The sequence below is a fragment of the Paenibacillus sp. FSL R7-269 genome (assembly GCF_000517865.1).
Lineage (GTDB): Bacteria > Bacillota > Bacilli > Paenibacillales > Paenibacillaceae > Paenibacillus_AQ.
Map to the genome: position 1 here is coordinate 1 of NZ_ASPS01000065.1, position 57,671 is coordinate 57,671.

At 49.8% G+C, this 57,671-nt stretch carries 64 protein-coding genes (1 of these 64 running past the window's edge); 50 read left to right on the forward strand and 14 right to left on the reverse strand.

Annotation, left to right across the window (positions count from 1 at the left end):
* The first annotated feature begins 511 nt into the window (after positions 1-511).
* Positions 512-733 (forward strand): hypothetical protein, encoded by a 222-nt coding sequence (locus tag C162_RS25950; RefSeq protein ID WP_235218529.1) that lies wholly within the window; start codon positions 512-514, stop codon positions 731-733.
* A gap of 28 nt (positions 734-761) precedes the next feature.
* Positions 762-1,025: a hypothetical protein gene (locus C162_RS25955; RefSeq protein WP_051493931.1), complete on the forward strand. Its 264-nt coding sequence runs from the start codon at positions 762-764 to the stop codon at positions 1,023-1,025.
* Between the two features lie 217 nt (positions 1,026-1,242).
* Here C162_RS25955 and C162_RS25960 read toward each other — a convergent pair whose 3' ends face one another.
* Positions 1,243-1,605, reverse strand: coding sequence for a hypothetical protein (locus C162_RS25960; protein ID WP_036699327.1), 363 nt, complete (start codon positions 1,603-1,605; stop codon positions 1,243-1,245).
* A gap of 176 nt (positions 1,606-1,781) precedes the next feature.
* Between C162_RS25960 and C162_RS36170 the strand changes: the two genes are divergently transcribed.
* The 21 genes from C162_RS36170 to C162_RS26060 all read left to right on the forward strand — a co-directional run bounded on the left by C162_RS36170 (position 1,782) and on the right by C162_RS26060 (position 21,010).
* Positions 1,782-1,955, forward strand: a complete 174-nt coding sequence (locus tag C162_RS36170; protein WP_156949709.1) for a hypothetical protein — start codon at positions 1,782-1,784, stop codon at positions 1,953-1,955.
* A 221-nt stretch (positions 1,956-2,176) separates the two neighbouring features.
* On the forward strand, positions 2,177-2,626 hold the full coding sequence (locus C162_RS25965) for a hypothetical protein (protein WP_036699328.1): 450 nt from the start codon (positions 2,177-2,179) through the stop codon (positions 2,624-2,626).
* A gap of 1,650 nt (positions 2,627-4,276) precedes the next feature.
* The gene (locus C162_RS36175) at positions 4,277-4,435 is read left to right on the forward strand and encodes a hypothetical protein (protein ID WP_156949710.1); all 159 of its coding nucleotides are present in this window, start codon (positions 4,277-4,279) and stop codon (positions 4,433-4,435) included.
* A 113-nt stretch (positions 4,436-4,548) separates the two neighbouring features.
* Positions 4,549-4,983 (forward strand): phBC6A51 family helix-turn-helix protein, encoded by a 435-nt coding sequence (locus C162_RS25975; RefSeq protein WP_036699330.1) that lies wholly within the window; start codon positions 4,549-4,551, stop codon positions 4,981-4,983.
* A gap of 69 nt (positions 4,984-5,052) precedes the next feature.
* A complete protein-coding gene (gene terL / locus C162_RS25980) occupies positions 5,053-6,759 on the forward strand; it encodes a phage terminase large subunit (protein WP_051493932.1) in 1,707 nt (568 codons plus the stop codon).
* A gap of 19 nt (positions 6,760-6,778) precedes the next feature.
* Positions 6,779-8,344 carry a phage portal protein gene (locus C162_RS25985; RefSeq protein WP_235218530.1) on the forward strand — a complete coding sequence of 522 codons (1,566 nt, stop codon included), beginning with the start codon at positions 6,779-6,781 and terminating at the stop codon, positions 8,342-8,344.
* Positions 8,341-9,180 (forward strand): phage minor capsid protein, encoded by an 840-nt coding sequence (locus C162_RS25990; RefSeq protein WP_036699331.1) that lies wholly within the window; start codon positions 8,341-8,343, stop codon positions 9,178-9,180. The genes C162_RS25985 and C162_RS25990 overlap by 4 nt, the downstream gene beginning before the upstream one ends.
* A 109-nt stretch (positions 9,181-9,289) precedes the next feature.
* Positions 9,290-9,997, forward strand: a complete 708-nt coding sequence (locus tag C162_RS25995; protein ID WP_051493933.1) for a phage scaffolding protein — start codon at positions 9,290-9,292, stop codon at positions 9,995-9,997.
* A gap of 95 nt (positions 9,998-10,092) precedes the next feature.
* Positions 10,093-11,184, forward strand: a complete 1,092-nt coding sequence (locus C162_RS26000) for an SU10 major capsid protein (RefSeq protein WP_036699332.1) — start codon at positions 10,093-10,095, stop codon at positions 11,182-11,184.
* Positions 11,185-11,253: 69 nt separating this feature from the next.
* Entirely contained in the window at positions 11,254-11,481 is a 228-nt protein-coding gene (locus tag C162_RS26005) for a hypothetical protein (RefSeq protein WP_036699333.1), read from the forward strand.
* A 15-nt stretch (positions 11,482-11,496) separates the two neighbouring features.
* Positions 11,497-11,883, forward strand: coding sequence for a hypothetical protein (locus C162_RS26010; protein ID WP_036699334.1), 387 nt, complete (start codon positions 11,497-11,499; stop codon positions 11,881-11,883).
* Positions 11,883-12,203 carry a hypothetical protein gene (locus tag C162_RS26015; protein ID WP_036699335.1) on the forward strand — a complete coding sequence of 107 codons (321 nt, stop codon included), beginning with the start codon at positions 11,883-11,885 and terminating at the stop codon, positions 12,201-12,203. Before C162_RS26010 ends, C162_RS26015 begins: the two co-directional genes overlap by 1 nt.
* Positions 12,204-12,248: 45 nt before the next feature.
* Positions 12,249-12,581 (forward strand): minor capsid protein, encoded by a 333-nt coding sequence (locus tag C162_RS37670; RefSeq protein ID WP_442792477.1) that lies wholly within the window; start codon positions 12,249-12,251, stop codon positions 12,579-12,581.
* Positions 12,582-12,644: 63 nt separating this feature from the next.
* Entirely contained in the window at positions 12,645-13,175 is a 531-nt protein-coding gene (locus C162_RS26025) for a hypothetical protein (protein WP_036699336.1), read from the forward strand.
* A gap of 62 nt (positions 13,176-13,237) precedes the next feature.
* On the forward strand, positions 13,238-13,669 hold the full coding sequence (locus tag C162_RS26030; RefSeq protein ID WP_162174494.1) for a hypothetical protein: 432 nt from the start codon (positions 13,238-13,240) through the stop codon (positions 13,667-13,669).
* A gap of 77 nt (positions 13,670-13,746) precedes the next feature.
* Complete coding sequence (locus C162_RS26035) at positions 13,747-13,971, forward strand: hypothetical protein (RefSeq protein ID WP_156949711.1); 225 nt, start codon at positions 13,747-13,749, stop codon at positions 13,969-13,971.
* Between the two features lie 6 nt (positions 13,972-13,977).
* Positions 13,978-14,376 (forward strand): hypothetical protein, encoded by a 399-nt coding sequence (locus C162_RS34660; protein WP_051493935.1) that lies wholly within the window; start codon positions 13,978-13,980, stop codon positions 14,374-14,376.
* Positions 14,373-18,179 (forward strand): hypothetical protein, encoded by a 3,807-nt coding sequence (locus C162_RS26045; RefSeq protein WP_036699339.1) that lies wholly within the window; start codon positions 14,373-14,375, stop codon positions 18,177-18,179. Before C162_RS34660 ends, C162_RS26045 begins: the two co-directional genes overlap by 4 nt.
* Positions 18,176-18,724 carry a phage tail domain-containing protein gene (locus C162_RS26050; RefSeq protein WP_036699340.1) on the forward strand — a complete coding sequence of 183 codons (549 nt, stop codon included), beginning with the start codon at positions 18,176-18,178 and terminating at the stop codon, positions 18,722-18,724. The genes C162_RS26045 and C162_RS26050 overlap by 4 nt, the downstream gene beginning before the upstream one ends.
* Positions 18,725-18,805: 81 nt before the next feature.
* Entirely contained in the window at positions 18,806-19,204 is a 399-nt protein-coding gene (locus C162_RS26055; protein ID WP_156949714.1) for a phage tail fiber protein, read from the forward strand.
* Positions 19,205-19,225: 21 nt separating this feature from the next.
* A complete protein-coding gene (locus C162_RS26060; protein WP_036699341.1) occupies positions 19,226-21,010 on the forward strand; it encodes a right-handed parallel beta-helix repeat-containing protein in 1,785 nt (594 codons plus the stop codon).
* An 83-nt stretch (positions 21,011-21,093) separates the two neighbouring features.
* Here C162_RS26060 and C162_RS37675 read toward each other — a convergent pair whose 3' ends face one another.
* A complete protein-coding gene (locus C162_RS37675) occupies positions 21,094-22,197 on the reverse strand; it encodes an EpsG family protein (RefSeq protein ID WP_036699342.1) in 1,104 nt (367 codons plus the stop codon).
* A gap of 185 nt (positions 22,198-22,382) precedes the next feature.
* On the opposite strand from C162_RS37675, the gene C162_RS26070 reads away from it, so the two are divergent.
* From C162_RS26070 to C162_RS36180, 8 genes are all read left to right on the forward strand, one after another.
* Entirely contained in the window at positions 22,383-23,381 is a 999-nt protein-coding gene (locus tag C162_RS26070) for an acyltransferase family protein (protein ID WP_036699343.1), read from the forward strand.
* Between the two features lie 110 nt (positions 23,382-23,491).
* Positions 23,492-24,013, forward strand: a complete 522-nt coding sequence (locus tag C162_RS34665) for a phage distal tail protein (RefSeq protein WP_051493937.1) — start codon at positions 23,492-23,494, stop codon at positions 24,011-24,013.
* Between the two features lie 87 nt (positions 24,014-24,100).
* Positions 24,101-26,227: a phage tail protein gene (locus C162_RS26080; protein WP_235218532.1), complete on the forward strand. Its 2,127-nt coding sequence runs from the start codon at positions 24,101-24,103 to the stop codon at positions 26,225-26,227.
* A gap of 319 nt (positions 26,228-26,546) precedes the next feature.
* On the forward strand, positions 26,547-26,921 hold the full coding sequence (locus C162_RS35600; RefSeq protein WP_051493938.1) for a ComEA family DNA-binding protein: 375 nt from the start codon (positions 26,547-26,549) through the stop codon (positions 26,919-26,921).
* A complete protein-coding gene (locus C162_RS26095) occupies positions 26,921-27,250 on the forward strand; it encodes a hypothetical protein (protein WP_036699346.1) in 330 nt (109 codons plus the stop codon). Before C162_RS35600 ends, C162_RS26095 begins: the two co-directional genes overlap by 1 nt.
* A gap of 16 nt (positions 27,251-27,266) precedes the next feature.
* Positions 27,267-27,980 carry a M15 family metallopeptidase gene (locus C162_RS26100; RefSeq protein WP_036699348.1) on the forward strand — a complete coding sequence of 238 codons (714 nt, stop codon included), beginning with the start codon at positions 27,267-27,269 and terminating at the stop codon, positions 27,978-27,980.
* A 4-nt stretch (positions 27,981-27,984) separates the two neighbouring features.
* Positions 27,985-28,179, forward strand: coding sequence for a hypothetical protein (locus tag C162_RS26105; protein ID WP_036699349.1), 195 nt, complete (start codon positions 27,985-27,987; stop codon positions 28,177-28,179).
* Positions 28,180-29,411: 1,232 nt separating this feature from the next.
* The gene (locus C162_RS36180) at positions 29,412-29,621 is read left to right on the forward strand and encodes a DNA methyltransferase (protein WP_156949715.1); all 210 of its coding nucleotides are present in this window, start codon (positions 29,412-29,414) and stop codon (positions 29,619-29,621) included.
* A 127-nt stretch (positions 29,622-29,748) separates the two neighbouring features.
* On the opposite strand, the gene C162_RS26115 is transcribed toward C162_RS36180, so the two are convergent.
* On the reverse strand, positions 29,749-30,366 hold the full coding sequence (locus tag C162_RS26115) for a hypothetical protein (protein ID WP_036699353.1): 618 nt from the start codon (positions 30,364-30,366) through the stop codon (positions 29,749-29,751).
* Between the two features lie 89 nt (positions 30,367-30,455).
* Complete coding sequence (locus C162_RS26120; RefSeq protein WP_036699354.1) at positions 30,456-31,202, reverse strand: hypothetical protein; 747 nt, start codon at positions 31,200-31,202, stop codon at positions 30,456-30,458.
* 643 nt (positions 31,203-31,845) lie between these two features.
* Here C162_RS26120 and C162_RS37680 point away from each other — a divergent pair.
* Positions 31,846-32,262 (forward strand): DUF6431 domain-containing protein, encoded by a 417-nt coding sequence (locus C162_RS37680; RefSeq protein WP_442792474.1) that lies wholly within the window; start codon positions 31,846-31,848, stop codon positions 32,260-32,262.
* A 28-nt stretch (positions 32,263-32,290) separates the two neighbouring features.
* Positions 32,291-32,428, forward strand: coding sequence for a hypothetical protein (locus tag C162_RS36185; protein ID WP_156949712.1), 138 nt, complete (start codon positions 32,291-32,293; stop codon positions 32,426-32,428).
* Between the two features lie 930 nt (positions 32,429-33,358).
* Here C162_RS36185 and C162_RS26130 read toward each other — a convergent pair.
* The 4 genes from C162_RS26130 to C162_RS26145 all read right to left on the reverse strand — a co-directional run bounded on the left by C162_RS26130 (position 33,359) and on the right by C162_RS26145 (position 36,360).
* Positions 33,359-34,414 (reverse strand): aldo/keto reductase, encoded by a 1,056-nt coding sequence (locus tag C162_RS26130; RefSeq protein ID WP_036699355.1) that lies wholly within the window; start codon positions 34,412-34,414, stop codon positions 33,359-33,361.
* Between the two features lie 115 nt (positions 34,415-34,529).
* Positions 34,530-35,444: an AraC family transcriptional regulator gene (locus C162_RS26135; RefSeq protein ID WP_036699356.1), complete on the reverse strand. Its 915-nt coding sequence runs from the start codon at positions 35,442-35,444 to the stop codon at positions 34,530-34,532.
* A 280-nt stretch (positions 35,445-35,724) separates the two neighbouring features.
* Positions 35,725-35,955 (reverse strand): YuzF family protein, encoded by a 231-nt coding sequence (locus C162_RS26140; protein WP_051493946.1) that lies wholly within the window; start codon positions 35,953-35,955, stop codon positions 35,725-35,727.
* A gap of 111 nt (positions 35,956-36,066) precedes the next feature.
* The gene (locus C162_RS26145) at positions 36,067-36,360 is read right to left on the reverse strand and encodes a hypothetical protein (protein WP_036699357.1); all 294 of its coding nucleotides are present in this window, start codon (positions 36,358-36,360) and stop codon (positions 36,067-36,069) included.
* A 115-nt stretch (positions 36,361-36,475) separates the two neighbouring features.
* On the opposite strand from C162_RS26145, the gene C162_RS26150 reads away from it, so the two are divergent.
* The 4 genes from C162_RS26150 to C162_RS37685 all read left to right on the forward strand — a co-directional run bounded on the left by C162_RS26150 (position 36,476) and on the right by C162_RS37685 (position 37,974).
* Positions 36,476-36,712 carry a PadR family transcriptional regulator gene (locus C162_RS26150; RefSeq protein WP_051493940.1) on the forward strand — a complete coding sequence of 79 codons (237 nt, stop codon included), beginning with the start codon at positions 36,476-36,478 and terminating at the stop codon, positions 36,710-36,712.
* On the forward strand, positions 36,709-36,873 hold the full coding sequence (locus C162_RS37380) for a DUF1700 domain-containing protein (protein ID WP_162174495.1): 165 nt from the start codon (positions 36,709-36,711) through the stop codon (positions 36,871-36,873). The genes C162_RS26150 and C162_RS37380 overlap by 4 nt, the downstream gene beginning before the upstream one ends.
* The gene (locus C162_RS26155; protein ID WP_036699358.1) at positions 36,870-37,283 is read left to right on the forward strand and encodes an HAAS domain-containing protein; all 414 of its coding nucleotides are present in this window, start codon (positions 36,870-36,872) and stop codon (positions 37,281-37,283) included. Before C162_RS37380 ends, C162_RS26155 begins: the two co-directional genes overlap by 4 nt.
* A 64-nt stretch (positions 37,284-37,347) precedes the next feature.
* On the forward strand, positions 37,348-37,974 hold the full coding sequence (locus C162_RS37685) for a hypothetical protein (protein WP_442792475.1): 627 nt from the start codon (positions 37,348-37,350) through the stop codon (positions 37,972-37,974).
* Positions 37,975-38,310: 336 nt separating this feature from the next.
* On the opposite strand, the gene C162_RS26160 is transcribed toward C162_RS37685, so the two are convergent.
* The gene (locus tag C162_RS26160; protein ID WP_036699359.1) at positions 38,311-38,667 is read right to left on the reverse strand and encodes an Imm8 family immunity protein; all 357 of its coding nucleotides are present in this window, start codon (positions 38,665-38,667) and stop codon (positions 38,311-38,313) included.
* Positions 38,668-38,679: 12 nt separating this feature from the next.
* Positions 38,680-39,012 carry a hypothetical protein gene (locus C162_RS26165; RefSeq protein ID WP_036699360.1) on the reverse strand — a complete coding sequence of 111 codons (333 nt, stop codon included), beginning with the start codon at positions 39,010-39,012 and terminating at the stop codon, positions 38,680-38,682.
* A gap of 436 nt (positions 39,013-39,448) precedes the next feature.
* On the opposite strand from C162_RS26165, the gene C162_RS26170 reads away from it, so the two are divergent.
* Entirely contained in the window at positions 39,449-39,754 is a 306-nt protein-coding gene (locus C162_RS26170) for a hypothetical protein (RefSeq protein ID WP_156949713.1), read from the forward strand.
* Positions 39,755-39,884: 130 nt separating this feature from the next.
* Here the strand turns inward: C162_RS26170 and C162_RS37690 are convergent, their stop codons facing one another.
* Positions 39,885-39,974: a DUF6809 family protein gene (locus tag C162_RS37690; RefSeq protein ID WP_442792476.1), complete on the reverse strand. Its 90-nt coding sequence runs from the start codon at positions 39,972-39,974 to the stop codon at positions 39,885-39,887.
* A 141-nt stretch (positions 39,975-40,115) separates the two neighbouring features.
* Here C162_RS37690 and C162_RS26175 point away from each other — a divergent pair, with 141 nt between their 5' ends.
* Entirely contained in the window at positions 40,116-40,496 is a 381-nt protein-coding gene (locus C162_RS26175) for a hypothetical protein (RefSeq protein ID WP_036699362.1), read from the forward strand.
* A gap of 49 nt (positions 40,497-40,545) precedes the next feature.
* Here the strand turns inward: C162_RS26175 and C162_RS26180 are convergent, their stop codons facing one another.
* Complete coding sequence (locus tag C162_RS26180; RefSeq protein WP_084649050.1) at positions 40,546-40,812, reverse strand: sensor histidine kinase; 267 nt, start codon at positions 40,810-40,812, stop codon at positions 40,546-40,548.
* A 460-nt stretch (positions 40,813-41,272) separates the two neighbouring features.
* The gene (locus C162_RS37085; RefSeq protein WP_036699365.1) at positions 41,273-41,578 is read right to left on the reverse strand and encodes a response regulator; all 306 of its coding nucleotides are present in this window, start codon (positions 41,576-41,578) and stop codon (positions 41,273-41,275) included.
* A 203-nt stretch (positions 41,579-41,781) separates the two neighbouring features.
* Between C162_RS37085 and C162_RS26195 the strand changes: the two genes are divergently transcribed.
* The 9 genes from C162_RS26195 (at position 41,782) to C162_RS26235 (ending at position 54,827) form a co-directional block, all read left to right on the forward strand.
* The gene (locus tag C162_RS26195; protein ID WP_036699366.1) at positions 41,782-42,471 is read left to right on the forward strand and encodes a CPBP family intramembrane glutamic endopeptidase; all 690 of its coding nucleotides are present in this window, start codon (positions 41,782-41,784) and stop codon (positions 42,469-42,471) included.
* 80 nt (positions 42,472-42,551) lie between these two features.
* On the forward strand, positions 42,552-44,363 hold the full coding sequence (locus C162_RS26200) for an ABC transporter ATP-binding protein (RefSeq protein ID WP_051493941.1): 1,812 nt from the start codon (positions 42,552-42,554) through the stop codon (positions 44,361-44,363).
* A 79-nt stretch (positions 44,364-44,442) separates the two neighbouring features.
* Positions 44,443-46,122 carry an ABC transporter ATP-binding protein gene (locus C162_RS34680; protein WP_051493942.1) on the forward strand — a complete coding sequence of 560 codons (1,680 nt, stop codon included), beginning with the start codon at positions 44,443-44,445 and terminating at the stop codon, positions 46,120-46,122.
* A gap of 574 nt (positions 46,123-46,696) precedes the next feature.
* Positions 46,697-47,746 carry a LacI family DNA-binding transcriptional regulator gene (locus C162_RS26210; RefSeq protein WP_036699367.1) on the forward strand — a complete coding sequence of 350 codons (1,050 nt, stop codon included), beginning with the start codon at positions 46,697-46,699 and terminating at the stop codon, positions 47,744-47,746.
* 267 nt (positions 47,747-48,013) lie between these two features.
* Positions 48,014-48,982, forward strand: a complete 969-nt coding sequence (locus C162_RS26215) for an ABC transporter permease (protein WP_036699368.1) — start codon at positions 48,014-48,016, stop codon at positions 48,980-48,982.
* Positions 48,983-48,994: 12 nt separating this feature from the next.
* Positions 48,995-49,906, forward strand: coding sequence for a carbohydrate ABC transporter permease (locus C162_RS26220; protein WP_036699369.1), 912 nt, complete (start codon positions 48,995-48,997; stop codon positions 49,904-49,906).
* A gap of 93 nt (positions 49,907-49,999) precedes the next feature.
* The gene (locus C162_RS26225; RefSeq protein ID WP_036699370.1) at positions 50,000-51,586 is read left to right on the forward strand and encodes an ABC transporter substrate-binding protein; all 1,587 of its coding nucleotides are present in this window, start codon (positions 50,000-50,002) and stop codon (positions 51,584-51,586) included.
* Positions 51,587-51,843: 257 nt separating this feature from the next.
* Entirely contained in the window at positions 51,844-54,228 is a 2,385-nt protein-coding gene (locus tag C162_RS26230) for a glycoside hydrolase family 2 TIM barrel-domain containing protein (RefSeq protein WP_036699371.1), read from the forward strand.
* 149 nt (positions 54,229-54,377) lie between these two features.
* A complete protein-coding gene (locus C162_RS26235) occupies positions 54,378-54,827 on the forward strand; it encodes a macro domain-containing protein (RefSeq protein ID WP_036699373.1) in 450 nt (149 codons plus the stop codon).
* 27 nt (positions 54,828-54,854) lie between these two features.
* On the opposite strand, the gene C162_RS26240 is transcribed toward C162_RS26235, so the two are convergent.
* Entirely contained in the window at positions 54,855-55,652 is a 798-nt protein-coding gene (locus tag C162_RS26240; RefSeq protein WP_036699375.1) for a helix-turn-helix transcriptional regulator, read from the reverse strand.
* 187 nt (positions 55,653-55,839) lie between these two features.
* Between C162_RS26240 and C162_RS26245 the strand changes: the two genes are divergently transcribed.
* The gene (locus tag C162_RS26245; protein ID WP_036699376.1) at positions 55,840-56,853 is read left to right on the forward strand and encodes a glycoside hydrolase family 5 protein; all 1,014 of its coding nucleotides are present in this window, start codon (positions 55,840-55,842) and stop codon (positions 56,851-56,853) included.
* Between the two features lie 36 nt (positions 56,854-56,889).
* Positions 56,890-57,671, forward strand: the 5' portion of a protein-coding gene (locus tag C162_RS26250) for an alpha-L-arabinofuranosidase C-terminal domain-containing protein (RefSeq protein WP_036699378.1). It continues 1,165 nt past the right edge of the window; 782 of the gene's 1,947 nt are visible here — the first part of the coding sequence; its start codon is at positions 56,890-56,892; the stop codon falls past the right edge of the window.

Consider the following 57,671-nt stretch of genomic DNA (forward strand, 5'->3'; position numbering starts at 1 on the left):
GTCGTTAATAGCCACGGATTAGGCGGAAATGAGTGGATTCGCAGCATCGCCGATATCGAGCACCACGTAAAGGAAATCGAGGATACGCGATGGCTTACGGTCGATGAAAAGACCACGTGTGTAGCGTTCCTACGCGCAATTGCGGAATGAACCGCCAGCCTAAAACCTCCGCGGACCGCAGCGCCTTCCTCGACCGCAAGCTAACGGAATACGGCGCTAGGCTTCGCGCTGATCCGGAGTATGACCGCTTGTACGTCCGCCAGTACCGCCTGCTATCATATCGTAACCACGTATTCAAGGCGCTTAACCACGAGTTGAGCGCAGCGTCACGTAAGAAATACGGAAAGGGTGAGCGTAGATGAAACGGAGTAGATTCGTAGCCGGGCGCGTGATTAACCGGCGGATTTACGTTAAGACAGCGGGCGGCAATTACGTAGCACTTGCGCTGCTACTTGCGGAAGGAGGGCGCTAAATGGGCACTTACTATATCGCGGATTGTCATACGTGTCGCGTGACGACAATGTTCGGTAAGTATACGCGGGAAGGCGCAGAGGTTGCGTTTGATACCTGGCGCAAGGACCACGTCGGCCATGACGCGGAACTGACGACGGATTACGATGAATATGCGGAGGCTAGGCGGGATGGACGGCGCGTGGTGGCGGAGGGTTATTACGGGTTGGAAACGGTGCAGGAAGCGGAGCCATACGTTGAAATCACGTATAGCGGCGGTTAGAATAAGCGTATAAGGAGCGTGATTTAACGTGAAGATTAGCGAATGCCTGGCGCAGTTACCGGACGACCTCCGTATGATCGACTTACTCGCGTTCGGCAGCGATAAGGTAAAGACTGTTGCGGAGCTGCAAGTAATTTACGGAGGCGGCCGCGATGACGCCGGCTACGAAGTCCGGACGGGTAGGCGAAATTACGGGAAGGATACCGTAGTCAGCATCGGAGTAATCGGCGGGCCTAATTTGTTTAATCAAGCGTATAAGGAGCGTGATTTAACGTGTGGAAACGTAGGATAATACTCGTCGGCAGCTACGCCGTTGCTGCGTTCGCATTTGCGCAACTACTCGACTTCCAAGCGGTCGGAATCGCAATATTCGGAGGACTGGCGGCGGTATTTGTGGCGGTTGAGTGGCGGAAGGTAAAGTAAGGTAAGCGTAGATATAACGTAAGGAAGACGAGTAAAAGACGCTAGACTCCGGAAGGGGCCAGCGTCTTTTTTGCGTGTATACGCAATTAAACGTGTCCAACCGCTTCACCAAACTCCGCAATATACTGCGCCATCATCGCGCCCATTTCCTTCCGCAGAACCTCGCGGGCAATCGCATATGTCTCCGGCTCAGTACGTCCCTTACGCGTGAACTCTACGTGAATCATGCCGTTAAGCTCCGCGCTTCTTAACACACGCAGGCCCGCGCGGTTGATCGCTAGGCGGTTATCACGCAGATCGTCCGTGATCCTGCGTAGGATGTACGTGCCGGATGCGGAGTAGGCGCGGTTGAGTACGTTGTGAGCCGCGTTGAGTTCGTCGAGTCCGCGCTGTACGGACGCGGTGAGCTGCGGGTAAATCACGTAATTGCGTAATAGTTCGTTGTTCATAGCGTAAGGGCCTCCGTTAGTGGGAACGTATGTACGTATTATAAACGTTAGCGGTGGGGTTGTAAAACGGTAAATAACGGTGCGGACGGGGCGCTACGGGTTGTATTACGTGGGGATTGCGGACCATTAAGGTAGAGGCCCTATGAGGTCTTAAACCTTAAGAGGAGAGTGTTAAGATGAAATACGCTATTAAGATCACCGACGAAAAGGGAAACGACTTTTTGCTTTGCGAAGAGGGTAAAGATTCGTTCCAGGTGTTCGACGAATACGCGGATGCTGACGACTTTAACTACGACTTCGAGCAGTCCCTTAATAACGGAATGAGTAGCGCAGTTATCGAGTTTAACTAAGGGAGGGCTTACGTATGGGAAACGCTTATCTTTACTGCTATTCGCCCGCTATGTTCCACTTTCTACGAGCGGCCGGACATCGATATATTTGCGTAGGGCTTAACGAAAAGACTGGCGGACGCTTCTGGCTGTTCGCTAAGGACGACGCGGTTAAGCGCACGCTAGACGAATATGACGCAAATAAGTAACGGATAAACTACGTGGAGTGGAGTGAGTGGAGTATGCGAGGACAATTCCGTGAATTAGGTCACGAAGCTGCTAGACGTAAGTCGGCGTGTTTGGAACGGGGGCATTACGCTCCTATTCCGCACGATTTATTCCGCCGGCTGGTGCCGATCGCGCGTGAGTACGATAAGGGTAACGTCCATATGGCGGCCCTTTATACGTATCTCCTGGCGATGGTTAACGGGCAGCCGGACAATGACCGCTACATGAGCGCGTTCCCTTCCGTACAGCGTATCGCTGACGAAACGGGGATCGGACGTAACCGGGTTAAGCCGCTATGCGACGTGCTGGAAGCGGTAGGGCTCGTTAAGTCAGCGATGGACTATACGTCGAATAAGCGCGATAAGCTATACTATCCGCAGTATTATAGCGAGCTGTCGGATGCGCAGATACGCGCTAATCTGGACGTATTATACGGTCATTCACCGGAGAGTGAATTAGCTTAATCACTGTAGAGTGAATTACCTAAATCACCGGAGAGTGACGGTAATAAGAACTAACGTGTAATAACGAACATGTAAGAATAAACAAAACATTACGCGTCGAAATAAATTCACTACGTTCATTGATTTCTAGCGGCCAATGGGATTAATAACTTTGAGCGTATAAAGATAATTCCGAAGGAATGACAATGACTGAGGGGCAAGGAACAAAGAGACGCGGCAGATATCAGTTAAAGATGAAACCTATGGTTGTAATATACATGATGATTATTCAAAGTAGTAACTCATGTAGGCAAAGACAAAGAATAGCGCAAAGAACGGAGTGAACGTTATTGTTTACGGTAGAGTACGCTAGTAAAGAGGGCGCTGATTATACGTTAGATTTTACGGTTGAATTAGCGGGTACTAAGGCGGAAGTAGAACGGATTATAAACGCTGCAAGACGTAAAGGTAACGTAATATTCCTCGTATATAAAGGCGCGGAGTTAGTAGCGCGTATAGACGATATAGCAGCGGTTATTAATGCGCAGGTAGAGGCGTTAGCGAACGTATAGTAGAGCGGAGGAACAACGATGTCAATCGTATGGATAGCGTTAAGTATCGTTCATATTGCGTTAGCTGCAGCGGGTTTATACGCTGACTTACGCTTTAGGTTTCGTTATAAGCAGCGCATAGATTACGGATGTTTAACGTTAATATGCGTTCTACCTGCGTTATATTGGGCGTTCATATATGCGTTTAGGAACGGATTCGGCGGATGGGTATAAACGGAGGGATAACGCATGTGGTACGTTAAGCAATTACTACCGTTAAGCTACGCTACAACATACGTAGAGGACGGACTAATATACGTATGTAAATGGCGTATGTGGTTCGGAGTGAGCTTCGCTATTAAGCGCGGTTGTATCGGACGCGTAATGGACGGATGGGCTAACGCGTATCTGTGACGTAAGTAGCAGCGCTACTCTTACGCTCTGCCCGGGCGTAGGATTAGGCGCTTAAGGACTCGTTGTGTCCGTTAGATTAGGCGTTCTAATAGCGCGGAGGTATAAACGTTAGGGTAACGTACACGATCGCTAATACGCGCTAATAACAAGCGATAACGCAGCGTAGAACAGACGAGTGTGTAACGTGTCAATAAGGCTAGCGTTTATACCTACGCATTATTAGAAGGAACGCGATTGAACGGGATCGAGCGTAAGGGTCACGTAGGGTAACGGGGAAAGAGGATAGCGTAAGAGGCTCCGCTTAGTATACGCACAAGGACCGCGTCAATACGGTTGCAGGGCGGGGCAGGCCGGACGCCCTCCGCAAACTCGCGGGGTTAGCGCAGAATTAACGCTGTACTGCGATAAAGTAACGTGAAAATAACGTATGTAAACACGTCAGAATGTGCGGAATAGTGCAAACGCGGGGATAGACGCAGTTACTTACGAAAGGTAAACGTAGGCGGGGCGCGGGTTTAGTGGGGGTGTCAAGGTAAAACACTTTAGTATAAAAGCCGACTTTTGTGAACATGCCAGCGCGTTAATGCTGCACTACGTTAAAGTATCAACGCGGTAACGCTGTGACCCCCAAGCGCGGTAAAGGACTAAGTCACGTTTGCTGTACGGAATTTGCTCGCAAAAATTTAACCTCGGGAGGTATTTGCGGATGGAGGAGCTGCACCAGATCGCGCTAGACTTGCTTGACGCGTACTATCACGCAGAGCAGGCCGTAATTGCCGAATATAGCACGCACACAGAACGCGATTTCGCGGAGCTTGAACGTGAGGTCTCCGGTATCCGCGAACGTATCGCAAGCATCACGTAGAACCACCGTTGAATTAACGCGTGTAGCCTCTCCGGAGTGTATTCGTATGTCTACGTATTATAAACGCTAATTCAACGTAAAATCAACGCTAAAACAACGAAGGAGGAAACGCAATGTCAGACAAACGCAAGGCCGCGTTAGAATCGCAGCTTGACGGACGCCAGCAGAAAGCAGCGCTAATGTGCGTCGAACGCGAGTTTGCAGCGGAGGAAGACCGCTTAACGTTCGATGCCATCGCGGACGAAATCGGAGTATCCCGCAAAACGCTGCATCAATGGCGAACGCAAAAGCGCGCCTTTATCGACTACGTAAATTACCTCGCGGATGACTTTTTATCCGCTGACCGAGCGAAGGTTTACCGCCAGCTAATGCGCGCGATTGACGGAAGCCAGCCGAGTATCAAGGCGATCGACTTGTTCTTCCGCAGGTTCGGATTGATTACGCAGCAGGTCGCGGTTGAAACGAAGGATGCCGGTGCAGCGCGTAGCAACGACGAATTGGCGGCGGAAATCGACGAGCTGGACGGATTACTCGCGGAAGACAAATAACGAAGGAGGTGCGTTCACACGGCGTATGTCAATAACGAATGGCTCGATAAACCCGCGCGTGCTGAGCGCATCAAACTCGTAGGTGAACGGGCGGTTAAACTCCGTGAGCTTGTACGGACGGGCCGCGCAACAACGTATCACGAAGAATCACTACGCGCAGACATCGCGGAGCTGAAACGGCTTAAGCGGATTGACCGCGCCGAGGATGACGTAGCGTACTTCACGTACGAATACTTATCCGACGCCGGCAATCCGGATAACGAGGACAATATTATAGCGAACGCCGACGACGGAACTCCGCATGATCCGCTTGAACAAATAGCGCCGATCCACGCGGAGTTTTTTAAGTTGTGTAATCACGTTGACCACGTTGAGAGAAGCGCCCGGCTTGCGATAGCGGCTGCGCGTGGACACTCGAAATCCGGCATGTTCTCGAATAGCTTTCCGCTGCATCAAACGGTATATCGAAAGCGGCGTTATATCCTGGAGATATCCGAAACTGATACGCTATCGAAAAAGCTGATCGGGTGGATCAACAAGCAGCTTAAGTATAACGAGAAACTGCGAGGGGACTTCGGTCCTCTTTTGCATGAGCGGAATAACCAAAACGAAAAGGACAACGAAGAGGCGTTCATCACAACGTCAGGCACGCGCATCGAGGCGTCATCCTCCGGTAAGCAATTACGCGGTATGCGTCACGGATCGAAGCGGCCGGACCTCGTTATCGTCGATGATCCATCGTCTATAAACAACGAAGGCACGAAGGAAGCGCGCGAGAAACTCGTTCACTGGTTTAACTCCGTAGTCGTCCCGATCGGGTCGAAGTCAACCGCGATTATACTCGTCGGTACAATGGTCAGCGCGACCGGCCTTTTGAATCACGTACTCAAGCGTAAGGACTTCGAATCATCGTTTCACGGAGCCGTCGTAAGTGAGCCGGATAGTCCGCAACTATGGGAGCGCTACTGCGAGATATACGCGCGATCTGACGATGAGTCAACGGACGCCGACGATTTCTATAACGATCATCGCGCCGAACTCGAAGCCGGCGTTATTTTGGCGTGGCCGTGGCGCTGGACTTACCGGGCGCTTATGCACGAAAAGGTGAACATGGGTACGCGCGCATATAACTCGGAATTCCGGAATTTAGCGTTTAGCGAAGACGAGCAATTCTTCTTCCCGGACACTTACGGATATTATCGCTACGAATACGAGCATGGCCGGCGCTTCATCCGATACGGAGACCTGCGGATTCCGATGTCGGAGCTAACAATAAGCGGCGCGTGGGATATTGCACAGGGTAAGAACGCGCGGTCCTGTTATAACGCGGTCCTGACCGTTGGCCGCCATGATAAGACCGGCTATGTCTTCGTGCTCGACGAATATGCAACGAAAGAGCAGCCGCACAAGATACTCGATGTGATTGTCGAGCGGATTAAAACGTACAAGCACCACATTTTCAGCGTCGAAACGATCAACGCGCAGCACGAATTTTACCGGCAGCTACAGGAACGCTTGCGTATCGAGGGGCTATCTAAAACGCGGCTGAACGATGTCAAGGCGCATAAAACCGGCAAGGACGAACGTATCGAAGCGCTCGAACCGCTGTTTCACAATAAGACGCTCATTCTCAACGCCGGCCATACGATGCTGCTCGACCAGTTAGCGCAATTCCCTCGCGGCGATTACGTGGATTCCGCAGACGCGTTGTCTATGGCGGTCGAGAACGTAGCCCGCGCGAAGAGAAAAGCACGCAATAAACCGAAGTGGATGTAAACGTAAAGGAGGCGATAGTTTGACGGAGTTTTATACGTATAGCGAGACGAAGCTGTTTTACACCGGCGCGCAGTATCCGCCGACTTCCGAAATTGAACGCTTAGCGAAATACGAACGGGGCCGCGTTATCTTCTCCGGCCGCCATGCGGAAATATACGATCGCGCATCGTCCATACTCGCGGATACGCCGCAAGCGCCGCAGCTTAAAACGCTATTCATCGCGGTTAACATAATGGACGTATTACTCACGAAGCCGGCGGATTTAATGGTCGGAGATCCGCCTACGTACGACAGCGGACGCGGTCCGGATTCACGCGAACAGCAGCGACTCGACTCGATCGTCGAAGAGAACGACCTTACGCAGATGATGCACGAAATCGTTATCGGAGGCGGCTACCGGGGCGATTCGTTTATTAAGACGCGCTATGATTCGCGGGATGACGTTACCGAAGCGCGGGAGCTCGGATTAACACCGCCGGCCGCCGTACTGGAACCGATTATCGAAACGGTGGACCCGTCGATTGTATTTCCGGAATTGTCGCGGGGCTCAAAGAAACGTTTCAAAGCGATTAATATCGCGTGGGTCGAGTGGGAAGTCGAACGATCTACGGGATTCCTATCGTATTTAACCGGAGTATCAACGAACGAAAACCCATTCCTAAACGTTGAGCGGCACATTCCCGGCTATATCATTTACGAGCGCTATAAGCTGATTACAAATGGACTGAATACGTTCTATGACGTCCCGGTTCCCGTTTACATGATAGGCGAACAAGTCGGAGAAACGCGCATCGAACCGACCGGCCAGACGTACATGCTCGTCGAACACATTCCGAACAAGACAACGGACGACGATTGGCGCGGGATCAGTTCGGTCGAAAAGCTGGAAAGCGTACTGAGCGCGATTAACGACCGCCTCGTACAGATCGACTACATCTTGTGGAAGCACAGCGATCCGACCGCGTATGGTCCAGACGTAGAAGATACTACCGACGGAAGCGTACGGTTCGGCAGCCGCTATATTCCCGTTGAAAAGGAAGACGCGACGCCCGGCTATATGACGTGGAATTCGCAGCTAGAGGGCGCGTTTAAGGAACTCGATATTCTGCTGGGCCTCGTATTCCAAATGAGCGAAACGCCGCAATGGTTGTTCGGAACTACGCTCGCAGCGGATAAGGGCGGAACTGGCACGTCACACACGGATGCCGGCGCAATCAAAGCGCGGTTCATGCCGATACTCTCGAAGGTCAAGCGGATTCGCTCGCACGTTGACCGCGCGTTTAGGAATGCGCTATGGAAGGCGCTGGCCCTCGAAAACTACGCGAATACGGGCGTAACGGGGTATGAGCCGGTCGAAGCCGTTTATCCTACGATCAATTGGCGCGACGGAATCCCACGTGACGAAAAAGAAGCCGCAGAGGTTGCGCAGATTCGGACGGGCAATAAGGCGACATGGTCCGTACTCGACGCGATCAAGGATCAGGACGGCATCGACAACGCAGCGGCCGAAGAAGTCATACGCAGGATTGACGCAGACGAGGCGCGGACCCTGGGAACGGTGGACTCGACGGTGTTTAACGAATGACGCCGCAGATACCGGAACCCGTTTACGACTACGAGACGGCGCTGCTCGTCCGCGCATACAAGAACGCTTTACTTTCGATTAGCGCGAAGCTCTCACGCTTAGATTTAACCGCAATGACACGCGCAAATACGAAGGCCGCACTCGCCGAGGTTGCGGCTACTTTGCGTGAGCTTAACGACGAATCGGCTGCGTGGGTTGAGCGCTATATACCGAAGGCCGCGACGGACGGTATCGCGCGGACCATCGTAGCCCTCGGCGCGGCGTCTACGCTTGAGGATGCGGAGAAGATCGTTAAGTTTAACCGGATCAATCGCGAGTTTGTAGCGGCGGCCGTTGCGGATACCCAGGCGGATTTGCTTGCGGTTACGCAAAACGTAGATCGCCGCGTCAAGATCGCTATCCGCCAAGCGACCGCCGATTCAATGCGCGCTAACTTAACGCGGGGGATTAACGGTAACCGTACGCTGAATGCCGATATCCTGGCGCGCATGAAGAAAACACTCGGTAGCGCGATTGATACCGGAATCATTGATAGTTCCATGCGCAGATGGACGCCAGAAAACTACGTTAAGATGCTAACTCGGACAAAGATGGCGGCGACGCAGCGTGAGTCTACGATAAATGAAGCGGTCGGACGTGGCGCTTATTACGGAGTGATTTCGCGACATAACGCGATTGATAAGTGTCGGGGCTACGAAGGCATGATCGTTAAGCTGACGCCGGACGCGCCCGGAGATTACCGGTTCATCGGCGATTTACCGCGTAATGAAATCTTCCATCCGAATTGTAAACATTTGGTAACAGCTATACGCGATCCGAAGTTAATGGAGCAATAAGGCTCCGCGTCCCTTACGTATATGACGCGATAAACTGGACGGAGCTCAGGTGCGCGGTGCACCTAACATCCAATGCGCTACGCGGCGCTAAAACGCGGGAGGATACGCTATGAAACGATTATTCAACGGATTTATGCCTTTCTATAACGCTGATGATGGCGGAGGAGAAGGCGGAAGTGGTGGCGCAGGCGAGGGCGAGGGTAAGCCGGCTAAGATCGAGTTTACACCGGAGCAGCAAGCGGAGCTAGACCGCATTGTAGCGGACCGACTCGCACGCGAACGTAAGAAGGCGGAGAAATTCGCAGACTACGACGATATCAAGACGAAGCTGACCGCGTTTGAACAAGCGGAGGCTGACCGTTCGAAAGCGGAGATGACCGCTACTGAACGCCTGGAAGCGGAGAAGGCCGAAGCGCTCAGACGGGCGCAGGAAGCCGAGGACCGCAACGCGTCCGTATTGACTGCGGCAAATAAGCGATTGATCAACGCTGAATTTAAGACCGCAGCACGCGACGCAAACATTCCGGCTGATCGCTTGGCCGCCGCGCTTAAACTGGCGGATACTGGCGCAGTTACCGTCGATGATGACGGCAATGTTAGCGGTCTGGCCGACGTGATTACCGCGCTGATTACGGAACATCCGTATCTAGCGGAAGTAACGCAGCCGAAGCCGGTAGGAAGTCCGTCAGGTGGCGGGGAGCCGGCGGCTAAAACGAAGGACCAACGTCTGGCCGAAGCGAAGGCCCTCGCGGAGAAGAATCCGACACCGCAGGCAATCGCGGCCTTTACGAAGCTAAAACGTGAATTATCGAGTTAAGTCGAGGCGGCCCATACGGTCGTCTTTTCTTTTGCGCGCTAACTTTAGCACTGCAACGCAGTAAACAAAATAACTAATACGGGGGAAATTAAATCATGACTAAAATTTTTAACGCAGACATTATCGGCAAGCCGGAGTCAGTGACCGAACAGATTCTGATGCTAAACCCGCTGCAGACGCCAATGCTCGCTATGTTGGGATTCGCTAATCCGGTCAGCCAGGTTGAACACGTATGGTTCGAAGACGCAATGTTCGCAACGGAGTCCGCAACTACCGCGTCCGCACTGATCGACGCTACTGCCGTTGTAGTGGCTTCTGTAGAGCCTTATCGCGTAGGGGACGTTGTTAAGATCGGCGAAGAGCTGCTGAAAGTTACCGCAATCAACTCCGGCACTAAGACGCTGACCGTAACGCGGGGCTACGCAAGCACTACCGCTGCAGCCGTAGCGTCTGGAGCAGTGGTCGAGTTCCAGTTTAGCGAAGGCACAGAAGGCGCGGACGCACGTAGCGCACGTTACAAACAGCGCGTACGTAAGTCCAACCTGACGCAAATCTTTGATGACACCGTAGAAATCACCGGTACAGCGGCCGCCGTTGCGAATTACGGTATCTCCGATCTGTACACGTACGAACAGTCGAAGAAGCAACTCGAACTCGCGCTGCAGCTAGAAAAAGCGCTGATCAACGGCGTGCGCTATGAAAACGGCTCTATTCGTCAAATGGCCGGCGTACGCAGCCTGATCTCGACCAACGTTAAGGACGCATCCGGCGGAGCTCTTACGCTGACGATGATCAACGATTCCCTGCAAGCGATCTACGAGAAGGGCGGATTCGCTACCGGCGGTCAGTACGAGATCATCGTGCCAGCTAAGCAAAAGCGCGTAGTATCCGCGTTCGGCGACGATAAGATTCGTATCGATCAGGCGGATAACCGTCGCGGTGCTGTCGTATCCCGTCTGACTACGGACTTTGGCGAGTTCCCGGTTTCCATTAACGATAACCTTGCCGCATCCGAAGCGCTGATCCTCGATAAAAACCGCGCGATGATCCATCCGCTGAATGGCCGCGACTTCACGCATGAGTACCTCGGCAAGAAAGGCGATTACTACCAAGGAATGCTCGTTGGAGAATTCACGTTTGAGCTGCACCAAGAAGCCGCACACGCTCGCATCAAAGGCTTGGCGTAAGTCCAGCCGCAAATACAACGGAGCTCGTCGCTTGACTGCGCGGGCTCCCGTTTGTAACGGAGGTTAACGATGACAAAATACACGTCAAGATACGCGGAACTCTCGTTCTACGTCGGCGGCAGCGAGCGCAAGTTCAGCGGCGGCCAGTACGTAGCGACATCCGCAGAAGAAATCGCGGTACTGGACCGGCTGCCTGACGCGATTAAGGAACCGGCGGATAGCGCCGTAGAAACACCGGAGGAACCCGTTAAGCCAGCGCCTAAGCCGCGAAAGGCTGCGAATACCTCCGCAAAATAACGGGAGGTGGAGCGCGTGGCTCTTACGGTAAATGACGCAACAACGTATATCAACGTGAACTGCGTATTGGTTGACGATTGGACAGACGCAGACGACGCCAAAAAACTACGGATAGTTAACGTGGCAGGACGGACGCTGACGGACAAATACGCTCAATATACGATACCGGACGCGGCGGTTTACGAATATGCGAACGCGCTGGCAATCGCGTTTAACGATACAAATGCGCTGCAACAGCAAGGCGTAGCGAGCTTCGGACTGACCGGCGTAGCTAATTTTACGTTTAAGGACGGAATGAAAACGGGGCTCGACGCGTTGATACCGGAAGTCTCTTATACGTTAATTGGCGCGGCGAACGGCGTTAAGCTCAGCAAGCGCGCGGTTAAGTGGGTGACGATGTAATGGCGCTGATACCGCTTAAGCAGACGGTCACAATTACGCCGGCGGGCGGCTTCGATCCGGATTACAATACGCCTATACCTGGCGTTCCTTATACGCTGCGCTGCCGGTTTCAGGAAGGCGTTAAACTTGTGCGTAATCAATACGGAGCCGAAGTCGTCAGCATCGGAACGTTCTACTTCGATAAGCTCGCGGATATCGGCTTGGACGCTAAGCTTACGTATACCAACGAATTAGGAGACGCGGTGACCTACGATCCATTAACCATCGGTGTAAAACGGATGCTGAGCGGTCGGCCGATTCTAACGGAGGTGAACGTATAAATGGCGCTAACCCTAGCGGATATCAACGCAGCGGTCCGGATTGCAATGCCGGGCATCATCGTAGTCGGTAACGAATTTATCGCAACTAACCCGGATGATTGCGCATACGTGCGGATAACGGGCGGCGGCGCTCCTAGCGAGTGGTCGTCCGTTGCACGTCCGTCATTTCAAGTCGTTATTCGCGCGAAACTATCATCGAACGCAGAAGCGAAAGGTAACGCGCTAATTGCGGCGCTACACCTCAAGACGGAATTTATAATCGGGAGTACACGCGTGGTTAAGTGCCTAGCGGATCAAAGTGCGCCGTGGTACCTCGGTCCGGACGAGAGCGGACGCGCACTATACTCCGTCAATTTTACGTTAACTACATCGCTATAAACGCAGGGCTGTCCGTAATCGGGCGGCTCTTTTTGTTATGCACATTAAAGGGGGAAATAACGAATGGCTCAAGACTTTAGCAAAATCGAGATCGGCCCGGCAATCGTTGAGTACGGTTCTGGCGGAACAATGGTCACGTTTGAAACGACCATCGGCGGCGTTGTACTTAATACAGAAACTACGTACCGCGAGCAAAAGACGGATCAGACCGGCGAAACCATCGTCGATAAGCGCATTACCGGCCGCAACGTCAGCGTCACCGTTCCGTTCGCGGAATATGAGATCGACGTCATTCCGAAGATCATGGCGGGTGCAGAGGTGGTTACCGGAACAGGCGGATCGAAAGTCCTGCTTAAGACCGGCGTGGGCGTGAGTCTGCTGGATACCGCTAAGATCGCCGTAATCAAGCCGATCGCTCATAAAACGGACCCGGATTTCTGGCTTACGTTGCCACTAGCGTACTCGGAAACGGACCTGTCGTATTCGTTCAACAACGAAAACGAGCGCATCACCAACGTAACACTACGGTCCACTCCGGACGAAGATGGCGTCATCCTCATCCTTGGTGATGACACAATTACCGCAACTCCGTAAGCAGCGTATGACACGAAAAGGGGCGCTTAACCGCGCCTCTATTTTATTTATAGGGAGCGAAAATGATGCAGTTATTTAAGCGTTCAGATAAATCAGATATTCCCGCAGTAGACCCGTCCGCAATCATCCTCGGAGGCCAGGCGGTTAAGGTGCGCAAGGTAACGATCGGCCAATGGCGCGAGCTCTACAGCGTAGTCGGCAACTTACCGCAAATGTTAATCAGCGTAGTAACCGCGCCTACAGACAGCCGGATACCGTACCTACTCGCGGTCGTAGAGAGCGCAATCGACGACGTTGTTAACGTGGTTGCGGTGCTGACCGGACTGGAGCCCGCGTGGATCAACGAGAACGTATCTCCGGACGAATTGATGGCGTACTTTGTCGCCGTTGCACGCGTGAACGATTTCGGCGGACTCCTAAAAAACGTGCAAGGCGCTCTAAAACTGACACAAACGCTGGACAACGCAGCGGACGCAGTGATGAGCGCGGAATAACGCTGGATCAATTCTTTATCGACGCGGCGGTCCGTTTGGGCAAAACGCAAGTTGAGTTCGAGCGCGGCTACTACGTTATGGACCTACTCGACGTACTTGAAGCGGAGACGCGGCGCAAGGCTGGCGAAACACTGGACGCGCTTAATGTTAACGTGATGTCGCATTCGACGAGCGTTGAGGATTTCCGGAGCTATACGGATGGCTTACGTAATGCGGCCGGATTCAAGCAAAGCAGCGTCCCGAAATACGACGAGGCTGCGATTAAATTACTCCGCGATCAGATGCGGATGGGAGCGAGGTGACCGGATATGACGTTTAGCGCAGATGTGGCGGGGCTTTACCGTTTCCTGGCGCAGCAAGAAGCGAAAGTAATTGCCGGAGCTATGTCCGGATTACACGACGCTACGGACCGTCTGCTCGCGGACTCCCGCAACGAGGCGCCGTTAAAGACGGGTACGCTGCGGATGACGGCGGGCAAGCGCGTCAAGAACGAAAACGGCCATATCTACGGAGAGGTATTTTATTCCGCAACGGAAGAAGCGGGCGGCGTTCGCTTTAACTACGCGCTGCGCGTTCACGAAATGGGCGAATACAAGAATCCGACTACGCCCGGTACGCGTCCGAAGTTCCTTTCGCGGCCGCTGCGTACGAACGAGCGGCTATATCAACGTTTTGTAAATGACGCGATAAGGAGGGCGCTAAGATGACGGCAGGCGGCACGAACGTCGGCGAAATACAGGCGCGGATTACGCTTGAGATGGCGGAGTTCCGGCGTCAAATGGACGAAGCTCGGCGCAGAATACGCGAGCTTGAAGGCGATACACGGCGCGGCGCTGACGGATTTCGTGATATGGGGAGCGCGATTGCGGGGCTCGCGGCTGGCGCGGGATTATCAAAGCTAGTTAACGAGATGATGCGCGCGGTCGAAGCGGCTACGAAGTTGCATTCGGCATTCGCGGGACTTAACGCGGTTGCGAAGGGATTCGGCGTCCAGACGAAGGATGCGCAGGCAGCCGTAGAGGAACTGTCATCGCGCGGATTCTTATCGTTGACCGAATCGGCACAAGCGTTTAAGACGGCGCTATCGACCGGCCTCAGCCTCGAAGAAGCGAAAAACCTGATTAACTCGCTTGCGGATTCGGCGGCATACGGACGGCAGTCGTTCTATACGATGGGCGGCGCTGTCCAGGCGTCACTCGACGGTATCAAGAACGGTAACTCCGTGCTCGCGGATGCGGTCGGCGTAACGAAGAATCTCAGCGTTATGCAGAAGGAATACGCAGCCACGATCGGAACAACCGTTGGCAAATTGACGGATGCGCAGAAGACACAAGCAGCACTGAACGGATTTATCCGCGAGGGTATTTATTACGTCGGCAACGCGGACCAGGCGATGCAAGGAATCATCGGCAGTCAGGCGCGCTTTACGCAGGCTACGAATAGCGCGACGGTCGCAATGGGCGAAGCGTTTACGCCAGTCGTACAGAAAGCGCTCGATACGCTGACACCGCTGATCATTGAGCTCGCGGATTTTACGTCGGCAAACGCGGAACTTGTATCCGGACTCGCTACGGGAACGGCCGGAGTACTTGCGTTTATCGTTGCGTTGACGTCCGTTAGCGCTGCGTTAAAATTGATACCGGCGCTATTTACCGCAATCAAGACTGCCGCCGCATTCCTCGGACTGTCGACGGGACCGCTTGGCATCGCGCTAGTAGCGGTCGGGGCGCTGGCTACCGCATTCGGCGCACTAACCGCAGCAAAAGCGCGCGATAAAGCGGCGACAGAAGCGATGCTCTCCGCGCAGAAAGAGCTTAACGAATTGCTCGCGAAAGCGTCAATTGACCGGACGGCGGCTGATATCGAAACGTTGAAATCGAAGACAGAGGAGCTCGCGCCGCTGCTCGAAGAACGCGCCCGCCTGCAGAAGCAAATCAACGAAATCGAATCCGCGCAAGAAGCCGGAACGTGGATGCCGGAGATGTTCGGCCAAGCGATGGACGTTAACGAAGCGCTCGGCGAACTCGACGTTAAACTCGAAGGGCTCGGATATACCGGCGTAGAAGACGCGACCGCTAAACTAGCCGAAATGAACGCGGTAGTTAAACGCGGAACAATCGCGCTGACTGAGCAGGATAAATCGGAAGCGGCCGCAATCGCCACTAAGAAGCAGACGCTCGTGCAGATGAGCGCGCTGGCTAACGAGTTTAAGACGCTGAACGCGGCTCAAACGCTGGACGCAGCGCAGAAAAACCGCCTCGTTGACGTTACGGAGAAACTGATCGATCAGTATCCGGAGCTTAACGCACGTCAGGGCGAAGACGGCCGTATCCGTGCGGATAATATCGACGTGATCATATCGCAGATTAATACGGATAAGCGCTTTACGGATATGGCGGCTGCGAACGTGACGGCGCGGATACGTAACTTCGGCAAGGAATCGGAGGCGCAGGCCAAGTCGGTACAGGCGCAGATTACGAACCTTACGAAGCTGAGTAACGCGCTCGCCATCGTATCCGGCGCGAAGGCTACGTCTTTTGCGGATGACGTCGCAGCACGTGAAGCGGACAGATTGCGTAAGACCTCCGGCAACGTTGGCGATATCGTTACGAACGGATTACTCACGCAAGCAGCAGCGGCCGGGGCGAAAGCGGAGGTTGACGCCAGGGTAGACGCAGCGCTTAAGGATCAGCAGAAATACGCCAATGTCGCGCGAGAAATGGAGAAGCTGGCGAACGAGGTCGAAACAGGCTCGCAGGATTTTACGAAGGACATTATCGCGCCTGACCCGGAAAAAGGACCGAAGCCTAAAAAGGAAAAGAAGACGAAGTCAGCGGCGGAACTGGCGGCCGAAGCGCGTAAGGCTGCGTATGAAGCGGACTTGAAGACCGTGCAGTTTCAAGCGGACTTTTACGATATGACCGCCGATAAGCAGATCGCGAAATATGAAGAGTTGCGGAAGAAGCACGCGACTTTTCTCAAGGAATCCGTAGACGACGCGCGGACACTCACGCTGCAGCTTAAGCAGCTATCGGAAGACAGCGTTCAGTCGCGTTATGATTTCAGCGCTACGTGGATCGACGCGGAAGAAAAGCGCATGGAGGACAGCGGCAAGACGGAGCTCAAAATCGCGGAGATGAAGCTCGCAAGCTGGACGCGTCTACGTGATCGCTACGCTAAGGACTCGGAGCAGTATAAGGCCGCCGATGACCAACGCCGCCAAGCGCGAAAGGACGTAGCGACCGCAACTGCAGCGGAAGCCCGCGACCAGTACGAGGCATCGGCGAAATGGATCGACGCGGAAGATCGCCGGATGACCGACGCCGGCAAGTCGGAAACGGAGATCGCGCAGATGAAGCTCGCTGCATGGACTCGCGTGCGTGACCGCTATTCGAAGGATTCGGAGTATTACGCCAAGGCAGACGAGCAGCTCTATCAGACGCGCAAAGATATCACGAAGCAGACGGTCGCCCTCGCGGATGATCTCGTCAAGGCGCAGAAGGACGCAATTAAGGAAGCGAAGGAAGCGGACCTCGACGCGATTGACCAGCGTAAGAAAGCGGCGCTTGACGATTATGACGCGCGTATTGACGCGATCCAGAAGCTACGCGACGCGAATAAGGATCTCAACGCGGACGCCGATTACGAGACGCAGCTACGCGAAAAACGCACTCGGCTGGCCGAATTACAATCCGCAGTCGGTCCGGAAGGAATCGCGGAACGAGACACGCTACTCAAGGAAATCGAGCGGATGCAACTCGAACACGACCGCGAGATTACGGATCGTACGCTGGAAACGCAGCAGGACGCGCTTAAATCCGAAAAGGACGCGAAGGGTAAGGCATACGACGCCGAAAAGGCCGCAGCCGAAGCGCAATACGAGTCGCTGTTAAAAGCGTTCGATGCGTATAGCGGCGATATCAAAACGGTCGAGGACGGGATCGCAGCGTACCGCGTCTCGTCCGCTAATAGTGCGAATAGCGCGATCCTAACGGAGCTTGACGCCTTCATCACGCAGTATAACGCGAAGATGGCTACCGTAAAGACTGCGCAGGCGGCCGCGCAAAAGGACGTAGACCTGCGGGAGTACAACGCGAATAAAACCGCCTGGGAAGCCGCGAAGAAGGCCGGTAACGCTGCGGAAATGGCGCGGCTAAACGCACGTAACGAGGAGCTGCGTAAACTCTACGGAATCGACAAGGATACCGGCGCATTGCAGGCGTTTAAAGACGGTGGCATCGTAAAGGGCGCGGTAGGATCAGCGGTTCCAATCGTAGCACACGCCGGCGAAATCGTGCTTAATCCGCAGCAGCAATCGGCGCTATTCGATATGGTCGCGAGTCCACGTGTAGCAGCGCAGGCTCCGGCGGCTCCTACGTATATTACGAATAACATCGACATGGGCGCGGAAGAGGTCGTGCTTACGGATAAGGCGGATATCGCGATGTACTACGATGAGAAGACGCGCGCGGCTCAGCGGCTGCAAGCGATGGGGGTGAAGGCGCTATGAGTACGTATGACGTTGCGGTTAATGGCGTTTGGCTATCGGAGCACGGGGCTGCGCTTCACGAGCGGCGGCTCCCGGTCCTTCCGGAAACGGACGATAACACGGTCAAACTCGCAAATACGGATGGTCTCGTAGACTTCGGCGCATCTTACGGAGCGCGTCCGATTGGCCTGACGTTTGAAATTACGTCGAGCGCTGCGGAGTATCACCGGACGCTGGCGTATCTGGCGCGTACGTTTAACAGCAAGCGCGGAGAGATCACGCTAGAGTTTGCGGATATGCCCGGCAAATATTACGTAGCGACATACGCGGGAACGCTCCAACTCGGCGCGACAGGCAGCCGCTTAATCGACGTAAACCTGCGCATGAACGATCCGTGGCCGGTGGGACCGGAAGTGATTACGGAGTTTACGATAACCGCGAGTCCAACGGCGGTCGAGATCGAATCGGAAGCGGATGTACGCGCGCGGCCGGTAATTACGATGTCAAATAACGGAGTAACGACCGTCCACGGATTTACGATAACGAACGAATACGAATACCAATAAACGAAGACAGCGCAGAGGTTTCGGTCACTATGGCCGGAGCCTTTTTGCGTTGATCTAACGGAGGAGAACGAATAAATGGCGATGCAAATTTCGAATTATCTGAGCGCTATCCTACTGAACGCGGCTCTGCGGAATACGGCGTTTACCGGCCCGGCTACGGTCTATATCGCGCTATACACATCCGATCCTACAGCGGCGGACACGGGAACGGAAGTCAGCGGAGGCTCTTACGCGCGCCAGGCGGTAGCATTCGGAGCACCTACGCTCGTTAGCGGACAGCAAACGGTGAGTAATACCGCCGAGGTCGTATTTCCCGTTGCTACTGCGGATTGGGGCCTTGTAACACATATCGGATTAAGAACGGCGTCGACCGGCGGTTCTTTGCTGTGGACGAAGGCGCTCGATAATCCGCGCACACTACTCGTCGGCGACCGTCCGAGATTCGCAGTATCGAGTACATCCGTTAAATTCACGCAGTAATTACGAGAGGGGAACGAATAGATGGCGCAGATGGAAATGTTTCCTGCAGCGGCAAATTCGCCAGCAACGGAATTAACCGCAGCTATTACGGACGTACAGACGACCGTATCCGTACTCGACGCGTCGAAGCTACCGGACGCTCCGAATATTGCGACGATTGGCGTAGATGAGAGCGCGGAGACGGTGCGATACGAAGGCAAAAGCGGCAATGACCTGACGGGAGTTACGCGCGGATTCAGCGGAACAGTGGCGAAGGCGTGGGCGATAGGGAGCGGAGTGGCGCGGTATTTTACGGCGTACGATGCGGATGCGCTGCGGGAGAATGTGGCGGAGCATAGCGCGGAATTAGTGAGCGTTAGTGAACAGTTGACGGAGATAGTGCAAGTGAACGTAATGCGTTTGCCGCCGCCTTATGTATCCGCAGTAGGAGACGGCGTGACTGATGATACAGTAGCAATTCAAAACGCACATGACCTTCTTGTAGACGGCGGAGAAATATTCTTTCCAAATGCCAAGTTTAGAATCACCGGTGAGATAGTTATTTCAAAAAACGGCATTAATATTAGGTCATATATGCCTATAACTACATCAAGTATATACTCCATCTTTAATGATGGGCTGGGCTATGCATTTAGAGTTACTGGCGCAAAAGTATCTTTCAATGGAATTAATATTCGAGGTAATGGCGGAAGCGTTGGTGCTGGCACAACCAATAATTATGGAATCGCATTAGATAACTCGTTTGAATTAACAATATCCAATACCGCGATACACTTCTCCAAAGGTGGGGTGAAAGTACTTGGCACATCGTGGGCGGTAAAACTAGATCACTGTGTGTTATCAGACAACCTAGAAGACGGCGGAAACTCAGTATCAATTGGATCGGCTCAGACTGGGAACGCCATGACCTTTACAAAATGCACTATCAACAATAACGGCAGAGACGGAATTAGATGGGCAGCGGCGAAACTCCTGGTATCCGGGTGTGATATCGAAACTAACAAGGGATCAGGTGTTTATCTCGATACTACTCCCACGTCGTTCGGGATTTTTTCTCCTACAATCATTGACTGTTATATCGAGGCCAACGTAAATGGTCAGATCAATTGCTATACATCAGGAACAAAAAAGATTCTTGGATTGACAATACGAGATAATTACATCAACACTTCATTGTCCACAGGGTTGACAGCTTTAATTAATTTGGATGGTGACGTAAATGACCAATACCTGTATGCCGACATCGGAAAGAATTACTATAATATTGCTGGGGTTTATGTAACGGATTATGTTAATGGGCATGACAGGTTATCCAATTCATGTAAAGTTTCGGTCACAGGTGAGGCGCTTGATGCTAAGTTCACAAACCTTGGGCGAGCGTGCATCATTAAGTACGGAACTTCATCAATCTGCTTGTCCGGGTTCACACAACAAAAAGGCATTCCCTGGGCTACACCTTTCAAATCAGATAATATTACGGTTGATACTGTCGGATATTTTCACATGAGCATTCCGCAACGAAGCTATCTCTACCGGATTAAGACATTCATTGACACTGATAGCACAAACTACAATTTTACGATTACTCTGTATAAAAAAAGCACCTCTACGGATGCGGCGGCTAGTGTCATTACTTCATATACAAGGTCTGCTCAGTCCGGCGATTTACTTGCGAACTTTCTGCTTCCCAATGCTGTGCCGTTCAGGCTTGAGGTTGAGTACACCTACTATATAAAAGTGGATATCGACTTAGTTACCCCAGGAACATTTCTTTATATAAATGACCTGTTCTTGGAATACGTATAGACCGATGGCTGTTGCGCGGAATACCGATTGCAGAAAAGTATGTTTCATTAAAGGAACTGCAATCGGTATATTTTAATTAATCGTCACCAGTGGAGTATGTCCCATATAAAATAGTATGGGTCATATCCAGTACCATTCAATGTAACGTAGTTGTATAAGATGAGAAAGAACATTAAGCCGCAAAGATAGATTCCTTTTAGTGCGTTGTTTTTTATTTTTGAAAATATTAAAGGAATCAACAGCAATGCATACGGCGCAAAAAACTCTGATATCCGCTGAGTCAGTTGAACTTTTAATCCTAAAATGCTAAAAAATGCATAGAAGATTACAGCGTTCATCCAGATTTTATTAATGGTATTGTTCAAATCTATTTTCTTATAATTAAATAGACAGAATATCATAATCATAATTGGTAAAAAAGCGTTTTTAAAAGAAAATCCAGTCGTACCGTATACATTATTTGTGTAAACTGAATAAAAGGCTCTTTGAATGAACGTGATTATCGAATCTAAATAAAGTGTCGACAAGACCAAAGCAAGTGCAACAATAACCAGGTTTTTAAACTTGATTTTTAAATTGAGTATGAAGAAGAAAGGTATCATAATCAAAGAAGACTTGTGAAAAAATGCTGCTAGTATTACCACTAGACAATATTTTAGAAGTTTCCTATCGTATAGAAACTTAGACCCTGCAAAAATAATTGAAACCGCTAGTATTTGGCGCATTGTATTGAACGAGGTATAGTATGAACCTACAGTAACAAACATTATAACGCTTAGGGAGACATAAATAGAGTATTTTCTGATTTGAGAATAAAATCCGTATAGAGTAACAAACGATACAGTGATAAATAAATACAATGGATTACTGGTAAATAATCCAATTAATCTGTTCAGAAATATGTAGCCTTTTTCTTGAGGGAAACCAACACGAAAAACATCAAAAAACCCATATTGATTATATCTCTCAAAAAGATATACGTAGTTAGTATAATCGGTGGTGAAGGAACCTCTAAATGAGGAAATAGCAAGGAGTAATGTAAAACTAAGAATAAGAAAGACGTGAGCGGAAGTTTTGTTTCTGTGAGTGTTCAACTTATCTTTTGAATTGATGAGTTCAAGAACAGCACCTGAAGCTATTATCATTAGGTTTACAAAAATATAAGTTATCATTTGAATTCCTTTCATTTAATTTCATTTTGCTAAGTATGTATATAAATATTATTTTCACACGGCAATTAGTATTTTAGCATAATAATACACAGGGATGTTGGTTTAATTGAAGATTCAGGAAATTGTGATGATATTTAAAATCCTCACAAACGAAAGAAGTGATTTCATGTTAAAATGAGGGAAAAATACGGAGGTTTTACATGAATTCGAAAGATAATAGCGAGTATCACTTTGAAGAGAGAAATTATATTTATATATTAAAGGCTCTCGCATTGGTAAGCATAGTATCGGCCCATTCAGTTGGTTTCACTTCAACAGCGAGTCGGTTCAATCAACTATCATCTTGGCTTCTCGGTCAGATCGGCAGTATAGGTGTTGGTGTCTTTTTCCTCGTCTCAGGTTTTTTATTTTACAGAAATAGTAGAACTATTGGCAATTTCTTCCGAAAGAAATTTATAACAATCGTCGTACCTTGGGTCATAACTGGGACTGCGGTCTACTTGTTACTCGTCATTAGGAATAACGAACAAAGCTTGAGTGGGTGGTTTAATTTCTTACTGGGTAATGGGAGCTACTTATATTATCTAACTATCCTATTCGTTTTCTATTTGATATTTTTCTATACTGCTAGAATTCAAGTGTTTGTTGCAAGTACTATTATTCTTTCATGCTTAAGCATTGTTTTCACTGCTGCAGGGTATTTGGAAGGTATAAACCCATATCTAAACCCACTTAATTTCATTTGTTATTTCAGTGTAGGGCTTTTAATTGCCCACAATAATTTGCTGCAAAAGATGGTCCGTCTGTGCTCAGACTACAGATTATTCTTGTTTCTGGCATACTTAATTTTGTTGATTATAGTTGGGATATTAAATCTATCGTCTGGTTATTGGGGGACGGCTACACTTGTTTCACAACCGCTCTCCATTCTTCTAATTATGGGAGTTGCTTCAATGAATTTCACTGATAATAAGCGAATAATTAATTTAGGCAGAGTGTCTTACAGCGTTTATCTGTTGCATCTCCCAGTAGCGGGTATCATTACGGTGGTTTGCAATGCTTATGACTCATTAGGTGTATTTACACTATTCAGACCAGTATTGGCGATCATTATTACAGTATCGCTCATCACTATCTACAAAGTAGTAGGGGCTAAACTCAAAATAAACAAACATACGAATCCGTTAATTGGTTTATAGTCGGAGAATATTGCGCACCAACTCGCACTCCCACACGCAAGCCCTTCGCAATCACGCGCGGGGCTTTTCGCGTTACCCAACGCTACTCTCACGAAAGGAGATGCACGCCTATGTCGTTTCACAGCGCATTCAACCGCGCGCCCTTCAATCGCCCGTACGTTATCCAGGCGTATTTTAACGTTACAATCGCATCTATGACGGACGCCGCCGCGCGCCTAAACGCTGACTTCGCGGTCGGACTCGTTTACGAATCGGCTACGGAGTTTAACGGAGCCCCTACGCGCGATATCCCGGCGGCAGCTACATTCGCCTCGGCTACGGAATTACTCACGCAGATGATCCGCGAACGATTCCACGCGGCGGGCCTCGCTTCCTCAACGCAGCTAACCGCACACGTCCGCTATATGCACGTCGATTCGCTCACGTTTACCGGCGATTTCGATCCGGGCGATAAGCTCGTTATTGACGTTAAGCGCCAGAAGATTACGCTAAACGGAGTCAACGCGATCCACTTGCTCGACGGTGACTTCTTCGAATTGGGCCTCGGCCTCAATACGGTAACATACGCGGATAACGAAGCGGCCCGCGAAATCTTAACGCGCATTACGCACCGTGACCGCTATCTTTATTAATCCGGAGGTGAACGAATGATTAACGCATTGCAATCGTACGACCGTTTCCGTAAGCGCATCGGTATCCTACGTGACGCCTACGATATCATGCGGACGCGCCGAACCAACGCAGATTATACGCTGACTTTCGCCGTCCCGCTGACGTCCGATGACTTCCGCGATAAGTTACCGCTAAAAGGTCACGTAATGGATGAGCGCGGCCAGTATTACGTAATTAATAGCCGCCAGCGCAACCGCGACGACCGCAAGCTAACCGCGCAGATATCGTGTTCACACGTAATGTTCAAACTCGCGGATTATAAGTTCCCGTACGCCTCGTACATCGCGGAGGGCTACGGAATCCACATAACGCAGCTCACGTCGCTAATCGCAGCGGCTACGGGCGCCGTTTTTTCTATCTCCGTAGACGACACGTTTGACCTCGCGGACGTCAAAGCGTTCGGTGGCGGTAACTGTCTCGAAGCGCTGAACGCAGTCCTCACGCTCTATGGCGCGGAAGTCGAGCCGGATAACTTTACGCTACATCTGCGGAAAAAGATCGGAAACGCTGCGTCCGATTATCACATCGCTCTCACGCGTAATCTTATAACCGCAGCCTTTACGGACAGCGCGACGTCACTTTGTACGCGCCTATTCGCGGAGATGAAAGACTCGCGCACATGGATCGGCCAGCCTGCGTCGATACTTACGGCGGACGAACAGGCGCGGCTACTCGCGGTCAATCCGGGCGCAATCTCCGGCGGGTTGCTGACCGTGAACTATCTCGTATCTCCGTATGCCGCTGCGTGGGCCAGCGATACCGTTCCGTTTTATGACGATCTGCTGACGGAGCAGGACGTTACCGATCCGGTGAAACTCGTAGCGGCCGCGAGAACCCGGCTAGCCGAACGTGAGGTCCCGGCGCTTGAGGTTAGCGTATCGGCAGCGGACTTATTCAAGATTGATACGCAGGAAGCGCGGCCTGGCCTCGGCGATACCGTCACACTCGTTGACCCGGCGCTCGGCTTAACGTCCATCACCGCGCGAATCACGGAAATGACGGAGTATCCGTATGCGCCTGATAAGCACACGTCACTCACGGTAGCGAACGTAATGCGGCGCGATTATACGCAGATCATTGCGGACTTGGAGGCGGGACGGCGCGCGATTGAGAACGTGTTTAGCGGCGGGCGTATTCGTGCGGAAGTATTCGAAGAGTTCGCGAGGCTGGCGGTCATTGAGATCAACGAGAGTAAAACGGAGGTTAAATACGATACGCGCGGGATCGTATTACAATCGAAGGTAGACGCGAACGACCAAGTCATCCTAACGTCGAACGGTATCGTTATAACGACGGACGGCGGTGCTACGGCGCGGACCGCGATTACGGCCGGATTTATTAACGCTGAGGTAGTATCGGGGCAGCTCGGTAGCTTCGTGAGTCTCGTAATCGGCAGCGGAAACGACATCGTTAAAATAAACACGAACGGTATCAGCGCAGGTCATGCGGATTTCGCCAGCGCGCCTTTCCGCTTGGATATGGCGGGCAACGTCGTGCTTAATAAGCTGACCGCTAACTCAGCGAATATCCTATCATCGAATTTCACGGATGGCGCGATTGTCGGATCGTCGATTAACGTAGGCGGCGGAATGTTTACCGTGACGTCCGGCGGGATTATGAGCGCGGTTGACGGGAATTTTAGCGGAGATATTACGTCGTCAACGATAACCGGTTCGACGATACGCACATCAACGGCGACGCGGCGGATCGTGCTCGACGGCAGCGGTTTCCGTTCGTTTGATAGCTCCGGTACACGGCGGATATCCATCGAAACAGACGACGACTTCGGCATTCAGGAGATGCGCTATTACGGACCGGACGGGTCGTATGGCGGCGGCATCTCCGGAAGAAACGGCGGAGGGTTTAGTGTGGCCGCCGACAGCGTTATATACATCGGAGGGTCAACGGTTGTGCTCGGCGGAGACATCGACCACCCTACGTCGCTTATCGCGGTAGGAGACGGCGTAGGTACGTTCGACTTCAACTATGCGAGCGTTATTAACTTGCCGGCGCTGGACTCGTTAGCATCGGACGTGGCCGCGTTATCCTCCGACCTTAGCGATAAGGCTAACCGCTCGTCCGCCGCTACGAATATGACGTTCGATCCGACTACGCGTAATCTTAAGCTATTCAGCATGACGGGCGCTCAGCTCGCTATTGTAAACATACCGTAAAGGAGACGTTGTCACATGAAAGCACGCGCATTACTCGAATTAACCGTAGACCTCGCGAATCCATCCGCTGAGCTCGCCGCAGCTATCAGCGCAGTCCTCGGGTCAATCGCGCCAGACCGACGCGAAGCAGTCTTACGCAGCCTTGACGAAGAGATCGGCGTAGCACTCGCGGGCCTCACGCCGGCAGCCGAATAAACAAGCGATTATACAACGCAAAAAAGGAACGGCGATGCCTTCGCACGTTCCTCCGGCCGCGAGCGCAAGGTTGCGCGGCTTAGCGTTAGTATAACGTAAATATAAGCGCAAGGGAAGTGAGCTTTTGCACAAAGCGCAGCTCTACCGCATCTTAATCGTAGTAGCAATCGTAGTCACGTTCGGGCTCAGCGTATTCGCCGCGTTTGTTGCGTTAAATAACCGCAGCGAAGCGCCGGCCCCTACGAATACCAATACGAATACAATCAACGTTAATAGTCCGCCCATACAAGCGGTTAAGGCGGTCGCATACACGCCGGGCCTGCCGAATATCAACCGCTGCAGCCGCGAGGCTCTCGTAGCCCTGCCGGACATCGGCGAAGTGTTAGCGGATCGAATAATCGCGGGGCGGCCGTATCTGGATATCGCCGAGCTCGACCGCGTTGACGGAATAGGACCGGGAATCATCGCAAGTATTAGCGGAAAGGTGGTAGCGGAATAGTGGAAGCAACCGGAATATTTACGACGGCTATCGAGCTCATGCGCGAGGGGCTGTGGATGCCGCTGGCCGTCCTCGTAATCGGCGTGCTCATATGGCTCATGTTACGCGCACAGCAGGCGCAGATTAACGCAAGCAGGGACGACGCAACGAAGCGCGAGCAGAAGCTCATGGACTTCGTCGATACGAATAAAGCGGAGGCCCAAGCGCGAGAAGAACGCTTAATGGAGCACCTTACGAAGACGGACGAAGCGAACGGTAAGATCGCGTCAACGCTTGAGCGGATTGAGCTACGTATGCAATACATTGAGCAAGCGGTTAATATAAAATAACGGAGGTTTACGTGATATGACGTTAACAATCGAACAGGTACGCACGAAGTCCGCAGCGAAGATCGCCGGGCTTATTCCGTGTGTCAAGGCTGCGGCCGAAGCGTTAATCGACCGGTCCTACGCGGCAGGCATTCCGATTATCATCGTACAGGGATTGCGTACGATTGCGGAACAGGACGCACTTTACGCGCAGGGGCGTTCGAAGCCGGGCCAGATCGTAACGAACGCAAAAGGCGGATACTCAAATCACAACTTCGGCGTAGCGATTGATTTCGCGTTGCTGACGAACGACGGCCGCTCCGTCTCGTGGGATACGAAGCTAGACGGAAACCGTAACGGTAAAGCGGATTGGAACGAAGTCGTTGCGATTGCGAAAGCGCTCGGCTTTACGTGGGGCGGCGATTGGAAGACGTTCGTTGACCTTCCGCATTTTGAGATGACGTTCGGCCTGAGTACCGCAAATTACCGCGCAGGCAAGCGGCCGACGCAGGCGCAGACAGACGCGGTAATCGCGCTAATTAAGGCTCACGCCAGCGGGCCGAAGAAAGAGGCGAACGATGTGATCGTAAATAAAGCGAACGTAGTTATCGACGGAGTGAAGGCGAAGGACGGCGTACTCATCGACGGAGCGGTATACGTTCCGTTGCGCGAGGTATCCGATAAGCTTGGCGCGGCCATCACGTGGGACAACGTTAGTAAGACCGCGACTATTACGAAGGAGGCGAAATAATACGATGAAAAAGCGCTTAATGAATCCGCTGTTCCTGACGGCCGTTGCGTCACTCGCGTATCAGCTGCTCGTTAAATACGGAGCGGCCCCGGAAGCTGGCGTGTGGCAGGCGGGCGTTGATATCGTGAGCTATACGATTATCGGCGTAGGTATTTACAAAACGTTCCCAGCGGACGATAATAAAGATAACGTAAAATAACGGAGGTCGAACGTATATGATAATCGTATTCCTCGTGTTCTTCGCGGTGTTCTTCGTGATCTTGCTGCCGATTGGTATCGTTAATCAGCGCAAAAGGGAGCACGCGGCGCAATCCGCAAGCTGCCCGAAATGCGGACATGACGCGAAAGTGTACGCGGATAATACGGGCGCATGTCCTACGTGTCGTGCGAAGCTTATACGTTCGGCGAGCGGCGGGCTTATCGTAAAGTGACGTAATGAGGCGCGGTCCTTGCGGAGTGATATCCGTAGGGGCCGCGCCTTTTTTGCGTTTGCATATGCGCCATAAATACGCTAAACTATTAGAAGCTAAGCGCACAGTATTACGTACTCTGCGTAGGGCATATCGAGTAAATGAACGGACAGGTCCTCGGGTAGCTGGCGGACAGGTAAACGTGATAATAGCGTAGGAATGCGGGTTTAATCGTGCTTTTAACCAACGTGGACTTAAAATCCTGCGGTGGGTGACCACCGTACGGGTTCGACCCCCGTCCTCGGCACTAATATTAATAGAGAAAGACGCATTCTGCTGAATGCGTCTTTTCTATACGTACAGGTGAGAAACTGCTTGCAGGATAGAAACAGTGTACAGCAAATAAACAGCATACAGGATAGAAACAGGAAAATGGCAGTTAAGTCTCACACCTGTTTTATCTTATGCTTAAGACGGAAAACCAGTCAGTGAAGAGCATGAATGGATTATGGAGATATTAGCAAAAGAAGGAGCAAGTTAAGGCTCTATTTAATGAAATTTTATGAGTGATGTCGAATAAGAGGTGCAGTGCCCACAATAAGGGTGTTTAACCGATTTGGACGGTGAAGTAGTCAATTTTGTTCAAAATGATTCGTGATAATCCAGATGAATTGGCACATGCAGTCCAATGGACTCCTTACAGTCGAGAGGAGTATTACACGGCTTACGAGTCCTCTAAAGAACTGGACGAAATGGAGCGTGCGGGGCTATTTCTGGTCTGGTGCTGGATGGCCAGGAGTGGAAAAACTTCTGCCCGTACTGGATGGAAGCAACAATATTTGTATCTAGAAGTCCGAATAATAGAATGCCAGACCAATGGGTTAAGGTTCCCGGTAGAATTATGGCTGTGACGGACCGGCTAAAGGGAGAACAGAAAAAGTAGTAGCCAGCTCTATGCATTAGATAATCGTCCGGGTCCAGTTATTCTCAGTGGTTAAGATCACTTGATGTATATCAAAAGATCTTAAAATCAGTTCGTTCACGAAACCAGACAGATATATGGCAGATCCCGCGCATTCCAGGGAATCAAACCATACATCCTACTGAGAAGCCGATAGATATGATGAAACGGATCATTGAGAACAGTAGTGAGGAGGGAGGAGGGGGAGACAGGGAGTGGAGTGGTGCCTTAAACTGCAGCTACTCTAAATCGGCGATGGGATACTTTTGAAGTGAAACCAGGGTGGTATGCAGTTTCTATTGAGCGACTAAGGGCATGCGATACTCTTAGTATGCTATAAAAATTAATTTTTTTGGTAATTGTGATTAAAAGAATAGTCACATACGGTAACCTAAATTTATTTAGCTATTTGGTTATTTATATAATCCAGTATTTCTTTAGAAGGCTCAGCTTGCATTTTGATATAGTCGCTTATCAGTGTATTACTTGAATCAGTATAGGAAATCTTAACATAAAGCTCCGTGAAAACTTCAGTCACGGTCGTGTCTAATAAAGTCTTATCTAGAACAAACGCACGATATAAACTAATCCCGTTAGTATCGCTATTGGGTGAGTAATCAATTTGTTCCTCATTTAACGCATTACTAACAAAAACATCGCTAGTATTTAGTTTAGTGAGCATATCAGGGTTTAAAGAAAAACTCATCATTAGATTTCTCATTTGAACCTTTGGTTTCTTTACAAAAATTTCATAAACTATTCTGTCAGCATCTTTATCAGCAGCAAGGTTTATTGTAGCTGTCAGTTCATATTCCGTTGGAAGTGCAGATGTAAATGAATTATTTTGTTCAATATTTTTCATTACATCATCTAATTCAATGGTATAGTTTTTCGTATATCCTTTACCGTCTATTGTGGCAGGAGGATTTAACTCTGTTACATTAGTTTTATTATCACAACCTGATGATAAACTCACAATTAATAAGGAAAGAATTAATAATGTTAACTTTTTCAAAGTGACTACCTCCAATGTTGTTATGCAACCACCCTATTCAATATCAAATAAATAGGGTGGTTTATTTTGTTAACTACTGTTATAAATTATCAATTATTTATCCATTCCTCAGTTGTGTGCTTCTTACCTTGGAGGTAATTATTATATGCTTGAGTTTGAATATATGTATCATTGTAATAATGTGCAGCCGATTGTACTTTTATTGCTGAATAGCCTTTTGCAGGTACGAAATCCTTAACTCCTTGACGGCTATTTTTGTTTTTATCCCAATAAATCGCGTAATAATGTTTATAGACATTTCGATTGGTGCTTTCAAAGAGAGTATGCCATGCATTTGAATACCATACTTGACCTTGTTTTGTTGGATAAGTGTACGATACTAATGTTTGTGCTGTTGCAACTTGGGTTGTATCAATAGAAGACATTACTAAATCTGCTACACAAGTCACAACTGAATAAAACGTGTCGATAATACTTGTAAATACAATTAAAGTTAGTCCCTTCACTATATTGAATATCCCTGATTTTCTATCCTGTTGTGCGGGCTGTGCATAAGAACCATAGGTGGTAAGCACTACTTTGGTAGCTCCTTCACCTGGATCAACTCCCTGAGGAGAATACTGCAAATCTGATTTTGAAACGGTAATTGGCAAACTGTTAATGTCAATTATATCATCTTGTACTACGTATTCATTCTGTTTCGATAGATTGAAATCCTCAATACTCAACTGATCGGATATATCAGAAGGAGACGCAAACACCGACATAGGTCCGCTAGCGGTTAATAAACAAAGTGTACTAAATGCAATAATAGTCTTCTTTAATTTTAAATTCATTGTATTACTTCCTCTCTAATTTTAGATGGTGTAATTTTCTATAACTCCTTTCATTGGATTGATTGATTTATTAATGGTTTTAATTCCAATTAATAGTTTAAAAATACTACGCAATATGTAAAAATAATGTGATATACATCTCTATATTATAAAAAATAGTAAATTATAGTATTTTATTATCAAAAATGTAATTAATGATTCGGTTTTAGGTGATTTTTGTAATAGTTTAGGTGGTTTTAGAATGTTATTTTACTGGTCCGCTAGTATTTTTGTCTGTAATATTAGTGGATAATTCCGAAAGTTACTGAGATTTAATGCAGTTAGGTGTTTCTGTTGAACTATAACGCCGCGAAGCTAGCGGGATTGCCTGTCAGGAAGTTGCCAGATATATTGACCGTATTCTAGCAAAGGAAAAAGAATATCTCCGTGGCGTTGGTTAACTTCTGCAACAGGCCGCACCGGAAATATCCTATCATCAATAGACATGGTCAATGTAACGGAGTGAACGCTGGTTGAAAAGGTCCCCGGTGTTTCTCGTGAGGGGTGTGGAGGAGGTGCCCTGCCCTTGTTGCACAGATAAACTAGAAATTATTGGTATCCGGGAGCGGAAGGTCCGGGGTGTGGCGGTGAGCTGCGCCGGCTGGTGATTCGCAGACTCTGGTGTGGGGCATGCCGCAGGATTCACCATGAACTCCCGGATCTACTCCTTCCCTATAAACGATACGACTCCCAGTGTATCGAACAGGCGGTCACGGAGCCGGAGGCGTCCGTGACTACCAGCGCGGAAACCTCGACGTTACGGCATTGGAAGGGCTGGTTTCGTATCTCTCCATTTACTTTCTTCTTGCTTTGCAGGTGCTGGAGACTCGGATCACTGGCGTTGCTCCTAGGCTCCCTGAAGTTTCGGCACACCTGCTGCGCCTTTCGCCCCCGCCTTTGCTCAGCAAGGACCCGGATGGCTGTCCAGACTTGTCCGCCCCGTCGTAAACGCCCATTTGTGGGTGCATACCCGTTGTGCCTATCTGTCCGCCCTGACTCTGCTGCGGTAGACTCTCCTTAAGTTCATTCCAGGAAGAGTCTACCCAACGATGAAAGACCAAAAGAAAGCCGAAGCGCTTGCCGCTGAGCAGATGCAGCTTCTCACTCCCCTGCTTGCCGAAGGACTGGACCCGGCCAAAGTCCTGGAGATGAAAGAACAGATCTGCAAGCAGACCGGACTCTCCTAATACACGCTACGCCGCTATTTGGCGAGTTACCGGAGCCAAGGATATACCGGTTTGAAGCCCAAAGCAAAAGGAGACAGCCTTCCGAAGAGACGATTCCCACCGCCGTGTTGGAGCAAGCTATTCTCTTGCGCCGGGATGTGCCCGGACGCAGAGTTGCACAGTCAGATACTGAAGTGGGAGGGGGGATTCTGCCAGGTCAAGTCAAGCGCAGCACTCTGCAAGAGAGACTGACCGCCCGTGGCTACAGCTCACAGCATCTGCGAATGTACGCAGAATCAGGGGTTGCCGTCAGACGAATTCAGCAGCGCCACCGAAACCAGCTCTGGCAGTCGGACCTCAATACGGGACGTATCTCCCCTTGGCGAAGACGGGGCGATGAAACAGGTATACCTTTATTAGCTAATCGATATGATGGTATAGATTTTCTTGATAAGGAATGTCATTTTCTTGTACTGACGGGTTTGTCCAGAGCTGCACATTTGCAAGAAAAGTTTTTGATGAATAGAATGGCTGCCTCGATTCTGTTTCACCGATAGAATTAGAACAAGGCTGATCCAAGTCGCTGGGTGTTGTACAAGAAGTGCTGTAGACTATGCCGCTATTTGTGTATTACGACAGGAATTGATAGAAGAGCTGGTTCCAATAAAAAAATCAGCTGAAGCCTTGCAGGTAATGGTTTGAATGGAGAACTTCGGTTAATGGCCAAACACCGGATCGACGACATCACCGAGCTTATTGAGAAATTAGGCCGGAGCCGGATTAATTTAATAAGCTATACCGGGAGACGGACTTGGAAACTTTTAAGCTGGAGACGCTGGTTAAGTTATATGATACGTTTCAAAGCAAGCTGTCAGAAACTAACACTCTATTCTTTTCCCATTTATCAAAGAGGCCCATGCACTCCCGCATGGGCCTCTTGCTCCATTCAATTCACTTCCCCCCACCCGGAATCGCAACCTCGTGCCCAACAGTTGCGGCCATGCGGGCTATCGACTTCGGGTCGGAATTTCTAACATTTACGTCGATACGAGGGGTGTATGCAGCTTCCAGCCTTTCTGCTTCTTCGTCGGATAGCTTGATCGAGAGAGCTTTGATCGCATCGTCAATATGACTGGTTTTGAGGGCTCCAACGATTGGGGCGGCAACGACGGGATTGCGATACAGCCAGGCAAGCGAGATTTCGGCGCGGCTGACCCCGCGTTCCTCTGCCACTTGGCCGATAGCCTCGACAATTTGTTGGTCGGCTGCTGCAGTTGCCTGATAGTATTGGGCAGCACCGGATTCGGTATCGGAGCGGGCCGTTTGTGCACCCCAAGGCCGGGCCAGGACCCCACGCGATAGCGGACTGAAGACCATGGTCTGAATCCCTTCGTCGGCACAGAGCGGGATCATCTCGTTCTCTTCCTCGCGGGCGATCAAGTTGTAGTTGTGTTGCATGGTTAGGAAGCGGGCCCAACCGTTCGCTTTCTGGAGATGCAGAGCCTTTGCGAACTGCCAAGTTCTCATGGTGGAGGCGCCCAGATAGCGCACTTTGCCCATTTTTACGAGATCATGGAGGGCTTCCAGTGTCTCTTCCCACGGTGTAAAAGGGTCCGCCCGATGAATCTGGTACAGGTCGATATAATCTGTTCCAAGACGCCGCAGGCTGTGGTCAATTTCGGTCATAATCGCCTTGCGTGAGAGCCCGAATGAATTAGGTCCTGAACGCATGGGAGCCCCCAACTTGGTGGCAATGACGACGTTCTCCCGTGTAGCGAAATCCTTGAGCGCTCTGCCGAGGCTCTCCTCGCTGGTTCCGTGCGAATACAGATTAGCGGTATCGAAGAAGTTGATGCCTGCCTCAAGTGCGTGTCTGATCACAAGGCGGCTGCCTTCCTCGCCCAGCGCCCAGCCAGGGTAGCCACTGAGGGGATCGCCAAAACCCATACAACCGATGCAGACCGGTGAAACTTCGAGGCCGGAGTGGCCTAGCTTAATATATTGCATACATACCTCCTGAATAAATTTTATTCTTATTGAACCTCATTGAAGGTATTCATAATATACAGCGAATGCTCAAACCTCCGGTACTCCGATCCGATCAAAAAGTTGCCTAATCCTATTACGGACGATTTTTAAACTTCTTCATATCCTCTTTGGGTGGAGCGCCAAACATCCTGGAGTACTCCCGGCTGAATTGTGTCGGACTCTCATAACCCACCTGATAAGCAGCATCCGCTGCGTTCTCTGACCCGGATAGTAAGAGGCGGCGGGCTTCCTGAAGCCTTAGCTGTTTTTGAAATTGAATCGGGCTCATGCCGGTGATTTCCTTGAAATGCCTATGGAACGACGGAACGCTCATCTTCGCAAGTTGCGCCAGATCTTCAATGCGGAATGAATCTTGATAATGATTCAGAATGTGCTCGATTGCGTTTTTAATATGAACGCTTGGACTCCCCTCCGTTACAATTTGTCTTAAGGAGTCACCATGTTCACCGTACAGTACCTTGTATAGAATTTCTTTGGCAAAAAGCGGCGCCAGCCCAGGAATATCTTCGGGTGTATCGAGCAGACGAACCAGCCTCACCACAGCATCTAACAGGGGAACATCCAATTCGCCAACACTCATACCGCGTCTGGATGTTCCTCTGGAGTTCCCCTTGAGTGCATCATCGCCTACTAGTTCTAAAATATGGCCGGGCGTAAATTCAATTTTACAGGTTAAGTTGGGCACTTCGGGCGTTGCTTCCAGCACTTCGGCAATGATCGGCAGATCCATAGAGGCTACAAGGTAGTGTGGCGGACCATACCGGTAGCGCTCTGTACCAATGACTATATCCTTTAGACCTTGAACGACGATACAGAGTGAAGGGTTGTTAAGCTTGTAGGGAGGTTCAGTCTCGGTGGAATGGTAAGGAATAGAACAACGGGAAAAGCTGAGGGACGAAATTAATGTAGAGTGAGGACCATCTATAGGAGTATGCCGATCCACGAGCTCCGCAAGCTCTTTTTGCAAATAATCATTAAGGTCAAACATACGGTTCCTCCTGTGAAGGCTTTATCTTTAGGTCTATGTAATGTTCATCATGATAACCATTCCTTGTTATTCGCGTACCTTATTTTAACATAGGAATGTGAAAAGCTAATAACAGAAACCCCATCAACCTTTTGCCGCATCAACAACTGCTGTATGCAAAATAACCCCACAAAGTGGGGCTTTAGCGTAGGTGGTGACTCAGGTACTTTGCGGGGACCCCAAAACATATAGATTCTTATCTATCAAAAAAAGAGCTACTCTCGTAGCTCCCTCACAAAAATTATTCTGGCATGATCCAGACAATCTCACAGATTCGTACGAAAAACTTCTTGCCCCTGATATCCAATACAACGTGGTCTGGCTTGACTTCCACTAAGCAGCCGCTAATCCCTCCGCGAGTGGTTTCGAGCACTACCTGTTTACCTTTTACAGACATTAAGGTTTCGACTACGTAGGGATCAATAGGATAGACCATGATGGCTTGCGGCATTTGTTGCTGCATGGGATACATTTGATTATTCAGCACTTTGTTACCTCCCAAATGGTTATACACCATCCTATGCTAATGCCCACTTCAAGAGCTGGGCGGATGCCCATACAATAGCGAATTCCTTAATCATTATTAAATGAAAAATGGAAGCAAGTACAAAGCTGTAATGGCACCAAAGGGTATTGGTCTTGGATAAAAGCGGCGGCGCGGGTAGAAACCCGGATAGTATCCGAATTGTCTGTAAGTCGTTGCGTTAGCAGGCATTCCGTTCATCTGGCCCATCATTTCATTTGTGGGAATGGCCAGTACAACGTTGTTCTGATCGATATGAGCAATAAACCCGTCGTGAGACTGACCATCCGTTGTCGTAATGCCGACATACTTATTCATACAATTCCAGGCAACTTGTTGATAATTCGTTTCCATGGGTAACCTCCTCAAATACTATCTCGTCAACAGTCTATGGACTTTAACCTATATCCATCACGGCATATGCCCATAGCACACAAAATTCTCACGGAAGGACCGATGCAGATGTGAGCTGGTTGAGCAGATCTTGCAGAAATTTGCCATAGCGGAGGGGACGATCTATCCGTTGTTAAGAAGGCTGGCAGCAGATGGGTTATTCTCGACCTATTTATCCGAATCGGAGGAGGGGCCGCCCCGGAAGTACTATAAGATTACCGCTGAGGGAAGGAGAGTCATGCACGACATGATTGAGGAATGGAATGCTTTTGCCATAGGGGTCCAGGAGATTATTAAGGGGGGATCGGATTGAATAAAGAGGCCTATCTGAATGAATTGGCACGGTATCTGAAGCTGCTTCCTCCTGAGGAATGTGCTGAGCTAATGGGGGAATTCCGGGAGCATTTCGAGTGTGCCCGGTTAAGCGGACGGTCTGAGGCAGAAGTAATCTCCAGGCGGGCCATCCCCGGTTGATCGCGCGCGAATTACTGACCCAGTCTCAGATTGAACAAGCAGACAAATTCCCAACGCTCTTAACTGTAACGAAGGCGGTTATGGCAACGGTGAGCTTAGGATTGTTCAACTTGGTTATCGTTCTGCTGCCTTTTATCACTTCCCTAACGGTGATTGCCAGGGTATTCGTCTTTGCCATTTGCCTGCTTATTTCTCCGATTCTCTTAATGCTTCAGTATCGGTCGGTTGCTCTGTCTATCAATAGTATATTTCTGATGCTGGGCCTGGCCGGTGCGGGACTACTGGTAGCGATTGGAACATTAAAGCTCACCCGGCTGTATTACCATCTTGTGATCCGGTATGCAGGGTTTCATTCCACCAGACGGGACTGTAGCGTCTGCAAGCAGTACTTACGGTGGGAAGACACCTGACAAGGCAATAGATTCGAATTTAGAAAGTTTTTGGAATAGTAATGGTTATCAGGGTACGCTGGAAATGAAATTTCCTGAAGAAATTCATCTTGATTTTGTTCAGTTAGCGGCTTCCGCAATGCCTAGGGCAAATATCTCTTATAAATTGTATGGTTTGCAATCTAACTCTTGGGTGGATATTTCTGGAAATGCAACTAGAAGTGTGGAGAATTATCTGAATAAAACCTACACAATCCTTGATCCATTTACAGTAACTCCCGGAAAGTATAGCGGTATTAGAATAGAATGTACTGGAAGTGGTACTTGGATTGCTATAAATGAAATTACTGTAGGTACTCTGACGCCTGAACCAACTGCTGTACCAACAGCGACTTCAGAGCCGACGCCTACCGTCACACCAGAACCAACCGTTGAGCCAACACCAACAGTAACACCGTCACCGACTCCAGAGCAGCCTACAGGTAACCGGGCAATCTTGGTCGTAACGATGAATACTGGGCTTGAAAAAGAATTTGATCTTCCAATGTCTGAGGTCAATGCCTTTTTAAGTTGGTACGACGCATCCTCAGGATCAGCCCGGTATGGAATTAATAAGCACGACAATAACAAAGGGCCATTTACTAGCCGCAAAGATTATGTAATCTTTGATAGAATACTTACTTTCAGTGTAGATGAGTATTCAGCGGAATAATTTTTTCCCATAACAACCCTGTAAGTAATGGCAGTTTATTTTAAGGAAAGTTTTCCTTCCCATATACATAATGTTACAAACGGATTAATCTATTCTTATGAATAATGAAAAATATCAGTACAGAGATACTTACTTTACCGTAGGGAATCCAGTGTTTTTGTGGGTCGCCGTATTTGTTCTGTTGGTGCTAATTTTAATTTTGCTCCTGTTAATCAAGAAATATCGGAAGAAAAGGAAGTGAGGTTGCTTTAGTATAGGCGATATTGATTTGATTTTAAAGCATACATAAAATAACCCGCCGGGCTTTTGCCTAATGGGTTATTTTCTTTTTTTAATTTATGAAAAGAGTTTGTAATCCTTCATCTCATCATACTCCCAAGGAAACAGCCTGTTAATTGACAATGCAGTTTGTGCCCAGTCATCCTTAGCACATTCCGAAATTCTAACTTGAATACAATCTTTAATGGCTTTTAAGTTGAATTCAGGAACTACCAGAAAACCACGACAAATTATAAATGGTCTGGTACTAAGAAAATCCGCGATCCCTTGAGCAGTCCCAACTGTAGCATAGAATTGATCAGCACCAGAGACGTCTGCAGGACCAATGTCTAGAACTAAGGATATGCAGAAATCTCCGGTCACATCTCCTTCAGCAAAAACATGAACATTCTTTAGTTCTGGAATTATTGCCATTATAAACTCCTTTCAACCAAATACAGAACTAAGCACTGTATAGCCGGTAGGGTAGATTTTCATTAATTTGCTCTCCATCTTGCAGGCCTTAGCTATCATTTCGTCTAACTCGCTTGCTGCAAAATCCTCATCAATGATAGATTCCATTAGATTAGTGTATTCCTCTGCTAATTCCTTATCTTCGTTTATTTGGTTAACAGTATCTTCGTAGTCAGACAACGACTTCTCTAACCGATCTCCAATATGGAGCAGGTCTTGACGATCACGTTTCTTTTTCGCGTCATACAGAATTTTCCGCCAATCCTGCCACCAATTAATAAGACCACCACAAGTAGTACCCACCATTTCTTACTATTCATAGATCCCCCTAAATTTATGTAATTAACCAAAATCATTCTATCAAAATGTGGTAATATTTACTATGGGATTAAATAAACTTTAGTATATAGTGTGGACAACGAATCATGGGGTCGGGAGAAAAAATAAATATAAAAGTACCCTCTAAAATTGATACTAAGGAATTAAATAAAACATCTTATTATTTAGTGGTTTTCAATTCTAATATGATTCAAAAAAACAGATTGAAGAAAATAGAGGAATCAAAATAATCTTTGGATATTTAATGCTTGTGAAGGTCAGAGTGGTTGCAAAGCCGGGGTATGCTATTATAACGAAGAGTTAGGTAATGTTAAGTAATAAGAATTAATTTAGCGGATTTCTTGAAGATAGATCGTAATTCTTCAATTCATTATTATTAATTATTTGAGGTGGTTTCATGATTGTGTTGAAGAAAAAAACTTACTGGATCACTACTTTAATAATTCTGATACTCTCGTTAATGAAACCTATCTCTATTGAACACTCAAATACAGCGTACGAATATAAATTTGGAGCCTTGTTTCCATTTCTTAGCCTTAGACTAAATGATTTTTCTTCTGGATATCAAGATATTTTCAGTATATCTGCACAGGCTCAGAGTTATGAGTTGAACATTATTTCATTAGTTGGTGCTTGTTTAGTTTGCTTTCTCATTTCCTATGTACTAATAAAAATTGCTATAGCACTTTTTGGAAAAAAAGCTAACTAGGATTAGTTACACTAGCCGCCAACTCCATCCCGTGAGTTTGACCATACAAGTCTAACAGCGCTTCTAATTCGTCGAATTGCTCTGCTGAAAGCCGGTCCTTCCAAACCTCTATGATGTCAGATGTCCTTTTTTAAAAAATAGAGTACTGAGGGTCATTGGGTATGATATTTTCATCGGGATGCAAGTTGCCGTGATACAGGCTCTCTAGAATACTGTCCACTTGCCCATCTCCTTCATTGTTAAAGTACTTTGTGTTCAACAATAAAAGATAAAAACTGGTAAATCTACGGAGTATACTTTACAGAAGGATGGAATTGTTTTCTGAATCTTTCAACATCAATATTTTTAAAAGGAGGTGCCCATGAAAAAGAGAAACTTACTCCTTTCATTCGTTCTTCTATTTGTTATTGCCTACATCGCGTTCGGGGCATGGATATCGCATGATACCAAGATCATATTAGAAGAAGCGATGAAGAAGGACGCTGATATGAATTACATGAGTCCATCAGCATACAGCAAAATAAATCCTGTTGAACGCGGGATGGCATCTGACGGTTTTGAGTATCATTCAAGCTCTCATCATATCGGTTTTGTATTGCCGCTGCACTACTTCGCAGGTGCAAAAGTATATGTGACTCAGAAATATGATGATGATAATTTTGCATTCAAAGAACCTGTTCAGCTAACGCTGAAATTGAAATCCGGGAAGTGGTACGCGACAGAGGTATCTATTCAGCCTTAACAGAAACAAGGGCTCCAGCTCATCAGAACTGGAACCCTTTTTGTTTTCCTCAGCACGGCAAAACAATCTCAAATTCAGTGCCTTGCCCGATTGTCGAATGTACCTTAATTTCCCCACCGTGTGCTTCGACGATGGTCTTGGCGATGCTCATGCCGATGCTCATGCCGAGCCCGGAGCCGTATGTGGATTCCTCGGTATTGGTTCCGCGGTAGTAGCGGTTGAATAAATGATGCAATGTCTCCTCGTCCATCCCTTTCCCATTGTCGAGTACCCGTATGCAAGCTTTGTCATTGACTCGGATAAGAGTGACAGTAATGGTTGTGCCCGGTGGACCACAATACCCGCCTCATAGTTATCTGGAGACTGCTGGATGGCCAGAATGTCCAGGGGCCGATATACCTTTTGTACATACGTCTGATCGCCAATGCCTTGTACAGTGTTACTCTCAGAATCAAGAACTTGCAGATAACGGCCAGTCTCCTGAAGCTGCTGTTCCAAAAGGGGAACGGCTTCACTCCTCACCATGCCCTGTTGTCCGTAAGCGTTGAACCACGCTGTGAGCTGGTCCAGGTCAGGGGTTGGATAGCCAAGCACATATAAAAGCGGGTCCGGGAATGAGAAGTTCAGTTGCGTCTGTACATCATAAGCCCCGAGTCTCCGTGTCTCTTGAATATCGAGAAATTGAGCGGTGGACTAGGAGGCAGTCAGTGCAGGATAGGGTGCTGTGTTAATGCTGTAGACTACTTCTCCTTCTGCACTAACCACCTGCAGCCACATCACTTTCTCCTCGATAAGCTTGTTCCACTGGGAGAAAATGCGAAGCTTCCCGTCTTTGTACTGGGCTTCTTGGGATATCTGCTCCAGGACGCCGAACAGAGCTCCAGCCCGCTGCCGTCGGGAAGCATAATGTCGAGCAGGACAATATCGGGGACCACGCGTTGTACCAGGCTGATAGCTTCAGCACAAGTGGAAGCCCCATATAGTTGTTGAAAGCCTTCGCGTCGAAGCACCATTTGCAGCATGGTGATGATTGAAGGCTCGTCGTCGATGATAGCGATTTTAATCGCGGATAGATTTGGCATTTTTTCACCCTAGTTCAAAATAGCATAGTTATCTTAACAGAACCTAAACAGCGGGCACAAAATTAAGCAAAAATACAGCGGTTCGTTTAAGTTCCGTTCCGGCGGGGTTGGTAGGATAGGTCTGAGCAACACATTCGAGCTTCGATGAGAAGAGTAGGAGGAAAATAGCATGAGTAAAAAAGGTCACGATCAGGGGAATGGCAATGAGTAGTCCATCTCTGTCTGAAAAACCTCACAGCCGGCCTGGTTGGCCGGAGATCCTAACTGCACTGTCCCTCTATATGATCGGCGTTGTTATCCTTGGGGTCTGGATGCTTCAAATTCCTGATGAGCAAGCCATCCTGCGGATTAATATCGGAGGTGCAGCCAATGGTCTGATTGGCTTCCTGGCTCTGTTTGCAGCTTACACTCTGCGGATTCGCAATTTCCATGCTTTCGGGTTTCGGATGACGGAGCGGAAATGGCTGCTGGTGGCGGTTGTCATCGGGATTACCGCGTTCGGGGGATGTTTTGTGATCGAAGGGATCTATTATCACTTTATTACCGAGATCAATACCCAGGCAGACTTCCAGACGGCAGCGCAAGGCGGTCCGCGCTCCATGTTTATTCTGCTTATCACCGGGGCCATCCTCACGCCGCTAAGCGAGGAATTTGTCTTCCGCGGCGTCATTGCCAATGCCCTGAACCGTTATGGCCCCTGGGCCGGAATAGCGGGCAGCGCTGCAATCTTCGGCGTGGTTCATGGATTCACCGTTATCCTGTTAGACGCATTCATGGTCGGTGTTCTGGTTGCATACCTGTTCCGCAAGACAGGTTCCATCTGGCCGGGAGTTGTGGTGCATATCGTGTATAACAGCCTCAATCTAATCTATTATTCTACGCTATCCCTATAATCTGACAGGTTATTCCTCCCGTATGGAAGTGATACTATGAATTGGGGCGTTCTTATAATTCATTCCAACAAGGAGACGACATGCTTACTTCAAGAAAATATACCGAATTTGATCTGATCAGGATTCCATTGCGGGTGATTCCGGTGCAGACGGTGGCGGCGGTGGGGTATATGCTGGTGGATGCCTTGATGCCTGCGTATCAGACGCTGGTGATGGCTTATTTCATTAATACGGCGACCCATATTGTGAATGGCCGGGCGGAGTATTCGTTAATCTATAGGCCGCTTGCGCTGATTATGGGGTATGTGATTGTCACTCATCTGCTCCCCAGCCTGATGCAGCTCATTGAGCTGACGGGGCGCAACCGGCTGAATGTGCGGCTGAAGCGGGAGATGGTGCTCAAGCGGGCGCGGCTTGCGTATCAGCATATTGAGAATAAGGAGACTTCGGATTTAATCCATAGGGTGTGCGGAGATCCGGTGGGTCATTTCATGGGCGGGTTCAACAATATGATGAGTGGGTTGAATCTGCTGATTGGGACCGCTTCGCTGCTTGTGATTGTGATGTCGTCCACGTTCATTACGGGGCTTGTGATTGTGCTGGTAGCGGTGCCTCTGTTCTATATCGCCATGAAGACGGGCAAGGCGAATTATGTGCTGGGGATGGAGGCGCAGCGGATACGGAGGAGGAGTGCGGATCTGGCGCATATTTTGACCAGCCGGGAGGATGCGGAGGAACGCACGTTATTCGGGTATAGTCCGGCGCTCAGGGATCGGTACGATAAGCTGTATGATCAGACGTACGCGGTGGAGAAGAAGATACAGATCCGAAGCTTCTTTCATCTGAAAAGCGGCTCGATCATTGCCCTGCTAATCGGCATCATTATAGTGGCCTTGCTGCTGCCTGCGCTGCACTTGGGCGAGCTAACAATTGGCCTGTACATTTCGCTGGTGACCGCGATCTTCAGCCTCGTGCAGAGGATGTCCTGGCAGTTAGCCGAGACGATGCAGGAGCATGCGCGGATGAAGGCGTATCTGAAGGACTTCTCTGCATTTGCCGGACTAAGTGAGAAGACGGATGCTGCTGCTCTACCTGTGGAGTTGGGCGGCTTCGTCTTTCAATCGCTGGAATTCAGGCAGGTGAGCTTCCGCTACCCGGATACGGAGAGATACATATTGAATCAATGCTCGTTCACCATGGTTAGCGGGAAGAGCTATGCCATTGTCGGGGAGAACGGGGCCGGTAAGTCCACCCTGATCAAACTGCTCACCGGGATGTACGATAACTACGAGGGAGAAATCTACATTAATAATAGGAATCTGCGGGAGTACAGCTACCCGGAGCTGAAAGGCATCATCGCGGTGGTCTTCCAGAATTACGCCAGGTATGCGCTGACGATTCAAGATAATGTCCGGCTGGGGAATATCCTGAGGCTGGATGAAGAGCGAATCCGTCACAGCATAAGCAAGATGAATCTGGATGGGATGGTCCAGGGTCTGGAAGCGGGTCTCGATACATATGTCGGCAAAATCCAAGAGAACAGCCTGGACCTCTCCGGCGGGCAGTGGCAAAGGTTGGCGATAGCCAGACTGTTGTACTCCAGCTCTGCCATCCATATCATGGATGAGCCTACGGCTGCCTTGGACCCCATCGAAGAGAGCCGGCTATATGAAATGTTCAGCAGCATCCGAGCAGACCGGTTCACCATATACATCACCCACAGGCTGGGTGCTGCGAGAATCTCGGATGAGATCCTGGTGGTGCATAGCGGGCGGATTGTGGAGCAGGGGTCTCATGAGCAATTGATGGACATTCCGGACGGGATATACGGGGAAATGTTCGCCAGCCAGAAGTCGTGGTATGAGGCAGAGGGTAAGGTGCAGCATGGATAGAATACAGGGGCAGGGATTCCTGAGGAACGGGGTCAGATGCTTACGGCTTTTATTCCGGGTCAATCCCGGGATGTCTTACATGTACATCGGCATTGCCTTGCTCCAGGCAGTCTCCTGGGTGCTGCAGGTGTTATTTATGCAGAGATTTTTGGATGCGGCTGCTGCCTATGCTACGGACCGAATAGACTTCAAGATGATTCTCTTTTCCTTGGGTACGCTGGCCCTTATGTATCTGTTCTATCATGTCATGGACGGACTCGGGAACTGTTATGAGGAGATTTACGGGCTAAGCGTGGGCAAGCACCTGAACCTGATGATTTTTAGGCGAGTAGATTCGTTACAGGTCTCTGAATTTGAGAATACGGGGCGGCTGGATTATATCCACAAGGCTGTGAACGGGAGCGGCAAGCTGATCTGGATCGGAACAACTTTACTGGATATTCTGTTCTACTATACGACTTACTTCGTGTTCATCGGGTGGTATCTGTTCACGCTCAAGCCAGTGCTTGCGCTAAGTATTGTCGTCGTATTTGTACCAGTGATGCTCTCTCAATGGGTGCTGATGTCAGCATTCAAGAATCTGGAGGCGGCATCTGCCCCGATCCGGCGGGAAAATGAGTACTATGAACAGTGCTTGACGGACAAAGTGTATCTATCAGAGACCCGGCTGCTGGGAGCTACTGCATTTTTCGAGAATTTGTATACCTCTGCCCTGCAACGGTTGAACGCTATTGTACTTCGGACGCAGGTACGCAAGCATCTCGTTCAGCTCATTCTGAATATAGTGACGGTTATGGGCTACGGCCTGATCGTGTATATGCTGTTTGTGTCTGTGATGAGGCAGGAGATTTCGATTGGAGCTTTTGCGGCGGTGCTGGCTTCGATTGGCAGTCTGTACCGGTTCATGAACAAGCTGATCACCGAGAGAATCGCCTGGGCTACGGAGAATATCGGCTCTACAGAGAATTTCCTGGATTTCATCGATGAGCCTGTTCAGAGGACCCACAACCTGCCAAGGCCCGCAGACAGTGATATTGAGCTAAAAGCTGTCCGGTTCCGCTATCCGCTGGCGACCCGCAATGCGGTGGAGGAGATCGATCTGATCATTCCGAACAAGCAGACGCTGGCGATTGTAGGCGAGAATGGAAGCGGGAAGACCACGCTGTGCCGCATCATTATGGGGTTATACCCGCCAACGGCAGGAGAAGTGTGGTACGGGAACGTGGAGGCTTCGCGGATTAGCTATGAGCGAACGTCGGCTGTTTTTCAACATTATCGCAAGTATAATGAGACCATCCGGGAGAATGTGCGGATCAGCCAATATTCGAAACCAGCAGATGTCGCAGTAGTATCCGTGTGTGTGGAGGCCGGGGTGCTTTTATCCGGTGAAGGGGTTAAGGAAGGGCTGGATACGATGCTGGGACGCGAGTTCGGCGGCACGGATCTATCCGGCGGTCAGTGGCAGCGTGTAGCGATTGCGCGCGGATTGTTCCGGGACAGCGACTGTATGATCTTGGATGAACCTACGGCGGCCATCGATCCTCTGGAGGAGACCCGTCTGTATAACGGCTTCGCCGCCCTGTGCCGGGATAAAACCGCAATCCTCGTCTCCCACCGATTAGGCTCTGTGAAGCTCGCGGACCGAATTCTCGTGATGAAGGACGGACGGATCGTGCAAGACGGCACGCATGAGAAGCTCATGAGCACGGCGGGCGAGTACCGGACGATGTATGAGGCGCAGCGGAAGTGGTATGTGTAGGGGAAGGGGACACAGGCTTAACCCGTACTTTTTCAAAACCTCCCTTTTGGAGTTCGTTATAGTTCCCGTGTGTGTATTTTATGGTGTCTCCAGCGTTGTGTATAAGGGCCAGGGGCTCGATGATTTCAAGGGTCAGATCGTCTGTTCTAGCCGTATCTAACGCATCTGCATTTTCAAACTTTAGATAATTGGCATCTACTGAAACGGTTTCTATTAAATACGAATCGGGTTGTGAAGTTGCTGATTGGGAGTCTGTTTGCCTCAAGTAGACACCAACCATAATAGGAAGAGCAGCCAGACCTGCAATTATGAAACTTCTTGTTCTACGGTTGATCATCACTTCATCTCCCTATTCAGATCCTTTATACTAAAATTATACCCTATCTCATGTATTATGCCTGTTACCTGCTTGATTAACTTGATAGTGAGTGCCATGGAATGAAACCGATTACATCAGAGTAAAGCCTGGATTCAAAGTGGGGAGGAATAGCAATAAATGGTTTACTAATACAGAGCTAAACGATAAGATGAAGCCAAAACCAGTTATTGCCGATGGGCAAAGAGAGGAAGCAGAATGAAGCCCGTTACCGTATATGATATCGCGAGGGAAGCCAACGTCTCGGTTGCCACTGTATCCAGAGTGCTTAATAATACCGCCCCCGTCAAAAAAGAAACGAGAGAGCGGATTACTGCGCTGATTGACAAGCACCAGTTTCAGCCCAACGCGCTTGCGCGAAGCCTGATCCGCAAAGAAACCGGGATGATCGGGTTCATCCTGCCGGATATAACCAACCCGTTTTTTCCGGAGGTTCTGGCCAGCTTTGACCGGGAGACGAGAAAACTGGGCTATACCTGTTTTTTGTGCGATACCGTCTCTTCGGACGAGGAGACAGACCGCCAGTATGCGCGGGAATCACAGTATCTGGGGATATTGATGGAGAAGCAGGTCGATGGCATCGTGATGATAGGCGGCAGGCTGGATTTGTCCAAGCCGGATGAATCGCTGGTGCGGGAGGTAGAAGAAGCGGCCAAACGTGTTCCGGTGCTGATGATTAACGGAAATCTGCCCAACACGAAGATTCACAGGGTGGCGGTCGACCAGAGGCTGGGGGCGGAGCTGGCTGCACAGCATTTAATCGATCTTGGACACCGGGATATCGCCGTCATTGGCGGTTTCGTGCATATGTCCAATACGCAGCAGCGGCTTCAAGGATTCCGGACGGCTATGCGAAACAACGGTCTGGAGGTCCGTAAAGAATGGATGGTTCATGGGGGATTCTCTGTCAATATGGGCTTCAAGTTTGCAGAACAGGTGCTGAATTTGCCGGATCGGCCTACAGCTATCATATGTATGAACGACCTGGTGGCCATCGGCGCACTGAAAGCGGCTGACCGGGCGGGACTTGCCGTGCCGGCAGAATTGTCCATTGTTGGTTATGATGATATTCCATTTGCGTCCTTCAGCATTCCTGAGCTGACTACGGTTTCACTGATGGCGAACGAAATCGGCCATCTTGCGGCAGAAATGCTGCACAAGCTGATTGCCGGCAAAAACGTGCCCCGTTTACATTCGGTTATTCCCGAGCTAAGGGTACGCCAAACGACAGCGCCTCCCCAGAAATAATGGATTTAAAAATATAAATTAATAGTTGACTTTGAAATAACGAGGGCTTATTCTGTTGAAGAAAGCCCTTACATTTTGATTTTTAATGAAACCCATTTCACCTATAATCCGATTACTTGCTGAATGAACAAGGAAACTCCCTGGGAAATTTGCGAGAAGAAGAGAGACAGGATGAATAACGGGTTTCATTTTTTTATTTAATTGTGAAATGGGTTTCATTAATTTAACAGTCGGTAGCTGCTATCTAATCAATTAAGGAGGGGTCTTATGTCTACTGCTTCACCTGCCCAATTGACAGAGAAGAGGTATACCAAACCCAAGCGCGGCCGCTGGAAACGTTTTAAGAACAACAAGACATTGCTGCTGATGTGCTTTCCGGCGATAGCGTTTTTTCTCATCTTTTCCTATATGCCTATGCCTGGGCTGTATCTGGCGTTTATCAAGTACAACTATTCTGACGGCATCTTCGGAAGCGCCTTTGCCGGGCTGGAGAATTTCCGGTTCCTTGTCATGACGGGTGATCTGTGGCGCCTGACCTTCAATACCATCGCTTATAACATCGCGTTTATCCTCCTTGGGAACATGCTTCAGATTACGGTCGCTGTACTGTTGAACGAGATGCGGTCCAAATGGTTCAAAAAAGTATCCCAAACCATGATGTTCCTGCCGTATTTCGTATCCGCCGTTCTGATCGGCCTCATCGCCTACAACATTCTGAGCTATGATTATGGCATTTTGAACTCGGTCCTGCACTCCTTGGGACTTGATCCGGTGAAGGCTTACTCGAGTCCGGGGGCGTGGCCTTTTATCATAGTCATCACGTATTTATGGCAAAGCACCGGATATGGCTCTATTGTGTATTTCGCCGCCATTATGGGGCTGGACAGTGAGATTGTGGAGGCTTCGGAGATCGACGGAGCCAATGCTTTTCAGCGTATCCGGTATATCGTACTGCCTTGGCTCAAACCGACCTTTATCATTCTGCTGCTGTTCTCGCTTGGCGGAATCCTTAAGGGGAACTTCGGATTATTCTTCAATCTGGTGGGGGCTAACAACACAGCGTTATACGCCTCTACGGATATTATCGAGACCTATGTGTTCCGCTCGCTGATGACCAACTTCAACTTCTCGATGGGCAGTGCGGTCAGCCTGTATCAGTCCTTGTTCGGATTCATCGTTGTTCTAACTGCTAACTGGCTGGTCAGAAAGGTATCGCCTGACAATTCACTTTTTTAGGAGGACTTGCCCATGGATGAGACTTTTGTAAGCGCACGCAAAAAAAAGGATACCAGCGGCCTTGTCGTTCAGTGGATCGGATATCTGTTTATCGGCTTGTTCGCCCTCTGCTGCCTGTTGCCGTTCTTGCTGGTGCTGGGCACCTCCTTCACCTCCGAGTCGGCCATCAAACTCTCCGGCTTCAACTTCTGGCCCAAAGAATTCAGTACGTTCGCTTATAAAATCGTGTTTGAGAATCCCGATCTGATCATCGGATCGTATATTGTAACCATAGTTATGACGATTGTAGGTACAGCGATCGGCCTGCTGCTGGTGGCTATGACGGGATATGCGCTGCAGCGGCCGGACTTCATGTACCGCAATAAAATTTCTTTCTTCATTTACTTCACTACACTGTTCTCTGGAGGTCTGGTGCCGTTCTACCTGCTCATCACCCAGTATCTTCATTTAAAAGATAACTATCTGGCGGTTCTGCTTCCTGGTCTGCTAAGTCCGTTCCTGATCATTATGATGAAAAGCTTCGTCCGCTCTATTCCTCATGCCATTACGGAATCGGCGAAGATCGACGGAGCGGGCGATTTTACGATTTTCCTCCGGCTGATTCTGCCCATGACCACGCCCGCCCTGGCCACAATCGGGCTGTTCATCGCCTTGGGTTACTGGAACGAATGGTATAACTCCATGCTGTTTCTGTCGCCAGATATGAAATATCGCACCTTGCAGCTTTTTTTGTATAACGTGATCACCAGTGCCGATTTTGTCCGTAATTCCGCTGCCGCCTCGAATGTGCAGCTTCGTGATGTGCCGCTCGAGTCCATGAAGATGGCGACAGCCGTAGTTGCCACGGGTCCAGTCATTTTGTTCTACCCGTTCGTACAGCGCTACTTCATTAAGGGTATCACTGTAGGGGCCGTAAAAGGCTGATCTTCCAGACCCTTCAATTCTACTGCAACGATGTGCCAAGGCAATCAAGCCTTCTCACATAAAGTAAATTAAATACAGGGAGGTTGTACAAGAATGGGGATCAAAAAAGCATCAGGCATGTTGTTGACACTCCTCTTACTGTTTACGCTGGCCGCCTGCGGTGGCGGAAATAATGCGGCTAACAATGGGGCAAATACGACGAATGACACTGGAAACAAAGACAGCTCGGCGCCGGACACCTCCAAGTTCGTAAAAATCAGTTATGTAGTGCTGGGTGATAAGCCGAAGAATGGACAATTCGAAAAGGTGCTGGCCAAGGTCAATGAAATTATGAAAGAAAAAATCAATGCCGAGCTGGAATGGAAATGGGTCGAATGGGCCGATTGGCAGACCAAATACAACTTGCTGCTGGCCTCTGGGGAGAAGGTTGATCTGATCACCATCGGAACAGATTGGCTCGATACCTGGGCCAATGCGCAGCGCGGAGCCTTCATGAATCTGGATGAGCTGCTGCCGAGGTATGCACCGGAAACCTGGAAATCCGTCCCGGAGAAGGATTGGAACGAGAGCCGTTACAACGGCAAAATTGTGCTGATTCCTGAGAATGATTACACGCAATGGGTCAACCATGGATTCTTCTACCGCGGCGACTGGGCGAAGGAGGCCGGGCTCAACGAACCGATCAAAAATTGGGAGGAAATTGGCCAGTATCTGCAATATATCAAAGACAACAAGCCGGATGTCATTCCATGGGATATGGCTTCCGGTGCGGTGACATGGGGAGGCTATATTCAGTCCTATACGGATAACCTGGACCTTCCGCTCTCTACAGGCTACATGCCCGTATTTACAGCGGTATCGAACGATGAGAAATATACCGTAGCTGAACCCATCTTCAGCGATCTCTTCCTGAATTATGCCAAGCTTATGAAAGAATGGGCTGATAAAGGATTCTGGCGCGAGGATGCGCTCAATAACAAAAATGACAACCGTATAGCCCTCAAGGCCGGGTTATCCGGTCTGGACCAGCATCACACACAGACCTTCTCCACGCTGCGAGTAGAGATGGACAAAGCAGAGCCAGGCTCTGAGCTGCAGATGTTCCCGTTCAACCGGACCGGCGGGAAGAATCTGATGGAGCTGTCGATTACGCACGGCGGTACCTCCCTAGGTGCCCACAGCAAAAATCCGGAGCGGGCGCTGATGGCGTATGATTTGATCCGCAACAACGAGGAAATCTATCATCTGATCAACTATGGTATTGAAGGCGTTCAATATGAGATCAAGGATGGAAAAAGAACATTGCCAGCCAACTACAATGAAGCTTCTGACAGCTTCTATGCAGATTTCTGGGGTGGCCGAATGGATAAATTCGAAATCCCAAGTGAGACGGTGTGGAGTGAAATCGGCACACTCTATGACGAATACGACAAAATCAAAATTCCGTATCCTTACGGTCAGTTTGTCTTCGACAAAACTCCTGTGGAAAGTGAACTGACTGCGATCTCGCAGGTGGCCGGGGAGCTTGGGCCGGCTATCAACTTCGGGAAGGTAAGTGATCCAGCCAAAGCAGTGGAGGAGTTCAGAGCCAAAATCAAGACTGCCGGATATGATAAAGTCAAGGCTGAATTGCAGAAGCAGCTGGATGCGTTCAAGAAAAAAATGGAAGATGCGAAATAAACGGCTATATAAATTGAACTGAAAAATTTAAGTTAAAGGAAAAGTGGCGGAGGGGAATTTTGGAACTGGAGGAGCGGGAGCGTCCGCCTTTGTCTGCGGATTTCAACCGTTAAAAACGGGATAAATCAAGAAATCTGCAGACAACAGCGGCCGGAAGTCCAAAACTTCTCTGGAGTCACGGTTAATCCTAAAACCTAAAAATCATTAGTTCAATTTATCTAATAACCTATTCTTAAGACCGGATAAAGGAGAAGCGCATGAACGAGTCCAGAAGCAAGATATGGCTTAATGCGGAGTGGTGTTTCAATCGCGGGGATGTACCTGAGGCATGGTACAAGGGATATGACGACAAAGATTGGCGTGAAGTCACACTTCCGCATGACTGGGCCATCGAGGCTGATTTTTCCAGAGATTATTCCAGCGGCAGCGGATATCTGCCCGGCGGAACCGGCTGGTACCGCAAGCATATTGTGTTGCCGGACCGGCTGGAGGGCAAGCGTGCGTACCTTACCTTTGAGGGCGTCTACAACCATTCACAGGTCTGGGTTAACAGCTATTATTTGGGCAAACGGCCTTATGGTTATAGCACGTTCACTTATGAAATCACGGATCTGCTGGTGTATGGCGGAGCCGTGAATACCATTGCGGTAAAGGTGAACCATGCGGAGACAGCAGACACCCGCTGGTACACCGGTTCAGGGATCTACCGTGATGTATATCTGACATTTACGCATGACATTCATGTTGCAGAGTACGGTGTTTTTGCATCGACAGCTGAAATTGGCCGGGAATGGGCGGAGCTGCAGGTCGAGACCCGGATTATGAACGAAACAGGGGAACCGGCAGAGATCTGTGTACGTCATACTCTTGTGGATGAGGAGGGTGTCGAATCGGGTACCTCGGCCAATCTGCTCGCGGCGGCGGGCGGTACGGAATTCAGTCAACAGGTCATTCAAGTGAAGGAACCGAAGCTCTGGTCGCCGGAAGCCCCCAACATGTATACGCTTCTTACAGAAGTTATCTGGAAGGGTGCAACGGTTGATGAGGTCCGCACTCCCGTTGGCCTCCGGAGCATTCAGTTCGATCCGGCAGAAGGGTTCAAGCTGAATGGAGAGGCTCTTAAGATCAAGGGAGTCTGTGTGCATCATGACGCCGGTTGCCTCGGCGCTGCCGTTCCTGGCGATGTCTGGGTCCGGCGGCTGCGCTACCTTAAGGAAATGGGCTGCAATGCAATCCGCATGAGCCATAATCCGCCGGCTCCGGTTCTCCTGGATTTATGCGATCAAATGGGATTTATGGTGATGGACGAAGCTTTTGATGAATGGGAGGGCGTCAAAAACAAGTGGTCTACCGGACATAATGTATATCCTCCAAAGCACTTCGGCTATTATGAGGATTTCCCGGACTGGGGCATTACGGATATTCAGGAGATGGTGCAGCGTGACCGAAACCATCCTTCTATTATTATGTGGAGTATTGGCAATGAGGTAGACTATCCTAATGATCCGTACTGTCACCCCTACTTCCAGACGATGACCGGCAACAATGATGCCAACAAGCCTGCTGAAGAACGTGTATATGATCCGAACAAGCCGAATGCTGAACGTCTTGCTGTCATAGCCGGTAAATTGGTGGAGGCTGTGAAGGCATGTGACAAGACAAGGCCAGTAACGGCTGCGCTTGCTTATCCGGAACTAGCCAATCTTATCGGTTATTCCGATACGCTCGACGTGGTCGGCTATAACTACAGAGAGTCTTTATACCAAAAGGATAGGAGCTCTTACCCGGACCGTGTGCTCTATGGCAGCGAGAATTCTCCGGGACTGCAGGAGTGGCTGGCGGTCCGCGATAACACCGATATTTGCGCACAGTTTATATGGACTGGAATCGATTATCTGGGAGAAGCGCATGGCTGGCCGATACGGGCTTCGCAGGCAGGGTTCATGGACCTTGCCGGCTTCCCGAAACCAAGCTATTACTACCGTCAGAGTCTGTGGAGCGATACGCCGATGGCTTATCTCGCAGTCCGCAGGGCAGATGAACCGGGAATATCTGACACTGGTGGACGGTCAGGTGGCGAGCCAAGCTGGAACTGGGAGCCGGGCGAGCGGTTGATCGTAGACGGCTATACCAATCTGGCGGCTGCGGAACTGTACCTTAACGGCAAGCTGCTGGGGCGAGGACATCCGGATGAGAGCGGGGAGCTGCTGCTGAGCTGGGAGGTGAACTTTGAACCGGGAACGCTGCTTTTAACGGGGAAAGACCAACAGGGCAGAACGGTCAAGCGGGAGTTGCATACGGCAGCAGCGCCGGAGCAGCTAAGGCTGACAGCCGATACCCTGCAGTTGCGGGCCAACCTGCGGGATATCGTCCATGTGGAGCTGGAAATTGTGGATTCGGCGGGCATTGGGGTATATAGCGCTGAGGTTCCTGTCACAGTGACCGTAGAGGGCGCGGGTAAATTACTGGGATTGGAGAATGGAAATGTGCAGGATCTGGAGCCTTACCGTTCCCATACCCGAAGTACCCATCACGGCAAGCTGCTGGCGTATATCAGGACCGGAGCAGTCTCCGGAACGATTAAGGTCACTGCGGTCACTCCAGGACTATCGCCGGCAGAGTTTGAAATAAGCTCTTTATAGATAGCAATTGCATTATGGAGGGCATGACGACGCTATTCGGTTTCTCCGAATGGTGTCGTCTTTTTCTCAATTTCCAAGCTGATAATGATATAATCCTACATAAAAGCTCTACTAAGCTATCTAAAGTCACAACAAACAAGGAGAAAACCATGGCCATCCAACTCGTAAACGGCGATCTACTAGAAGCTAGTGAAGATATTCTGGGGCACCAGGTGAATTGCCAGGGGGTGATGGGTTCGGGAATTGCGAAGATCCTGCGGGACCGTTATCCGAATTTATATCCTGAGTATAAAAAGTATTGTGACCAGTACACACCTGACGGGTTGCTCGGACACTGCCAGCTGGTGCAGACGGGCGCGAAGTACACGGCGAATCTGTTCGGTCAGCTGAACTATGGAAGGAGCAAAACCCGGTATACGGATTATGCTGCGCTGGAGCAAGCGTTAACTACACTGAAGACAGAAGCACAGGCCAAGGGGCTGTCTGTGGCGCTCCCGTACAATATTGGCTGTGGGCTGGCAAATGGGGAGTGGAGTGTGGTAGAGGAGATGATCGGGAAGGTTTTTGCAGACTATGAAGTTACTTTGTATAAGATTTAAATATCACTAAAAATAAAGCCAGATTGCTTACAAGCGGTCTGGCTTTATTTTGTGCTCCCTGTACTGGGTGGGCGTCTGCCCCGTCTGCTGCTTGAACTGGCGCATGAAGTGAATCTCGCTGGCGTAGCCGCTCATTTCGGCGATTTTTTTGACGGAGGTGTCTGTGGTGGTGAGCAGGTATTTCGCATGTTCGATCCGGCTGGTAATGACGTCGGCCATCGGGCTTACGCCGAAGAAGTCCTTGTACAAGTGCTGGAAGCAGGACCGGCTCATGGTCAGCTCGTGGGACAGTCCATCTATCGTCCAGTTCAGGAAGGGCTGGTTGTAGATTTTGGTGCGGATAATGGACATCTTGTTGTAATGCGTGTTGCCGACTTCCTTCTGGGTTGAATGAATCCGGTTGCTGAGCTTAATGAAGAATAATTGCAGATATAATTCAATGGTCTCGTCCTTATGCGGGTTCTCGGAATAAGCCTCATAGCACAAATTGTTAATGATAATCGACAGCTCGTTCAGGTCGCCAATCGGGATCACTTCATCCCTGGGGATCGCCAGCCGGTCCAGTAGCGCTTCATCCCCCGGCTTGTCCAGCCGGAAATGGAACCAGTCATTGGTGAACTGTGACCCGTAAGCCCGGTAGAACTGGGGCGTATGTTCACTGTACAGAATGAAGGAATCTGGACCTGTCACCCGGCTCTCTCCCTCCAAAGTGAAGATGGCTGGGGTCTTCAGCAGCAGCAGCATATAGTCTCCTGACCCTTGGGGCCTGTTGATAATAAAATCCGCGTCATGGCTGTGATTGTAGCCGATATTGTGTATGTTCATATGAACCTCCTGCGCAGCAGATAGGTCTATTGTAGAAGCTAAGGGTGCCTTTTGTAAATGAGGATTGCACAATAAGTTAGTACTTACGCACGATGTGTAATTGTTCTGCGGCCCGGGTTTATCTATGCTTAAGACAGGTAGCAGTAAGAGCTTACAATGAAGGCTGAGGCCGGAGAGGATGATTGTGATGAAAGAATGGATTGGTTATACCAGAGGGGTGAATCTCGGAGGCTGGCTGTCCCAGTGTCCGTATCAGCATGCCCATTATGAGAGCTTCATTACAGAGAAGGATATCGAGACGATTGCCTCCTGGGGTCTGGACCATGTCCGGCTGCCGGTGGATTATGAAGTGATAGAGGATACGGGGAATGCTGAGACTTACGCCGGGTTCAAGCATATCGACAATTGCATCCGCTGGTGTGCTGCCCATGGGCTGAATCTCATTATTGATCTGCATAAAACACCGGGCTTCTCCTTCAACAGCGTGGCCGAGAATTCCCTGTTCGATGATCCGGCGCTCCAGGAGCGGTTCCTGGATCTGTGGAAGGCGATTGCCAGCCGGTATGCCAGTTATAAGGATACTGTGGCTTTTGAATTGTTGAATGAGATTGTGGAGAAGGACAGCAGCCGCTGGAATGCGCTGGCTCACCGGACAATTGCCGAGATCCGCAAGCACGCCCCGGAGACCAAAATCGTTATCGGCGGCATTCAGTGGAACAGCGTGCACACCCTCGTGCTGCTAGATCAGCCGTATGACGAGAATATCGTGTACACCTTCCACTTCTACGAGCCGTTCCTGTTCACACACCAGCGTGCGGCTTGGGTGGAACAGATGCCTAAGAGCAGTATGGAGTATCCGGGTGACCTTGCGAACTACCGCAGTACTTCGGCGGCTATTGGCGCTTTTGGCTCCGGGCTGCATGCAGAAGGTATCCACGAGATGGGGCCGGCGTACATGACCAGTCTGATTCAGAACGCGATTGATGTCGCTGCCGAGCGGAATGTGTATTTGTACTGCGGGGAATATGGCGTTATTGAACAGGCCCCGTCACAGAGCGTAGTGAACTGGTACAAGGATGTGCATGGAGTGTTCGAGCAATACAAGATCGGCCGGGCCGCATGGACGTATAAAAAGATGGATTTCGGCATCTCCGACCGTTACGAGAGCAGCATTACGTCTGAGGTTATTTCTTATTTGTGAGCGGCTTAATACTCTTTATGAAGCGAGGTCTTATAAATGAAAATACAAATTACAGATAAACCCGGAGTATCGATCTCCAAGGGAATGATAGGGCTCTTCTTCGAGGATATCAACTATGGTCTGGACGGCGGGCTGCATGCCGAGATGATTGAGAACCGTTCCTTTGAGTTCATGAAGGCACAGGGCGACAGGGGGAGCTACAGCGAGAGCCATGACGGTCTTTATGGCTGGACAGCTTATCCCGCAGAGGCCAGCGGAGCCATGCTTCAGATTGGGGCGGAGCATCCGCAGAATGAGGTGAATCCCCATTACCTGGCGTTTACCGCCGGGGAGACGCAGAACGCTTTTACCAATAAGGCCTATGATGGCGTGTCTCTGAAGCCGGGACTTACGTATGAGGTATCCTTCTATGCCAGAGCGGAGGGGTATGCAGGGGGCATTGAAGTTTCGGTTGAGAAGAATAGCACAGTTATGGCGCAGGCTGTCATCGCGACAGCGGTAGGGGAAGAGTGGACACGCTATACAGCGCAGCTTAGCAGCATTGAGCCTGTATCGTATGGGGATTTCGTCATCCGGCTGGATGCGCCGGGCACGGTCTGCTTCGACTTCATCTCCATGATTCCCTCCGATGCGGTGCTGGCTCTGTTCCGCCGGGATCTGGTCGGGCTGCTGGAGGAGATGAAACCAGGCTTCCTGCGGTTCCCCGGAGGTTGTATTGTTGAGGGTTATAACCTGGAGAACCGCTACCAGTGGAAGCGGAGTGTAGGAGCCGCCGAGCAGCGCAAGAATAACAGCAGCCGCTGGGCGCTGCACGGGAA

Excerpts from the sequence above, each read along its gene's own strand:
- C162_RS25960 (WP_036699327.1), bottom strand. The coding sequence starts at position 1,605 with ATGAACAACGAACTATTACGCAATTACGTGATTTACCCGCAGCTCACC.
- C162_RS36170 (WP_156949709.1), top strand. The coding sequence starts at position 1,782 with ATGAAATACGCTATTAAGATCACCGACGAAAAGGGAAACGACTTTTTG.
- C162_RS25965 (WP_036699328.1), top strand. The coding sequence starts at position 2,177 with ATGCGAGGACAATTCCGTGAATTAGGTCACGAAGCTGCTAGACGTAAG.
- C162_RS36175 (WP_156949710.1), top strand. The coding sequence starts at position 4,277 with ATGGAGGAGCTGCACCAGATCGCGCTAGACTTGCTTGACGCGTACTAT.
- C162_RS25975 (WP_036699330.1), top strand. The coding sequence starts at position 4,549 with ATGTCAGACAAACGCAAGGCCGCGTTAGAATCGCAGCTTGACGGACGC.
- C162_RS25990 (WP_036699331.1), top strand. The coding sequence starts at position 8,341 with ATGACGCCGCAGATACCGGAACCCGTTTACGACTACGAGACGGCGCTG.
- C162_RS25995 (WP_051493933.1), top strand. The coding sequence starts at position 9,290 with ATGAAACGATTATTCAACGGATTTATGCCTTTCTATAACGCTGATGAT.
- C162_RS26000 (WP_036699332.1), top strand. The coding sequence starts at position 10,093 with ATGACTAAAATTTTTAACGCAGACATTATCGGCAAGCCGGAGTCAGTG.
- C162_RS26005 (WP_036699333.1), top strand. The coding sequence starts at position 11,254 with ATGACAAAATACACGTCAAGATACGCGGAACTCTCGTTCTACGTCGGC.
- C162_RS26015 (WP_036699335.1), top strand. The coding sequence starts at position 11,883 with ATGGCGCTGATACCGCTTAAGCAGACGGTCACAATTACGCCGGCGGGC.
- C162_RS37670 (WP_442792477.1), top strand. The coding sequence starts at position 12,249 with ATGCCGGGCATCATCGTAGTCGGTAACGAATTTATCGCAACTAACCCG.
- C162_RS26025 (WP_036699336.1), top strand. The coding sequence starts at position 12,645 with ATGGCTCAAGACTTTAGCAAAATCGAGATCGGCCCGGCAATCGTTGAG.
- C162_RS26030 (WP_162174494.1), top strand. The coding sequence starts at position 13,238 with ATGATGCAGTTATTTAAGCGTTCAGATAAATCAGATATTCCCGCAGTA.
- C162_RS26035 (WP_156949711.1), top strand. The coding sequence starts at position 13,747 with ATGGACCTACTCGACGTACTTGAAGCGGAGACGCGGCGCAAGGCTGGC.
- C162_RS34660 (WP_051493935.1), top strand. The coding sequence starts at position 13,978 with ATGACGTTTAGCGCAGATGTGGCGGGGCTTTACCGTTTCCTGGCGCAG.
- C162_RS26045 (WP_036699339.1), top strand. The coding sequence starts at position 14,373 with ATGACGGCAGGCGGCACGAACGTCGGCGAAATACAGGCGCGGATTACG.
- C162_RS26050 (WP_036699340.1), top strand. The coding sequence starts at position 18,176 with ATGAGTACGTATGACGTTGCGGTTAATGGCGTTTGGCTATCGGAGCAC.
- C162_RS26055 (WP_156949714.1), top strand. The coding sequence starts at position 18,806 with ATGCAAATTTCGAATTATCTGAGCGCTATCCTACTGAACGCGGCTCTG.
- C162_RS26060 (WP_036699341.1), top strand. The coding sequence starts at position 19,226 with ATGGCGCAGATGGAAATGTTTCCTGCAGCGGCAAATTCGCCAGCAACG.
- C162_RS37675 (WP_036699342.1), bottom strand. The coding sequence starts at position 22,197 with ATGAAAGGAATTCAAATGATAACTTATATTTTTGTAAACCTAATGATA.
- C162_RS26070 (WP_036699343.1), top strand. The coding sequence starts at position 22,383 with ATGAATTCGAAAGATAATAGCGAGTATCACTTTGAAGAGAGAAATTAT.
- C162_RS34665 (WP_051493937.1), top strand. The coding sequence starts at position 23,492 with ATGTCGTTTCACAGCGCATTCAACCGCGCGCCCTTCAATCGCCCGTAC.
- C162_RS26080 (WP_235218532.1), top strand. The coding sequence starts at position 24,101 with ATGCGGACGCGCCGAACCAACGCAGATTATACGCTGACTTTCGCCGTC.
- C162_RS26100 (WP_036699348.1), top strand. The coding sequence starts at position 27,267 with ATGACGTTAACAATCGAACAGGTACGCACGAAGTCCGCAGCGAAGATC.
- C162_RS26105 (WP_036699349.1), top strand. The coding sequence starts at position 27,985 with ATGAAAAAGCGCTTAATGAATCCGCTGTTCCTGACGGCCGTTGCGTCA.
- C162_RS26120 (WP_036699354.1), bottom strand. The coding sequence starts at position 31,202 with ATGAATTTAAAATTAAAGAAGACTATTATTGCATTTAGTACACTTTGT.
- C162_RS36185 (WP_156949712.1), top strand. The coding sequence starts at position 32,291 with ATGAAAGACCAAAAGAAAGCCGAAGCGCTTGCCGCTGAGCAGATGCAG.
- C162_RS26130 (WP_036699355.1), bottom strand. The coding sequence starts at position 34,414 with ATGCAATATATTAAGCTAGGCCACTCCGGCCTCGAAGTTTCACCGGTC.
- C162_RS26135 (WP_036699356.1), bottom strand. The coding sequence starts at position 35,444 with ATGTTTGACCTTAATGATTATTTGCAAAAAGAGCTTGCGGAGCTCGTG.
- C162_RS26140 (WP_051493946.1), bottom strand. The coding sequence starts at position 35,955 with ATGTATCCCATGCAGCAACAAATGCCGCAAGCCATCATGGTCTATCCT.
- C162_RS26145 (WP_036699357.1), bottom strand. The coding sequence starts at position 36,360 with ATGGAAACGAATTATCAACAAGTTGCCTGGAATTGTATGAATAAGTAT.
- C162_RS37685 (WP_442792475.1), top strand. The coding sequence starts at position 37,348 with ATGAAATTTCCTGAAGAAATTCATCTTGATTTTGTTCAGTTAGCGGCT.
- C162_RS26160 (WP_036699359.1), bottom strand. The coding sequence starts at position 38,667 with ATGGCAATAATTCCAGAACTAAAGAATGTTCATGTTTTTGCTGAAGGA.
- C162_RS26165 (WP_036699360.1), bottom strand. The coding sequence starts at position 39,012 with ATGGTGGGTACTACTTGTGGTGGTCTTATTAATTGGTGGCAGGATTGG.
- C162_RS26175 (WP_036699362.1), top strand. The coding sequence starts at position 40,116 with ATGAAAAAGAGAAACTTACTCCTTTCATTCGTTCTTCTATTTGTTATT.
- C162_RS37085 (WP_036699365.1), bottom strand. The coding sequence starts at position 41,578 with ATGCCAAATCTATCCGCGATTAAAATCGCTATCATCGACGACGAGCCT.
- C162_RS26195 (WP_036699366.1), top strand. The coding sequence starts at position 41,782 with ATGAGTAGTCCATCTCTGTCTGAAAAACCTCACAGCCGGCCTGGTTGG.
- C162_RS26200 (WP_051493941.1), top strand. The coding sequence starts at position 42,552 with ATGCTTACTTCAAGAAAATATACCGAATTTGATCTGATCAGGATTCCA.
- C162_RS34680 (WP_051493942.1), top strand. The coding sequence starts at position 44,443 with ATGTACATCGGCATTGCCTTGCTCCAGGCAGTCTCCTGGGTGCTGCAG.
- C162_RS26210 (WP_036699367.1), top strand. The coding sequence starts at position 46,697 with ATGAAGCCCGTTACCGTATATGATATCGCGAGGGAAGCCAACGTCTCG.
- C162_RS26215 (WP_036699368.1), top strand. The coding sequence starts at position 48,014 with ATGTCTACTGCTTCACCTGCCCAATTGACAGAGAAGAGGTATACCAAA.
- C162_RS26220 (WP_036699369.1), top strand. The coding sequence starts at position 48,995 with ATGGATGAGACTTTTGTAAGCGCACGCAAAAAAAAGGATACCAGCGGC.
- C162_RS26225 (WP_036699370.1), top strand. The coding sequence starts at position 50,000 with ATGGGGATCAAAAAAGCATCAGGCATGTTGTTGACACTCCTCTTACTG.
- C162_RS26230 (WP_036699371.1), top strand. The coding sequence starts at position 51,844 with ATGAACGAGTCCAGAAGCAAGATATGGCTTAATGCGGAGTGGTGTTTC.
- C162_RS26235 (WP_036699373.1), top strand. The coding sequence starts at position 54,378 with ATGGCCATCCAACTCGTAAACGGCGATCTACTAGAAGCTAGTGAAGAT.
- C162_RS26240 (WP_036699375.1), bottom strand. The coding sequence starts at position 55,652 with ATGAACATACACAATATCGGCTACAATCACAGCCATGACGCGGATTTT.
- C162_RS26245 (WP_036699376.1), top strand. The coding sequence starts at position 55,840 with ATGAAAGAATGGATTGGTTATACCAGAGGGGTGAATCTCGGAGGCTGG.